The organism is Microcoleus vaginatus HSN003 (assembly GCF_022701255.1).
GTDB lineage: Bacteria > Cyanobacteriota > Cyanobacteriia > Cyanobacteriales > Microcoleaceae > Microcoleus > Microcoleus vaginatus_B.
In genome coordinates, this window is record NZ_CP031705.1 from 6,692,994 (window position 1) to 6,750,664 (window position 57,671).

Annotated in this window: 46 protein-coding genes and 4 pseudogenes (2 of these 50 cut by a window edge); 26 read left to right on the top strand and 24 right to left on the bottom strand. The window is 46.7% G+C overall.

Features of this window, described 5'->3' with window-relative positions; all coding sequences use genetic code 11:
* The 7 genes from D0A37_RS28545 to prfA all read left to right on the top strand — a co-directional run.
* Positions 1-291 carry the 3' end of a DNA-directed RNA polymerase subunit alpha gene (locus tag D0A37_RS28545; RefSeq protein WP_242725814.1) on the top strand. Its footprint begins 654 nt before the window's first position, so the window shows 291 of its 945 coding nt (coding positions 655-945); its start codon lies off the left edge, out of view; it ends in the stop codon at positions 289-291.
* Positions 292-416: 125 nt separating this feature from the next.
* Positions 417-767, top strand: a complete 351-nt coding sequence (rplQ, locus tag D0A37_RS28550) for a 50S ribosomal protein L17 (RefSeq protein WP_242719721.1) — start codon at positions 417-419, stop codon at positions 765-767.
* A 29-nt stretch (positions 768-796) separates the two neighbouring features.
* Positions 797-1,660 carry a tRNA pseudouridine(38-40) synthase TruA gene (truA, locus tag D0A37_RS28555; RefSeq protein WP_242719723.1) on the top strand — a complete coding sequence of 288 codons (864 nt, stop codon included), beginning with the start codon at positions 797-799 and terminating at the stop codon, positions 1,658-1,660.
* Positions 1,661-1,771: 111 nt separating this feature from the next.
* The gene (gene rplM, locus D0A37_RS28560; protein ID WP_242719725.1) at positions 1,772-2,227 is read left to right on the top strand and encodes a 50S ribosomal protein L13; all 456 of its coding nucleotides are present in this window, start codon (positions 1,772-1,774) and stop codon (positions 2,225-2,227) included.
* Positions 2,227-2,640 (top strand): 30S ribosomal protein S9, encoded by a 414-nt coding sequence (gene rpsI / locus D0A37_RS28565; RefSeq protein WP_242719727.1) that lies wholly within the window; start codon positions 2,227-2,229, stop codon positions 2,638-2,640. The genes rplM and rpsI overlap by 1 nt, the downstream gene beginning before the upstream one ends.
* Positions 2,641-2,851: 211 nt before the next feature.
* Positions 2,852-3,160, top strand: coding sequence for a 50S ribosomal protein L31 (rpmE, locus tag D0A37_RS28570; protein ID WP_242719730.1), 309 nt, complete (start codon positions 2,852-2,854; stop codon positions 3,158-3,160).
* Positions 3,161-3,490: 330 nt separating this feature from the next.
* Positions 3,491-4,585, top strand: a complete 1,095-nt coding sequence (prfA, locus tag D0A37_RS28575) for a peptide chain release factor 1 (RefSeq protein WP_242719731.1) — start codon at positions 3,491-3,493, stop codon at positions 4,583-4,585.
* 41 nt (positions 4,586-4,626) lie between these two features.
* Here the strand turns inward: prfA and D0A37_RS28580 are convergent.
* The 6 genes and pseudogenes from D0A37_RS28580 to rnhA form a co-directional block, all read right to left on the bottom strand.
* A pseudogene (locus D0A37_RS28580) lies at positions 4,627-4,896 on the bottom strand (DUF4277 domain-containing protein); the annotation flags it as partial.
* Between the two features lie 510 nt (positions 4,897-5,406).
* Positions 5,407-6,279, bottom strand: a complete 873-nt coding sequence (blaOXA, locus tag D0A37_RS28585) for a class D beta-lactamase (RefSeq protein ID WP_242719733.1) — start codon at positions 6,277-6,279, stop codon at positions 5,407-5,409.
* Positions 6,280-6,430: 151 nt separating this feature from the next.
* The gene (locus D0A37_RS28590) at positions 6,431-6,844 is read right to left on the bottom strand and encodes an MAPEG family protein (protein WP_242719735.1); all 414 of its coding nucleotides are present in this window, start codon (positions 6,842-6,844) and stop codon (positions 6,431-6,433) included.
* Positions 6,845-7,198: 354 nt separating this feature from the next.
* Complete coding sequence (locus tag D0A37_RS28595; protein ID WP_242719737.1) at positions 7,199-7,663, bottom strand: DUF3037 domain-containing protein; 465 nt, start codon at positions 7,661-7,663, stop codon at positions 7,199-7,201.
* Entirely contained in the window at positions 7,641-8,429 is a 789-nt protein-coding gene (locus tag D0A37_RS28600) for a HipA family kinase (protein WP_242719739.1), read from the bottom strand. The genes D0A37_RS28595 and D0A37_RS28600 overlap by 23 nt, the downstream gene beginning before the upstream one ends.
* Positions 8,430-8,813: 384 nt before the next feature.
* Positions 8,814-9,719 (bottom strand): ribonuclease HI, encoded by a 906-nt coding sequence (rnhA, locus tag D0A37_RS28605; RefSeq protein ID WP_242719741.1) that lies wholly within the window; start codon positions 9,717-9,719, stop codon positions 8,814-8,816.
* A gap of 81 nt (positions 9,720-9,800) precedes the next feature.
* Between rnhA and D0A37_RS28610 the strand changes: the two genes are divergently transcribed.
* Positions 9,801-14,696, top strand: a complete 4,896-nt coding sequence (locus D0A37_RS28610) for a CHAT domain-containing protein (RefSeq protein ID WP_242719743.1) — start codon at positions 9,801-9,803, stop codon at positions 14,694-14,696.
* 231 nt (positions 14,697-14,927) lie between these two features.
* Positions 14,928-15,294: pseudogene (locus tag D0A37_RS28615) on the top strand (penicillin-binding transpeptidase domain-containing protein); the annotation flags it as partial.
* A gap of 164 nt (positions 15,295-15,458) precedes the next feature.
* Here the strand turns inward: D0A37_RS28615 and D0A37_RS28620 are convergent.
* Positions 15,459-16,004 (bottom strand): protein-tyrosine phosphatase family protein, encoded by a 546-nt coding sequence (locus D0A37_RS28620; RefSeq protein WP_242719745.1) that lies wholly within the window; start codon positions 16,002-16,004, stop codon positions 15,459-15,461.
* Positions 16,005-16,061: 57 nt separating this feature from the next.
* On the opposite strand from D0A37_RS28620, the gene D0A37_RS28625 reads away from it, so the two are divergent.
* Complete coding sequence (locus D0A37_RS28625; RefSeq protein ID WP_242719747.1) at positions 16,062-16,700, top strand: pentapeptide repeat-containing protein; 639 nt, start codon at positions 16,062-16,064, stop codon at positions 16,698-16,700.
* A 120-nt stretch (positions 16,701-16,820) separates the two neighbouring features.
* On the opposite strand, the gene D0A37_RS28630 is transcribed toward D0A37_RS28625, so the two are convergent.
* The gene (locus D0A37_RS28630; RefSeq protein WP_445242458.1) at positions 16,821-17,189 is read right to left on the bottom strand and encodes a hypothetical protein; all 369 of its coding nucleotides are present in this window, start codon (positions 17,187-17,189) and stop codon (positions 16,821-16,823) included.
* Positions 17,179-20,754, bottom strand: a complete 3,576-nt coding sequence (locus D0A37_RS28635) for a WD40 domain-containing protein (protein ID WP_242719749.1) — start codon at positions 20,752-20,754, stop codon at positions 17,179-17,181. Before D0A37_RS28635 ends, D0A37_RS28630 begins: the two co-directional genes overlap by 11 nt.
* A 292-nt stretch (positions 20,755-21,046) precedes the next feature.
* On the opposite strand from D0A37_RS28635, the gene D0A37_RS28640 reads away from it, so the two are divergent.
* The 4 genes from D0A37_RS28640 (at position 21,047) to D0A37_RS28655 (ending at position 25,822) form a co-directional block, all read left to right on the top strand.
* Positions 21,047-23,092 (top strand): hypothetical protein, encoded by a 2,046-nt coding sequence (locus D0A37_RS28640; RefSeq protein ID WP_242719752.1) that lies wholly within the window; start codon positions 21,047-21,049, stop codon positions 23,090-23,092.
* A 139-nt stretch (positions 23,093-23,231) separates the two neighbouring features.
* A complete protein-coding gene (locus D0A37_RS28645) occupies positions 23,232-23,774 on the top strand; it encodes a DUF4915 domain-containing protein (RefSeq protein ID WP_242719754.1) in 543 nt (180 codons plus the stop codon).
* An 83-nt stretch (positions 23,775-23,857) separates the two neighbouring features.
* Entirely contained in the window at positions 23,858-25,036 is a 1,179-nt protein-coding gene (locus tag D0A37_RS28650; RefSeq protein WP_242718983.1) for an ISAs1 family transposase, read from the top strand.
* 108 nt (positions 25,037-25,144) lie between these two features.
* Positions 25,145-25,822, top strand: coding sequence for a TIGR03032 family protein (locus D0A37_RS28655; protein ID WP_445242568.1), 678 nt, complete (start codon positions 25,145-25,147; stop codon positions 25,820-25,822).
* A gap of 200 nt (positions 25,823-26,022) precedes the next feature.
* Here D0A37_RS28655 and D0A37_RS28660 read toward each other — a convergent pair whose 3' ends face one another.
* Entirely contained in the window at positions 26,023-26,340 is a 318-nt protein-coding gene (locus D0A37_RS28660) for a helix-turn-helix domain-containing protein (protein ID WP_242719756.1), read from the bottom strand.
* Positions 26,341-26,650: 310 nt separating this feature from the next.
* Between D0A37_RS28660 and D0A37_RS28665 the strand changes: the two genes are divergently transcribed.
* Together D0A37_RS28665 and D0A37_RS28670 are read left to right on the top strand one after the other, a co-directional pair.
* Positions 26,651-27,220, top strand: a complete 570-nt coding sequence (locus D0A37_RS28665; protein ID WP_242719758.1) for a hypothetical protein — start codon at positions 26,651-26,653, stop codon at positions 27,218-27,220.
* A 235-nt stretch (positions 27,221-27,455) separates the two neighbouring features.
* Positions 27,456-27,641 carry a hypothetical protein gene (locus tag D0A37_RS28670; protein WP_242719760.1) on the top strand — a complete coding sequence of 62 codons (186 nt, stop codon included), beginning with the start codon at positions 27,456-27,458 and terminating at the stop codon, positions 27,639-27,641.
* A 34-nt stretch (positions 27,642-27,675) separates the two neighbouring features.
* On the opposite strand, the gene D0A37_RS28675 is transcribed toward D0A37_RS28670, so the two are convergent.
* Positions 27,676-28,746 carry an IS630 family transposase gene (locus D0A37_RS28675; RefSeq protein ID WP_242719762.1) on the bottom strand — a complete coding sequence of 357 codons (1,071 nt, stop codon included), beginning with the start codon at positions 28,744-28,746 and terminating at the stop codon, positions 27,676-27,678.
* Between the two features lie 203 nt (positions 28,747-28,949).
* On the opposite strand from D0A37_RS28675, the gene D0A37_RS28680 reads away from it, so the two are divergent.
* The 4 genes from D0A37_RS28680 to D0A37_RS28695 all read left to right on the top strand — a co-directional run bounded on the left by D0A37_RS28680 (position 28,950) and on the right by D0A37_RS28695 (position 31,475).
* Complete coding sequence (locus D0A37_RS28680) at positions 28,950-29,282, top strand: hypothetical protein (RefSeq protein WP_242719764.1); 333 nt, start codon at positions 28,950-28,952, stop codon at positions 29,280-29,282.
* 200 nt (positions 29,283-29,482) lie between these two features.
* A complete protein-coding gene (locus D0A37_RS28685) occupies positions 29,483-29,920 on the top strand; it encodes a nitrogen fixation protein (protein ID WP_242719766.1) in 438 nt (145 codons plus the stop codon).
* Between the two features lie 369 nt (positions 29,921-30,289).
* Positions 30,290-30,562, top strand: a complete 273-nt coding sequence (locus D0A37_RS28690) for a hypothetical protein (protein WP_242719768.1) — start codon at positions 30,290-30,292, stop codon at positions 30,560-30,562.
* A 79-nt stretch (positions 30,563-30,641) separates the two neighbouring features.
* The gene (locus tag D0A37_RS28695; RefSeq protein WP_242719770.1) at positions 30,642-31,475 is read left to right on the top strand and encodes an ADYC domain-containing protein; all 834 of its coding nucleotides are present in this window, start codon (positions 30,642-30,644) and stop codon (positions 31,473-31,475) included.
* A gap of 97 nt (positions 31,476-31,572) precedes the next feature.
* Here D0A37_RS28695 and cruG read toward each other — a convergent pair whose 3' ends face one another.
* The 5 genes from cruG to D0A37_RS28720 form a co-directional block, all read right to left on the bottom strand.
* A complete protein-coding gene (gene cruG / locus D0A37_RS28700) occupies positions 31,573-32,784 on the bottom strand; it encodes a 2'-O-glycosyltransferase CruG (RefSeq protein ID WP_242725817.1) in 1,212 nt (403 codons plus the stop codon).
* 251 nt (positions 32,785-33,035) lie between these two features.
* A complete protein-coding gene (gene cruF / locus D0A37_RS28705) occupies positions 33,036-33,977 on the bottom strand; it encodes a gamma-carotene 1'-hydroxylase CruF (protein ID WP_242719772.1) in 942 nt (313 codons plus the stop codon).
* 184 nt (positions 33,978-34,161) lie between these two features.
* The gene (locus D0A37_RS28710) at positions 34,162-36,777 is read right to left on the bottom strand and encodes a CHAT domain-containing protein (RefSeq protein ID WP_242719774.1); all 2,616 of its coding nucleotides are present in this window, start codon (positions 36,775-36,777) and stop codon (positions 34,162-34,164) included.
* A gap of 118 nt (positions 36,778-36,895) precedes the next feature.
* Positions 36,896-39,811, bottom strand: coding sequence for a two-partner secretion domain-containing protein (locus D0A37_RS28715; protein ID WP_242719776.1), 2,916 nt, complete (start codon positions 39,809-39,811; stop codon positions 36,896-36,898).
* Between the two features lie 65 nt (positions 39,812-39,876).
* Positions 39,877-42,780, bottom strand: coding sequence for a two-partner secretion domain-containing protein (locus D0A37_RS28720; protein ID WP_242719778.1), 2,904 nt, complete (start codon positions 42,778-42,780; stop codon positions 39,877-39,879).
* A 366-nt stretch (positions 42,781-43,146) separates the two neighbouring features.
* Here D0A37_RS28720 and D0A37_RS28725 point away from each other — a divergent pair, with 366 nt between their 5' ends.
* Positions 43,147-43,719 carry a hypothetical protein gene (locus D0A37_RS28725; protein ID WP_242719780.1) on the top strand — a complete coding sequence of 191 codons (573 nt, stop codon included), beginning with the start codon at positions 43,147-43,149 and terminating at the stop codon, positions 43,717-43,719.
* Positions 43,720-43,966: 247 nt separating this feature from the next.
* Positions 43,967-44,707, top strand: a complete 741-nt coding sequence (locus tag D0A37_RS28730; RefSeq protein ID WP_242719782.1) for an ATP-dependent Clp protease proteolytic subunit — start codon at positions 43,967-43,969, stop codon at positions 44,705-44,707.
* A gap of 6 nt (positions 44,708-44,713) precedes the next feature.
* On the opposite strand, the gene D0A37_RS28735 is transcribed toward D0A37_RS28730, so the two are convergent.
* The 6 genes and pseudogenes from D0A37_RS28735 to D0A37_RS28760 form a co-directional block, all read right to left on the bottom strand.
* Positions 44,714-44,953, bottom strand: a complete 240-nt coding sequence (locus D0A37_RS28735) for a WD40 repeat domain-containing protein (protein ID WP_242719784.1) — start codon at positions 44,951-44,953, stop codon at positions 44,714-44,716.
* 13 nt (positions 44,954-44,966) lie between these two features.
* On the bottom strand, positions 44,967-47,111 hold the full coding sequence (locus D0A37_RS28740; RefSeq protein ID WP_242719786.1) for a ShlB/FhaC/HecB family hemolysin secretion/activation protein: 2,145 nt from the start codon (positions 47,109-47,111) through the stop codon (positions 44,967-44,969).
* A gap of 919 nt (positions 47,112-48,030) precedes the next feature.
* The gene (locus tag D0A37_RS28745) at positions 48,031-49,038 is read right to left on the bottom strand and encodes a protochlorophyllide reductase (RefSeq protein ID WP_242719788.1); all 1,008 of its coding nucleotides are present in this window, start codon (positions 49,036-49,038) and stop codon (positions 48,031-48,033) included.
* Positions 49,039-49,293: 255 nt separating this feature from the next.
* Positions 49,294-50,412, bottom strand: coding sequence for an alkene reductase (locus D0A37_RS28750; protein WP_242719790.1), 1,119 nt, complete (start codon positions 50,410-50,412; stop codon positions 49,294-49,296).
* Between the two features lie 58 nt (positions 50,413-50,470).
* Positions 50,471-50,726: pseudogene (locus tag D0A37_RS28755) on the bottom strand (transposase); the annotation flags it as partial.
* A 484-nt stretch (positions 50,727-51,210) separates the two neighbouring features.
* A complete protein-coding gene (locus D0A37_RS28760; protein ID WP_006633950.1) occupies positions 51,211-51,426 on the bottom strand; it encodes a hypothetical protein in 216 nt (71 codons plus the stop codon).
* A 264-nt stretch (positions 51,427-51,690) separates the two neighbouring features.
* Here D0A37_RS28760 and grxC point away from each other — a divergent pair, with 264 nt between their 5' ends.
* Entirely contained in the window at positions 51,691-52,005 is a 315-nt protein-coding gene (gene grxC / locus D0A37_RS28765; RefSeq protein ID WP_242719792.1) for a glutaredoxin 3, read from the top strand.
* 44 nt (positions 52,006-52,049) lie between these two features.
* On the opposite strand, the pseudogene menD reads toward grxC, so the two are convergent.
* A pseudogene (menD, locus tag D0A37_RS28770) lies at positions 52,050-53,893 on the bottom strand (2-succinyl-5-enolpyruvyl-6-hydroxy-3-cyclohexene-1-carboxylic-acid synthase).
* 73 nt (positions 53,894-53,966) lie between these two features.
* Between menD and D0A37_RS28775 the strand changes: the two are divergent.
* Positions 53,967-54,266: an antibiotic biosynthesis monooxygenase family protein gene (locus D0A37_RS28775; RefSeq protein ID WP_242719794.1), complete on the top strand. Its 300-nt coding sequence runs from the start codon at positions 53,967-53,969 to the stop codon at positions 54,264-54,266.
* A 52-nt stretch (positions 54,267-54,318) separates the two neighbouring features.
* Here the strand turns inward: D0A37_RS28775 and D0A37_RS28780 are convergent, their stop codons facing one another.
* Positions 54,319-55,752, bottom strand: a complete 1,434-nt coding sequence (locus D0A37_RS28780; protein WP_242719796.1) for an isochorismate synthase — start codon at positions 55,750-55,752, stop codon at positions 54,319-54,321.
* 405 nt (positions 55,753-56,157) lie between these two features.
* Between D0A37_RS28780 and menA the strand changes: the two genes are divergently transcribed.
* The gene (gene menA, locus D0A37_RS28785; protein ID WP_242719799.1) at positions 56,158-57,054 is read left to right on the top strand and encodes a 2-carboxy-1,4-naphthoquinone phytyltransferase; all 897 of its coding nucleotides are present in this window, start codon (positions 56,158-56,160) and stop codon (positions 57,052-57,054) included.
* A gap of 133 nt (positions 57,055-57,187) precedes the next feature.
* Positions 57,188-57,671 carry the 5' portion of a 2-succinyl-6-hydroxy-2,4-cyclohexadiene-1-carboxylate synthase gene (gene menH, locus D0A37_RS28790; RefSeq protein WP_242719801.1) on the top strand. 317 nt of this gene lie beyond the right edge of the window, so only the first 484 of its 801 coding nucleotides appear in the window; the start codon lies at positions 57,188-57,190; its stop codon lies beyond the right edge, outside the window.

The window sequence follows — 57,671 nt, forward strand, 5'->3', positions numbered from 1 at the left end:
GATTTATTTGCACCTCTCAAAGACATCACCCAAGATTCTCTCAAACCAGAGTATCCAGGTGAGGCCGATCCTACTAGCCAAATTCCGATCGAAGAATTGCAGTTGTCCGTCCGGGCTTACAACTGTCTCAAGCGGGCTCAGATCAACTCAGTCGCAGACTTATTGGATTATACCCAAGAAGACTTGCTCGAGATCAAAAATTTCGGTCAGAAGTCCGCAGAAGAAGTGATTGAAGCTTTACAAAAACGCTTGGGCATTACCTTGCCCCAGGAAAAATCAGCTAAAACTTAATCAACGGGTAACGGGTAAAAAAGTTCTGAATTTTAAGTAGGTGAGTTTTTAAGTTAAAGAAATCACCGCTCAAAACTCACGCACTATCCCCACGCCCACTTACCAATTACCAATTACCAACTGCTATGCGTCACCGCTGTCGCGTTCCCCAACTCAGCAAACCGGCTGACCAGCGTCGCGCCCTACTGCGCTCGCTGACCACCGAATTAATCCGTCACGGTAAAATCACTACCACTCTCGCCCGCGCCAAAGCGCTGCGCTCAGAGGCGGACAGGATGATTACCCTGGCCAAAGATGGCTCCTTGGCCGCTCGCCGCCAAGCTATGGGCTATATCTACGATAAACAGTTAGTACACGCCTTGTTTGAGGCGGCACAAGAACGGTACGGCTCGCGCAACGGCGGCTACACCCGCGTCGTGCGAACAGTCCCCCGTCAAGGAGACAATTCCGAAATGGCGATCGTTGAACTGGTTTAATTCCATTTTGGGTTGGAGATTTGTGATTTATGACTGACAATCCACAATCCCCAATCGAAAATCCCCAATCGATACAGCGCGTTGCTCTGGTGATCCAATACCTCGGCACTAACTTTCACGGTTGGCAGCGACAGCCGAACCAGCGTACAGTACAAGAAGAAATTGAAACAGCAATATCGACTGTTCTGGAACGCCCGGTAACGCTGCACGCTGCCGGGAGAACCGATGCGGGAGTTCATGCCGCTGCTCAAGTAGCCCATTTTGATGCCTGCGGCCCAATTCCGGCTCACCGCTGGGCAAGCGTTCTCAACTCTCGACTGGCAAAAGATATTTTAATTCGAGCTTCGGCAAAGGTGGAACCTACCTGGCACGCTCGGTTCTCAGCCAGTTGGCGGCGCTATCGCTACACCCTTTATACAGATCCGACCCCTAATTTGTTTGTGCGTCCTTTTGCTTGGCACTGCTATCACGCGCCTGTGGATGAATCTTTGATTCAGACAGCTTTGACACCCCTAATCGGGCGGCATCACCTGGCTGCTTTCCACCGCGCGGGGTCAGCCCGCCCCCATTCCTGGGTGGACGTACAAGCTGCAGAGTGTCACCGTTCTGGGCCTCTTGTCTATATTGAGGTTCAGGCCAGCGGGTTTCTGTACGGGATGATGCGGCTGCTGGTGGGGTTGCTGGTACAGGTGGGTCGCGGGGAAAGACCGATCGACAATTTCACAGATATCTGGGTCAACGAACGCCGAGAAATGGTAAAATACGCCGCTCCCGCTCAAGGTTTGTGCCTGCTGCGGGTTGGCTATTCAGAATTTCCCTTTCCCCCAGAGGTCTGGTACGACACTCAGCCAAAATTAGTCATGAGTCATGAGTCATTAGTCATTAGTCATTAGGTAACTACTAATAAAAAACTAAGGACAACTAACAATTAAAAACTGACAACTGACAACTGACAACTGACACCTAACAACAGTTAACAGTTAACAGACAACTAACAACAAACAATGAACAAAACTTACGTTCCTACTCAAGACTCCCTAGAGCACAAGTGGTACGTGGTCGATGCCGCTGACCAGCGGCTGGGCCGTCTGGCAACTGAAGTTGCCATGTACCTCCGGGGGAAACACAAACCGACTTACACTCCTTCTATGGACACCGGTGACTTCGTAATTGTCATCAATGCCGACAAAATCGCTGTTACTGGCAAAAAACGTACCCAGAAAATCTACCGCCGCCATTCTGGAAGACCGGGCGGGATGAAAACAGAAACTTTTGCCAAATTGCAAGTACGTTTGCCCGAAAGAATCGTCGAAGAAGCTATACGGGGAATGCTGCCTCACACTTCTCTCGGCAGACAACTGTTTACTAAACTGAAGGTGTACGCCGGCCCCAACCACCCGCACCAAGCTCAAAAACCAGAAGAATTAATTGTTCACACGATTCCGGGAGGAAATGAGTAATGCAAGCAACAGATACATCCGGTCGCGCTGTGTACTGGGGTACCGGACGCCGCAAGCGTTCCGTAGCGCGGGTGCGCTTGGTTCCCGGCACTGGCATATTGACTGTCAATGGTAAAGAGGGGGATTTGTACCTGCAGTTCAACCCTACTTATTTGGCTCTAGCTAAGGCCCCTCTGGAAACTTTGGGTCTGGAAAATGAGTACGACATTTTGGTAAAAGTCGAAGGCGGTGGCTTGACAGGTCAGGCTGACTCGATTCGCTTGGGTGTCGCTAGAGCACTGTGCCAATTAGACCCGGAAAACCGCAAACCCCTCAAAATTGAAGGCTATTTGACTCGCGACCCGCGGGCAAAAGAACGGAAAAAGTACGGTTTGCGGAAAGCTCGCAAAGCTCCTCAATACTCGAAGCGGTAATCAAGGGAAGAAGGAAGAAGGAAGAAGGAAGAAGGAAGAAAGAAAAGGCAAAATTATCTATCCAGATTTTATCTGCCTTTTTTTGAAGTTTATTTCCGATTCCTGATTCCTGGTTCCAACAGATATAAGGCAAAATTGCTGCTGTTGTTGGTGTACAAGTCCTGCGGCAGCTAAAATGGTTGTAAAGTCAAAAATTAGAGAGTAAAAAACAATGGCAAAAGATGGCATTCACCCTGAGTGGTATCCAGAATCTCAGGTTTATTGCAACGGAGAACTGGTAATGACTGTTGGTTCCACTAGACCCAAGCTTCAAGTTGATGTCTGGTCGGGAAATCATCCTTTTTATACTGGCACTCAGAAGATTATTGATACAGAAGGTCGTGTGGAACGCTTTATGCGGAAATACGGCATGACCGAGGTAGAAATGCCGAAGGCAGATGCTTCATCGGGACCGCTGAAAATGGAAGATCCCAAAGCAGATGCTTCTAAGGCTGCTGGTAAAGGCAAAAAGAAGAAGTAGCCGGATTGTCATTTGTCCGCAGTTTGTTGAGAGTAGTTCTTTCTACTGACAACTTACCGCCCTCGGATTTTAGATTTTAGATTGAAGACTTGCTATGCAGGTAGTTTAGTTCGATCGACATTCTATCCTAACTGCTCTTGAGTTCTAAAATCTAAAATCTAAAATCGATCCGCCCTCGGATTGGAGAGTTTAGATTGAAGACTTGCTATGCAGGCATTTGAGTGCGATAGAGTTAAGTTCGATCGAGATTCTACCCCAACTGTTCTTCAAATCTAAAATCTAAAATCTAAAATCTAAAATCTAAAATCGATAGACGGAGGACAACTGACAATGGCTGAATCTTATTTGCTGGATAAATTGAAGTCGGTAGAGCAAACTTTTAATGAGTTGACTCGCCGCATGGCTGACCCGGATGTGGCTAGGGACAATCAAGAGTTTCAACGGGTAGCAAAAGCTCGATCGTCCCTGGAGGAAGTGGTCGATACTTTTGCTCTGTGGAAAACCACTCAGGACGATTTAGTAGGTGTGCGACAGGTTCTCAAGGAAGCAGCGGGCGATCGAGATATGCAAGAAATGGCCGCGCTGGAAGTTCAGGAACTTGAGGCGAAGCTGCAGAGTTTGGAAAGTCGTTTGAAGGTTTTGCTGCTCCCCCGCGACCCGAACGATGACAAGAATATTATGCTGGAAATTCGGGCCGGTACTGGCGGAGATGAGGCTAGTATTTGGGCGGGAGATTTGCTGCGGCTCTATTCGCGCTACGCTCAAACTCAAGGCTGGCAGGTGAAGTTGGTGAGCGAGTCGCTGGCGGAAATGGGTGGCTTTAAAGAGGTAATTCTGGAAATTACAGGCGACAGCGTTTACAGCAAGCTGAAGTTTGAGGCTGGAGTACACCGGGTGCAGCGAGTGCCTGTGACTGAAGCTGGCGGCCGGGTGCATACTTCGACGGCGACAGTAGCTGTGATGCCGGAGGTTGATGATGTGGAGATTCACATCGATCCAAAGGATATTGAGATGAGCACGGCTCGATCGGGCGGCGCTGGCGGTCAAAACGTGAACAAGGTGGAAACCGCTGCGGATTTGTTTCACAAGCCGACGGGAATTCGGATTTTCTGTACTGAGGAGCGCAGTCAGTTGCAGAATAAGGAGCGGGCGATGCAGATTTTGCGGGCTAAGCTCTATGAGATGAAGTTGCGGGAGCAGCAGGATGAGGTGAAGTCGCGGCGTTTGGCTCAGGTTGGTACTGGTTCGCGATCGGAGAAGATTCGCACTTACAACTATAAGGACAATCGGGCTACCGACCACCGTTTGGGGGAAAATTTCTCGCTCAATAGTGTTTTGGAAGGGGATATTGAGGGGATTATTCAAACTTGCATTTCTCAGGATCAGCAGGAACGTTTGGCTGAGTTGGCTGCTTCTACTAATTGATCGAGTGATGGGGGGCTAGGCGCATTGTTTGCTCAGCCTCAGTTCCCTTGTGATGCTTGAATCCCCTCTCCAATTAAAGGTTCTATTGCTTTCCCTTCAAAAAATTGAGAAAATAAGTATAGTGGGGCACATACTAGCCCCAATCCATTGATAATCATGGCTTAAACTACCCGACCGGGACTGACTATCTCGCCCGGTTGTTCGCCTACTAAGTGATTGATTTTTTGGACGGTTCCTAGGGAATCAACTAGACCTGCTACTAAACCTAGGTGCTCTAAGTTTTCTACTGTTATCTCAGTTTTTTTTAGCACGGGCTGCTAAATCGTAATTTTATCGGGACTCTGGCTCGCAAGTTTACACTATTTTTTGGTGATGGTTGGCTACCGCTCGTGATTGCAATTAACGTATTTTCCTCATCAATCCTGTTACGGAGCGGTAATAAACTTGGTTTGTGACGATCGCAATTTTAACCAGATCAGATTTAACTCACGCCCTCACGTCAATTTTCAGGCATTCTCAACAGAGTGATGCTGAGCGACAGAGATTATTGACTATTTCTACTCACTATTTTCTCGGATGATTCACTCTCTCGCCACTCAATCCGTGTATGTGCCACTTCGGGGGTGCGGAATGTGGGATGTAAGGTGCGTCTGACTTACGCTGTGTAAGAAACAATTAGGGTTTGCCCCTGACGCACCCTACTATAGCTGTGGGTAATATTAATTCCGAGGCTACCGGAGTTGATATAAATGGCTGTTTTGGCTGTCACTGTTAGCCGATATGCTGGCATTTTTGCGAATATTAGAAAACAAATAACGTACTTACAGCAGCGCCATATCCTTGAAGCAACGGCGCGTTAACTCGATTCTTGCAGATGCGTCATCTTGGTTGCGGATGTCAATGTTGGTAGCAAAAAAGTAAACATTTTTATTATTTTCTAAATAACCTACATACCAGCCAATTTGAGGCTTTGTTTGTTCTCCAAAATTTGCCCAGCCTGTTTTGGCTCTAATTGTGTAATCGGGAGTTTGTTCAACAATTATGATGTCTTTCACCCGAGACATCGCTCGCTCAGAAAAGGGTAAGTCATTTTTGTATAGACGGCGGAGAAATTGAATTTGCTCGTTAGGTGTGATTCGCAGTTCTCCCTCTAACCAGAATTTGTCAATATCCTCTTTGTTACCGATTTTTTGGTTGCCATAACCGACTTGAGCTACCCATTTTTGCATTTGCTCGTGTCCGACTCGGCGGGCGAGAACTTGGTAAAACCAAACGGCGGAAAGTTTCATGGCTTCTCTCATATTCAAGTCTCGATTCCATGCGGGAATTTGCCTTTGAGTTCCATCCCAAGTTAGAACGGCAAGCTCATCTGAAATTACCCCTGTTTCTAAGGAAATCAGAGAGTTGAGAATCTTAAATGTAGATGCGGGTAAAAAAGCTGTCTCGTTACGCTGCGGGTTGTGTTGATAAAGCCGATCGCTATTCAAATCGTAAATCGCGATCGAGCCTTCCACTCCTAGTTCTTGAAAGTGCCGTCCAAAATTCATTGTCTGAGCCAAATCTCCTCTGCGAGGTGAAGATTTTGGCACGGGAGGTGGTACGGTTAAGGCTGACTGCGGTGGTTGAAGTAAAACAAAACTAATGCAGCCTACTACACTTAAAATAACAGCTATCGCACGAGATATTCGGTTCATAAACTTCAATAAGTTAGCCAAATCATCGGCAGTAATGTTCCAGGCGCGATCGACTGGTAAGGTGCGTCTGACTTACGCTGCGTAAGAAACAATTAAGGTTTGCCCTTGACACACCCTACTATATATAGCTGTCAATTGCGTAATTCCTCAACTAGAAAACTGCCATAATAGTTAAGGCGACCAAGCAGCTTAACTGAATTACTAAGCTGAAAAACCGAAACTTCGGATCGAGACCAGCAATGTGAATCGCTGAATGTACAAGCCGAAATAGAATGTACACAACAATCAGCAAATCTACTGCTGTTCCTGACACACCCCTAACGGTTAGAAGGAAAACCACTCCCAAATACAAAGGCAGGTTTTCTATCAAGTTTGATTGTACTCGAAATAGTCGCCAAAGCAAGCTGTCGTCGTTTTGTGTACTGAAATCTTTTACTGATCCGCCTGCAGATAGATGCCGAATCCTGACTACTAGGAGCATGGTAACAACCGCGATCGTCCATAAAATGAAAAGTGCTAAACCCCAGAGAGGGAAAGTCATATTTATCGGTTCAATTTGCATCATCTTTCTAGCTTGCGAAAGTGTGGTTAAGACTTTAGAAAAGTTAGATCAAATCCTGTAGCATCGTCGGGCGTCAAATCCAGCCAACAGCGATGGCAGGAACCGGGAATCGGAAGGGTCAACAATCACCGACGATGCAATCGGAATTGCTCTAATTCATCTGCGTTAATCTGTGTTTATCTGCCTGTATCTGCGGTTAAAAAACGAGAATGTATTAACCGCAGATGACAATGGATTGACGCTGATTCACGCAGAGGTCGAGAAGAGAGATATGAATAATTCGGATATTCTGAGTGTTTTCCGAAATGGATCGATCGCCCACCAAGCTCAAAGCAGCATCTAACCGACAAGCTGACGCTAACTAGAGTGCGATCGCATCTCCTGAGTGTCAATTCCAGCCGCTAGCAACCGAGCCTTTACAGATGGTTGGCGGCAAGACGATCGCACCATTGTATCGAGCAAGTGTTCGATCGCACCCGGTAGACTCTGGCAAAAACCAGTGTGTACTCGCGATGTCTGAACGATCGTGCTGCGGGGTGCTACGAGCCAGTGAAAGCGCTCTCTGTGGGGAAGTTGACCGATCGCGCCAGATTCCTTGCCGCCTGCACAAATGATGGGAATGACTGCTAGGTGATTGCGAATCATTTCCAGATCCAACGTTGAGTCGATCGCCATCAAGCGCTGTTCATCTATTTCGATACGGGCTTCGAGGAATTTTTTCGTACCGCAGGAAACGATCGCCCCCACGTTGATAAACTCCTCGCGCTCAACTTTGGGAACAACGCGAATGATCGCATAATCATACAGAAATCGATCGGGCACTAATCGCTTCCTCCAAAAAAATATGTGGTGATTCTAGCCGATTTAGCAGGTACTCGATATAAGCATTGCGATGTTGGTTGCTATCGCTGAAAGGAGAATCTCCCACCAGCCAAGTATCAGGAATTAGTTTAACAATGTTGCGAATGATGTCCGGCGTTAGCCTTTGAGTCATCTTGGAATTTGCCGCTTCCAGCGTACTAGCAAAACGCAGCAGAACGTGGTCTTTGATTGGCGGAAAACGATCGCGGCTGCGCGAGAGATAATCTTTCCAGGTGTGGTGAAAGTAGAGGGCTGCACCGTGATCGATCAGCCAAAGCCGGCGGTGCCATACCAGCATATTTGCATTGCGCGACGTGCGATCGATGTTAGTCACAAAAGCATCGAACCAGACGATTTCTGAGGCCAGATCCGCATCGGACTTCCCCGCTATCGGGTCAAAAGTGATCGAGCCCGGGAGATAGTCGAGGGCGAGGTTGAGGCCAGCACTTGCTCGGATCAAATCTTGAATTTCCGGGTCAGGCTCAGTGCGAGCCAGTTCGGGATCTAGTTCAACAAAGACGAGTTCGGGGATTGGGAGCCCGGAGGCGCGAGCAATCTCTCCCGCCACTAACTCGGCGATCAGAGATTTGGCTCCCTGGCCCGCACCGCGAAATTTGAGCACGTACATACCATCATCATCTGCTTCGACGATGGCCGGTAGCGACCCGCCCTCGCGCAAAGGAGTGACATACCTGGTAGCAGTGACTGTTCGCAAGCTGATACTCATGCTATTTTAGATTTTCGATTTGAGATTTTAGATGCAAAATCACTGATTTTATGGGCGTTCCATAATTGCGGGATGATTTTGATTGTTTTGTGGGATGGGCGTCCCGCCCGTCCGCTTTATTTTCAAAGCAGGCGGGAGGCGTAACCCCTACTCCCCACAATAATCCTCCTCAAATTGTGCAATGCCATTTTATGAGGGTTTTGAGCACGAGTTTACAGTTGGATTCTTTCTTTTAACTGAGACTGATGTTAAGTAGTCTGTTTACTCAACTGATGACTAAAAGGACACAACTAATGTTGTGTCCCTACGGAATTTTGCCAAATCTTGCTTTGAGACAGTCATTAGTCATCAGTTATTAATCAACTAATAACTCATGACTAACCACTAATCAGTTGTACTAACGTGGTCGATTCTCTCTAATTGCCAGAGAATTTGGTTGCCTTCGCGCCGCACCCGCGAAACTACCCAATTCCGCCAAACCCAGTTGTCTCCACGACTGGTGACAGCGCTGGCATTTACATCCATCAAATCAGCCAGTTCAGAACTGGTAATCAAGTAGCCTTTCGTCGCAACCTCGTCGGCGATGTGCAACGTTTCGATCAGATTGCGGAGGTCTTGAACCCTCACCTCGCGGGGCAAGTTCTCCAGGGTATCGGCAGTTGAATCCATCATGGTAGAGTTGGAGATCGGAAGGTCAGAAGTTATGACATAGGATTCTATCGTTTTGTTACCAGTTGTGTCCGTTCCTTCCGAAACAATTGTGTTGTCAAAGTGTAGGGACGGTGCCCCCGTGCCCGCCCCGGCCTCGTCTCCCGTTGGTTTGCGCTGTTGCAGTTCGGGAGTGAGATTGTGGGAGAAACTGCGGGCGATTTCATCGCATCTGTCGTTGTAGAAGTCGCCGGAGTGGCCTCGGACGTGTTCCCACTTGACTTGTCGGGAATTCAGCTTGTCTAGCAGATGCCAGAGGTCTTGGTTGACAACATCTTTGCCCGTTGAGGTTTTCCAGCCTTTATTTTTCCAGCCTTGAATCCATTTAGTGATGCCGTTTTTAACGTATTCGCTGTCGGTGTAAACGGTGACTGGTTCGGTTTGACCGGAATTGGCAAAAAATTCCAGCGCAGCGACGGCGGCCTGCATTTCCATGCGGTTGTTAGTAGTTTGGGGGTCTCCACCCCCAAGTTCGTGACAGTTGCCGTCGGCGAAACAAACTACTGCACCCCAGCCACCTGGGCCTGGGTTGCCGGAACAAGCGCCGTCTGTGTAGAGGCTTTTGATTTTGGGAGTTGTCATGAGCGAATTAATTTGTTATTTAGAGGTAAGTTGTTTGCAAGTGCGATAATTAAGGCAATTGAGATAGTTTTACTTGCTGCTATGAAAAATGCCAACTTAAAGATTAAAAAGGTTGCGCTATTTATTTGGCCGTTTTCTTTGTTAATTTTTAATACTTTCGCGCAAGCACAGCCCATAGTCCCTGCTACTGACGGTACGGGTACTGTTGTCACCCCCAGTGGCAACCGCTATGATATCAAGGGTGGCAGTTTGTCGGGAGACGGCGCGAATCTTTTTCACAGTTTTGGGCAGTTCGGCTTGAATGAAGGTCAAATTGCTAATTTTCTGACAAATTCGGCTATTCAGAATATATTAGCTCGAATTGCTGGCGGGGACGCTTCGCTAATTAACGGTTTAATTACTGTCACGGGCGGCAATTCTAATCTGTTTCTAATTAATCCTGCGGGGATTGTGTTTGGCCCCAACGCGAGTTTGAATGTGCCGGCGGCTTTTACTGCAACTACTGCTACTGGTGTTGGTTTTGGTAATAATTGGTTTAATGCTGCGGGTACAAATAATTTTAGCGCCTTGGTGGGTACGCCAAATGCTTTTTATTTTGGTGCGGGTGTACCGGGAAGTATTGTTAATGCTGGCAATTTAGCGGTGACTCCGGGGCAAAATTTGGCTTTGCTTGGCGGTACGGTTGTTAGTACCGGGCAGTTGTCGGCTGCGGGTGGACAAATTACTGTTGCTGCTGTTGCGGGAGATCAGGTTCTCCGCATTAGTCAACCGGGGCATTTGTTGAGTTTGGAAATAGCAACGGGCGGAAATTTTGGTAATTCTCAACAGACTTTGAATCCTATTTCTTTGCCGCAGTTGCTGACAGGTACTGGGCAAAATCAGGCGGCGGGTGTTGCGGTTGCGGATGACGGTTCTGTGCGGCTTGTGGGTTCTGGTTTGCAGGTGAATTCTGGGGATGTGGCGATTGCGGCTAATGTGTCTGGGCTGCCGCAGTTGAATGCGGGAAGTGCGAATTTATGGGCTGCGGAAAATCTCACGTTAGCAGGCGCTAGGCTGCAAACTACGGGGGATTTGAGTTTGCTGGGTGGGGATGCGGTGCGGGTCAGGGACAGCGCCCAGAATCCTTTTTTGGCGCAGGCTGGGGGGGATTTATACATTCAGGGCGATCGCACTATTGATATTCTCACTCAAAATGCGATCGGCGGTTTGTCTCTTCCCCCGCAATTCCAAAGCGGCGGCAATTTGAGTTTGGTTAGCAACGGAGTTATTTCAGGGGATTCTCACTTTGTTTCGGGTGGCAATTTTTCGATTCGCAATTTGTCGGGAATGCCGGGAAACTTTGTCAGTTTATTTGACCCGATTATCAGTTCGGAAGGAGATGTTTTCTTTGGAGATTATACTGGTGTTTCGCTGAAAGTCGAGGCGAAGGGGAGCATTGTTGCCGAGGATATTACAATTACCGGCCCCGATATTGCCTTGGGTAGGGAAAATGTGAGTGGTGATCCCGATATTGCTACTTTAAGCAGCAGTCCGGCCTTAATTCTGCGGGCGGGAGTGGCAAATCTGCTAAATCCTCCTACTAACAGTTTAGATGAAGATTCGATATTTACAAGCCCACTTTTATCGAGCAGTTTGATTTCAGTTGAAAATATTTCAGCCGGTGGGCCTGTAATTTTGTCAGCGCCGGGAAGTATCGCCACTAGAGATATTAATGGCGGTCAAATTAGTATCGAAAGCAGGGAAGCCGGAGTGCTAGCTGGGGGCAGATTAACGTCTAGTTCTACAATTAATATTCAAGCTAATGACAATATTATCTTGACAAGTGACATTTCTCGTGCTGATATCAACGGCAGTATTAGTCTGAATACTGTTCGGGGTAATATCATCACAGGATCGATCGATACTGGGACTTCCGGGGCGATCGAACTCAGAGCTTTTGGCAATGTGAATTTTGGGACTTTGCAGGGATCTAATGTTGATATTACCAGTAACTCCGGAGCATTGGGGGTTGTGACTGATGCCAATACCCTTGTGCCTAATACTACACCTGTCAATATTACAGCAACTGAGAATATCAATTTGACAGCTTTTAGGGACTTAACAGTAGGTAATCTCACCGCTGCGACTGTCAATGCTAGCAGCAGTACGGGAAGTGTTAATATGGGGGCGATCGCTACTTCTGGAGATGTCAGAATTCTAGCGACACAGGAAATCAACACAGGGGCAATAACTGTTAATCCTGTGACCACAAATCCAGTTAATCCCCTCATTCCTACAGTAAATTTGGATGCACAAACTAATATGAATGTGGCCTCGATTAACGCTGGCACTGCCACTATTAATTTGAGAGCATCCAGCGATTTAAATGCAGGGAGTTTGCAAGGTGGAGCCGTTGAAATCAATAGCGCTCAGGGAAATATTGCGATCGGTAATACTACATCTATTGGGAATATTAATATAATAGGTTCGGGAAATGTAAATTCGGGGGATTTGCTGGGAGAAAGAGTTAATATAAATAGCAGTTCGGGAAGTATTAATATTGAAAACGCTACAGCAACAGAAAATACTGTCAATTTAACAGCGCTGCTAAATGTAAATTCCGGGGATTTGCGGGGAGTGGGAGTTAATGTAAACAGTAATGCAGGAAGTATTAATATTGGCAATATCGACGCCACCAGAGAAAATGTCAATTTGACAAGTTCTGGTAATGTAAATTCCGGGGATTTGCGGGGAGTTGGAGTTAATGTAAATAGCAATACGGGAAGTATTAATATTGGCAATACCGACGCTACAACAGGAAATGTCAATTTAACCGCGCCGCTCGATGTAAATTCACGAGACTTGCAGGGAGTTGCAGTTGATGTCACTAGCAGCAGGGGAACAGTCAGCACGGGTAATATAAGTGCTGCCGAAAGTGTCGGAATTTTAGTTGGAAACGAAATCAGAATTGGGCGAATAAATGTTAATCCTGTTGTTAGGGCCGATCGCACTTCAACAGTAAATCTTAACGCTCAAAATGATATCAGTGTGGTATCGATCAATGCTCCGGGCGGTAATGTTGAACTCGCAACTCCGGGTTTAGTTCGAGTGACGGGTACTTTTGACCAAAACGGCACTCCTCTTAGCGTTTCGACTCTTGGTGGCATTCAACCGGGTACAGTGACGATCCGCCACGGCGGCGGCGATGTCAATCCGCCGATACCTTTTGCGGTGGGAGATGCGACGACTAACGGTACTGCTGGGGCGATCGCCAGCAATGCTTTGGGTACGATTACTCACGGGCAATCTTTCATAAATTCTTACACTCAAGGCAATAGTGCGATCGTCACTACCAACCAACCTACTCCTCCTACTCCTACTCCTCCTACTCCTACTCCTCCTACTCCTACTCCTCCTACTCCTACTCCTCCTACTCCTACTCCTCCTACTCCTACTCCTCCTACTCCTACTCCTCCTACTCCTCCTACTCCTCCTACTCCCTCTGATTTCAATAATCCAAAATCGTCGCCAACATTACCAAGGGATAGACCGGCATTCGATAGAACACGATCGCTTTTCCCCGAACCCAACCAACCCTTTAGTCGCCAACAGCGGGAGAACCAAAACAGAATATCGCGAGATATAGGAAAACCCGGAGAAAGGATGCTGCCCGAAAGAATGCAATCTCCCAGAGAACTGAGAAATTTCATCAATTCAAATATCAGAGATTCAGTTATTCAGTCAGCATTTCGCGGCGACATCGGCAGGACTTTGGAGGCAGGGAAAATATCGGAAGCTTTGTCTCTGCTGGACAAATCTTTCAGCCAAGAATTCGGGGAATATTTCGGCATCAACATCAGCGACGAGTTGGTATCCCCAGAGGAAATTCAAAAAAAGTTAGCATCCGTGGGCGCAGAAACGGGCACGAAACCCAGCTTAATTTATCTGTTCTCGCAGCCCGAAGAATTAAATTTAATGCTAATAAATTCTTGCGGTGAAGTGGTTCACAAAAGTGTGCCGTCAGCGAACCGACAAGAACTTCTGAAAGTTGTAACTCAGTTCAGGGATGAGATTACCAAACCGGGAGTGCGGGCTACTACGAGTTATCTACCATCTTCCCAACAGCTTTATAAGTGGATGATTGCGCCTTTAGAGGACAGTTTGAAAAACTGCGAAACGGATACTATTTCCTTTGTGGTCGATCGAGGTTTGAGAGGTATGCCCTTTGCTGCTTTGCACGACGGACAGCAATTTTTGGTGGAAAAGTACAATCTTAGCCTGATGCCCAGCATTAATTTAACAGATACTCGCTACGTAGATATCAGAAATTCTCAAGTTTTAGCAATGGGTGCCTCGGAATTTTCCGATTTGAATCCTTTGCCTGCAGTTCCTACTGAAATAGCCGCTATTTCCCGAGAGTGGTCAGGAGTTAGTTTTCTGAATGAGGATTTCACTTTGGATAATTTGAAGCGACAGCATCAAAGCCGGCCTTTTGGCATTATTCACTTAGCTACTCACGGCGAATTTCGACCTGGAGCACCGAATAATTCTTTTATTCAGTTATGGAATAGTCGGCTACGAATGGATCAATTGCGGGATTTGAGATTGAATGATCCGCAGGTGAATATGTTAGTTTTAAGTGCTTGTCGGACTGCGGTGGGAGATGCACAGGCGGAGTTGGGTTTCGGGGGTTTGGCGCTGCAAGCGGGGGTGCAAACGGCTTTGGGGAGTTTGTGGTACGTGAGTGATGAAGGTACTTTGGGATTGATGAGTGAGTTTTACCAGCAGTTGAAGACGGCGCGAATTAAGGGGGCGGCGCTGCGACAAGCGCAAATTGCGATGTTGCGGGGAGATGTGCGTTTGGAGGGTGGCCGATTGCGGGGTTTGAGTCGGGGTGAGGGGGTGGAGTTGCCGGCTTCGCTGCAAGGGTTTGCGGATTTAAAGTTGTCGCATCCTTATTATTGGTCGGCTTTTGTGATGATTGGGAGTCCTTGGTAATTGGTGATTAGTGATTAGTGATTTGTTATTGCTTGAATATCAATGATTTTTCGGCAAAAGTCGATCGCCCGCAAGCAAGCAAGTTCCGAGTGCGATCGGCCTTTTCACTATTTTTTATGCTGAGTCTACCACCACGCGATCGCTTGACGGGGCGACAATGCCTTCAGGCGACGACAACAACGCTAAAACGGTTGACCTATCAGCTTTATAGCTCTGTGTCCCCTCTGATAAAATGACTTACCCTTTTCTGAGCGATCGCTGTCTCTGGTGAAAGACATCATAATTGTTGAACAAACTCCCGATTACACAATTAGAGCCAAAACAGGCTGGGCAAATTTTGGAGAACAAACAAAGCCTCAAATTGGCTGGTAAGCTGTCGCGCATTTAAATTGAATATTCGAGGCGGGCGGGACACCCCACAAGAGTTTTATTGTTTTTTGACATACAATTTAAATCCAGAACAGCTTATGTAGGTTATTTAGAAAATAATAAAAATGTTTACTTTTTTGCGACAAACATTGACATCCGCAACAAAGATGACGCCTCTGCAAGAATCGAGTTAACGCGCCGTTGCTTCAAGGATCTGGCGCTGCTGTAAGTGCGTTATTTGTTTTCTAATATTCGCAAAAATGCCAGCGGATCGGCTAACGGTGATAGCCAAAACAGCCATTTATTGGAGGCCTGATTTCGATCGTAGGAAGCCGAGTCTTTTAAATCTTTTAAAACTTACGCAATTGGCACATATATATAGTTGGTATAGTGCTATATATCATTTCTCGCAGCAAGGCGACAATCATCTAAGATAGCATTAAGTTCTTCAACGACTAGCCAGGGGTTTCGACCTTTCAAACAAGCTACGATTGCTGCTTCATAGGGATTTCTGCCAGTTTTTTTTACTGCTGCGATCGCCTGTTTGTTAGACAATCCCCGCCCGCTGACCAACCAAGCAGCCAAAACCTGTCCTGTACGTCCGATCCCCCCAGAACAGTGAACTACCACCCGTTCGCCTTTGCTATCTGCAGATTCCAAGAAGGGCAATATTCGATCGATTAAAATATCGCGATCGACCAATTCAAAGTCTGCAATCGGTGCCCAGCAAACACGATCGCATCCAAATATTTTCCGATATGTTCCCAGTAAATCACTGTAGCGGATGAGTTGCCTCTGAGCAAGCAAGCAGCACACTTGCTTGATATTATGCCCCTGCATAAATTCAATCCACCGAGCAATTTCTGCATCGCGGTATCCTGGTCTAGCTGCACCAAACACAACTAATTCACTCTCTGAAGCCGCAGCGAATTTGTGCATAATGTTTTCAATATTTTTACCTATAATTAAGAAAGACGCACACATCCTGAATCTACAGTGAAAAACAACAGCTCGATCGGTTTAATGAACTGGCTGCAACCCAAACCAGAAACCGTTTTGCTATGCGACTCAAGTGCAGCAGCTTCTGAGATGGCATTCATGCTCAACGGTGAGTGGGATGGATGCAATAGTTTGGTTCTCCCTAAATGCGACAAGGTAGCAATTCAAGCAGCCGCCGGTTTGCTGGAGACATCGTGGTGCTACCAAAATACTTGCGAACCGGTTTTAATTCGGCTGGAAGTTGACGAATTTCTGCGCCGTTATGCGATTGGAGACAGATTTTTTATTAATGCTAACTTGCGATGCGCGCAATTGAGCGACCTTTGCTTGGAAAACATTGATTTGAGTTATGCTAAATTGAATTTGGCTAACCTGAGCAGCACTAATTTAAGCAAAGCAAACTTAATGGCAGCACAGATGCAATCGGCTAATTTGAGTGGCAGCAATTTGAGTGGCTCGCAGCTTGTGAGGGCGAATTTATCAGGAGCAAATTTATGTGATGCTAATCTGAAAGGTGCCGATCTGAGTTATGCAGATTTAAGCAATGTTTGTTTAACAGGTGCCGATTTAAGAGGTGTAAATTTAGCTAGAGTAGACTTAAGAAAAACAAGCTTAGATGGGGCGATTGTTGACTAAAATTCATGGTGTATCGGGGGTGGGCTTCCTGCCCATCCCACGAAAGAAACATCAAAGGCTCTTGCTGGCGCTCTCTGATACGCGACTTATTAAAAAAGTCGGGGAACAGAGTATTAAGGATTATTCATACTTCCTGCCGCGCCACTGAGTAGGTTGATTTAAAGCAGAAATGAGAATTCGCAAAAACGCCAGCGGATCGGCTAAAGGTGACAGCCAAAACAGCCATTTACCGGATGCCCCAGTTGTATCGTAAGAAGGAGCGATCGCCAAACACAAAGCCTCACGCACTGCAACCAAAAATACATTCAATCCCAACAGCCAAAAGTGCGGAAATAGACCAACCGGCGGCAGCGAACCAAACAGCAAATAGCACAACACAATCGGCACCGGCAAACCTTGAACCGCCAGCAACAGCCACAAATCGCCCCAAATTTGACCGCCAGAAGCAGCATCTTTCAAATCTAGCGATCGACCCCACTCATTCCCCATGAGCGATCGCGCCGAGAGCTATCAGCGTCGCTTTCTGTGCTTCAGTTAAACCTGTAACCCCAGTGATGTTCATGCCTTCGTAGAGTTTGGCAGGTTTCAGCGTTTTTAGGCACTTACCTGTGCTGACATCCCACAGCCTCACAGTTTCATCCGCACAGCCACTTGCCAGAATTTGATTATCTGGACTGAAAGCAACCGACCATATCTCATCAGTATGTCCGGTCAAAGTTCTTAAGCAACTACCAGTGCTGACATCCCATAGTTTCACCGTTTGGTCATAACCGCCACTCGCCAAGAGTCCTTGGTAAGGAGAGTTGCCAGATAGCAGGCTAAAAGCGATCGCACAGACTTGATTAGTATGTCCGGTAAAAGTTTTCAGGCATTCGCCCCTGCTGACATCCCACAGCCTTACTGTATTGTCGGCACTGGCACTGGCTAGAGTCTTCCCATCAGGGCTGAAAGCAACAGCATAGACCGTGTTACTATGTCCGCGGCAAATTTTCAGACATTGCCCAGTACAAAAATCCCACAGCCCTACCGTTCCATCTAAACTACCACTAGCTAAGGTCTGACCATCGCAGCTAAAATCGACAGAAAATACCCCATCACTATGTCCCGTCAAAATTTTCAGGCATTCACCCGTACTAACATCCCAGCAGCGTAACGTTTGGTCTATACTGCCGCTGACCAAAGTTTTATCATCCCGACTCAAAGCAACTGAAAATACCCAATTAGTATGGCCGTGCCAAGTATTTAAACATTCACCCGTACTCACATTCCAAAGCTTGACCGAAGAGTCAAAACTACCACTGGCTAAGGTATTACCATCACGGCTAAAAGCGATTGAAAATACTTGAGCAGTATGTCCGCACCAACTATTCAAGCATTCACCAGTGCTAACATCCCAAAGCCTCACTCTATGGTCGCCACTAGCACTCGCTACGGTCTTACCTTGAGGACTAAAGGCAACTGAGTAAACCACATTACTGTAACCAGTAAAAGTTTTTAAGCACCTACCTGTTTTCACATCCCATAACTTCACCATTTGGTCTATACTGCCGCTGGCAAGGATTTGACCATCCGAACTCAAAGCAACTGAAAGTACCCAATTAATATGTCCGGTGCAAGTTCGCAGGCAGATGCCTGTTTCTACATCCCAAAGCCGGATCGAGAAGTCAAAACTGCTACTAGCTAAAGTTTTACCATCTGGACTAAAGGCAAGTGAAAATACTCCATTACTATGTCCGGTGAAAGTTTTCAGGCAGCGTCCAGTGTTGACATCCCACAGCCTCACCGTGCAGTCATTGCTGCTACTGGCTAACGTCCTACCGTCACAACTGAAAGCGACTGAAAATACTTCTTTAGTATGTTCAGTAAAAGTTCTTAGTTCTCTACTGGTGCTGATATCCCAAACCTTCACTGTTTGGTCGTGACTGCTACTGGCTAAAGTCTTACCATCACAGCTAAAAGCAACTGAATAAACCCGATCGTTATGTCCGGTGTAAGTGTTTAGGCAGTTACCTGTTGCGACATCCCAAAGTTTTACCGTGTGGTCTAGACTCCCACTGGCTAAAGTTTTACCATCTGGACTAAAGGCGACTGAATATACTCCACTACTATGTCCGGTATAAGTTCTTAAGCAGCGACCCGTACTGATCTCCCATAGTTTCATTGAGAGATCGAAACTGCCACTGGCTAAAGTTTGACCGTCGGGACTGAAGGCGACTGAAAATACCTGATTGGTATGTTCTATCAAGGTATGAAGCCGTTGACTCGTTCGCACTCGCCATAGGTGAATTTTACAATCAGAACTACTCGTCGCCAAAAGTTGGCTATCCGGACTCAATGCTACAGACATAACGCTCACTAAGAGTTCAGAAAAAACAGATTTAGCCAAATCTGAGTGAGCAAAATTGACATTATGCAAGTTCACTCTCTGTAGGTTGGCTTGCCAAACTGTTAGATAGGAAAAGTCATAGTCGCTTAAGTCTACCTGCAATTGGCGCAGCACATTGATAATATTTCCGCTGACATAACCTGTCTGTTGCGGCGATTTGCCGCGCAGCAACGATAGAATTTGAACTAAGCACTTTTCCAGATTTTCTGGGCAGCCAAGAAGCGCGATCGCTCTTTCAATCGCTGGTTTAAGAATGAGGCGGATTTGAGTCTCCCTCACATAATCTTTGGCTTGAGCCTTGACTAAAGCGTGACGACTGAACAGGAATTTTTTTTGACTGGCAATCTCTTCACAAATTCGCTCAATTAATACACTAATTATGTACTCCATGACTACAGGTTGTTGTGTAAAAGCCTCGGCGATTTTTTCAATCAATGAGCGGCGTTGCAAAGAAATGATCGCCTGTAGAAGTTCGCTAGTTGATATCGGGGAGACAAAATCCTCTTGCAATTCCTCTAACAACACTGGTTCGCGATTGATGGCTAACCAGTACATAATCTCTTGTTCTATATCGCTCAGTCGCTGAAACTGCCGCTCTAACAAATCGCGGATATCATCAAAAATAAACGAACCTTGCTTTAAAAATTCTAAAAAGCGAGAAATACTGCTATCAAAAAAATCTGTTACCCCTGAAGCTACTATCTTTAAAGCTAATGGATTCCCGCCATAGCGTGAAATCACGCTTGTCCATTCATCTTCTGACCCAGTAAAAAGCCCCTTCCCAGAGAAAATTTTTCGTCCTTGAACGGAGGGTAAACCTGTCACTTGTAAGCAGCGAACCGGTAGTGTTTCGCCCTCTAAGGCGGCTAATCCTTGTGGTTTCTCGCGACTGGTTAATATCAAGCTGCTGTGGTGATTTGTTTCCCCAACACATTTGAATAACTCACCGTAACCTTCATATCCTTCTCGATAGCGTCCCGTCCGTGAAGCAAAGCTATGTGGTAGGGAATCGCCTGCTTGCAAAACTGATTCAGCATTATCCAAAACTAGCAGACAGCGCGATGAGCGTAAATAATTGATCAACCGCAAAATTCTGCCGTCCAGGTTGGTTGGCAAGTTTATTTCTTGTTGGTTGGAGAGAAATTGAATCAGTTCTGCCACTATCTCTTCTACGGCAGGGGCATTGCGGAGACTTCGCCAAATGACAAATTCAAATCCTGATTGTAGTTGTTGGGCAAGCTTGGCAGCCAAAGCTGTTTTACCAATCCCTCCCATCCCCAGCAACACTACTAAACGGCAATTATCCTGCACAATCCATTGTTCTAGAGTTGTCAATTCGTCACTACGATCGTAGAAAACCGAGACATCGGGTGCTTCGCCCCAATCTAGGTGTCTGTTGGCAATGAAGAGGGAGGATTTCACCTCTACAGACTGGGATAGAACCCGATCGCCCAAGTCAGAGATATCTCGCCAATCGATCGCCAATTTTCCACAAATTTCTACAAAAGTTGCATAATCAACGGTTTTTCCGGTGAGGAACCTGCTGAGAGTGGATAAAGCGAGTCCTAATTCTTCAGCAAACGCTCTTTGGCTGGGAAAGCCATTGCGCTTGAGGGCTAATTTGGCAATCTGAATGCAGTCACTGCGAACTTTGAGCGATCGTGACATACCCTATTCCCCCGAAAGTTATGCAGATTTTAGCAAGTTACTCGGAAGTCGGTCATAAATCAGTACGTTCTCAGTCTCGATCTCGGTCAAGTGGATGTTTGGATGGATTTAGTAGAGATGAGAAGTCCGATGCGGGTTGTCGATCGGAGTAAGACAGCGATCGTCCAACCCTCTATCTTGACGCATAGGAAATTTAATTTACTCGATCGACCAGTGATACATGGGGAAGCTTTTTTCCGGCTTTCCCTTGATTAGGGGTGCCCGTTAGTAGTTCAACGCAATAATTTTTACAATGGCAAATTCATCTTTCAATCTTTCAGACCTCACCGGATCTAACGGCTTTACCATCAACGGCGTTGCCCCTTTTGACACATCAGGTTATAGCGTCAGCGATGCCGGAGACATCAACGACGATGGCATTGATGACCTAATTATCGGCGCACCTGGATTTACTGCTAGTAATCCTAACGCCACCACCACTCCTGGTACTAGCTATGTAGTGTTCGGATCGCAAGCAGGATTCCCTGCTAACTTAGAACTCAGTACCCTTAACGGCACTAACGGCTTCGCCCTCAACGGCGTTGCGGCAGATGACTTGACTGGCTTGAGTGTAAGCGGTGCTGGGGACGTTAACGGCGATGGCAAAGATGACCTGATTATCGGGGCAAATGGGGCTGACCCCAACGGACTAGAGAATGCAGGCTCCAGTTATGTATTGTTCGGCTCCACATCAGGATTCGCTCCCAGCATTGACCTCGCTAGCCTCACGGGATCTAACGGCTTCACCATCAACGGCATTGGGGCGGGAGACGAATTGGGCTCCTCAGTTAGCGGTGCTGGAGATGTCAACGGTGATGGCTTCGCTGACTTGAGTATCGGCGCACCTTATGCTGACCCCAACGGACTAGAGAAGGCGGGTCAAAGCTATGTGGTGTACGGCTCCAACAAGGGATTCCCTACCAGCCTCAACGTCAGTGACCTCGACGGCAATAACGGCTTCACCATCAACGGCATTGCGGCGGGAGACGAATTGGGCGTCTCAGTCAGCACCGCCGGAGACGTTAACGGTGACGGCAAAGATGACCTGATTATCGGGGCATTTGGGGCTGACCCCAACGGAGTAGAGAATGCGGGTCAGGGCTATGTAGTGTTCGGCTCAACTGGAGGATTAGCTCCCAGCCTCAACGTCAGTGCCCTCGACGGCACTAACGGCTTTGCCATCGACGGCATTGCCGAGGGTGACTACTCAAGCAGAGTCAGCGCCGCCGGAGACGTTAACGGTGACGGCATTGATGACCTGATTATCGGGGCATTTGGGGCTGACCCCAATGGCAACTTGGCAGGCACCAGCTATGTGGTGTTCGGTTCACCTGAAGCGTTCCCCGCCAGCTTTAAGCCCTCTGGACTCAATGGCACTAATGGCTTTGCCATCAACGGTATTGCCGAGTATGACCTCTCAGGCTTTAGGGTCAGCAGTGCCGGGGACTTCAACGGCGATGGTATTGATGACCTGATTATCAGCGCACCTAATGCTGAAACCGTTGCGGGTCAAAGCTATCTAGTGTTCGGCTCAAAAGAAGGATTCTCCGCCAGCATTAACCTCTCTTCCCTCGACGGCATCAACGGCTCTGTTCTCAACGGCGTTAATCCAAATGACTTCTCGGGCATCTCAGTTAGCGGTGCTGGAGACATCAACGGCGATGGCGTCGATGACCTGATTATCGGTGCCTCTTATGCTGACCCCAACGGCAACACCGACTCTGGCTCTAGCTATGTCGTCTTCGGTACAGTCCCCACCTTGGGCACGGAAGGCAAGGATATGCTTAACGGTACATCTGGTGACGATGCACTCTACGGTCGTGGCGGCAACGATACGATCACTGGCGGTGAGGGCGTCAACACTCTCTTGGGTGAGGATGGCAACGACCTGATTTACGGGGGTTCCCAAACTGATTACATCAATGGTGGCAACGGGAACGATCAGATTTACGCTGCTGGGGGCAACAATACGAGTTATGGCGGTGGTGGTAACGACTTGATCTACTCCGGTTCTGGCGATGACCTGATTGTGGGGGGCCCTGGCAACGATCGGATTTTCTTGCGCGGCGGAAAGGACATAGTTGTTCTGCAAATCAACAATGGCGTCGATAGAATCGACAATTTCCAGGTGGGTCAGACGACACTGGGTCTCTCCGGTGGCTTGACGTTTGAGAACTTGGCGATCGCTCAAACGGGGAATGATACTCTAATCAAATTTGCCAACACTGGCGAAAACTTGGCGCGTTTGAATGGGGTACAAGCTAGCAGTATCGGCTCTAGTAGCTTCGTCAATGTTTAGTGCGATCCAACTGCTTTGAGAGTGTTTCACTCTTCAACAACGCACTCAGTTAGGGGAATCCCGCTCGGTTTCCCTAACTTTTCTTTCTTGTACTTCTGTGCACTTTTTAGCACATTTTCTTACGAACAAAAGACTAATCATGACAGATGCAATGCAATCAAACCGTAATGGCTTTGCGGCTAAGGAACTTCCCCTAACAATCAAAGATGCACCAGACATAGGGGCGCACAGTGGAAATTTCCTCAATTCTGCTACCCCCTCAACTAGCGCCCCCTCCCTGGAAATCACTGCCTCCCGCCAGTTCACCTCCTGGTTAGCCGAGCAAAACCTGAGTCTTGCTTTCACCACCTATCAGGCGGGGAAAGTTTTTTTTATTGGGTTGCAACCGAATGGACAGTTGTCGGTATTCGAGCGATCCTTTGAGCGCTGCATGGGGTTGTATGCAGAGGGTTCAACTCTCTACATGAGTTCTCTGTATCAACTGTGGCGGTTTGAAAATGCTCTGCCTCAGGGAGAAGTTCACAATGGCTATGACGCCGTATACGTGCCTCAGGTAGGTTACATCACGGGGGATTTGGACGTGCATGACGTGGTGGTAGAAGTACCCCCCAGCCCCTCTTATCAAGGGGGGAGCAAGAAAAACTACCCCCCCAGCCCCCCTTATCAAGGCAGGGTGGATTAATTGTGACCGGATGATTATATAATAGAACGGGCGATCGGAAGCGACCCGCGAACTCAGACTATCCTTACTCTGTGCATAGCATAATGAATTTAATTGAAGCTATTATTGCAGTACCAGACCACCGAAAGCCACGAGGAATCAGACATCCTTTATGGCTGATACTGACGATAATTTTATTGGGCAGTTGTACGGGATATTGGGGGTATAAACCCTTGGTGGATTTTACCAAAAATCATCGCGCAACTCTCATAAAACTGTTCGACCTTCCATCAGATATTCGCTTCCCATCCCACTCGACTTTTAGAAACATAATTCACTCATTAGATTTTGAGATAATTGCCGTCCTTTTTAATAGATGGGCGCAACAGAACTTACCGATCGCCCCAGGAGAATTGATGGCAATTGATGGTAAAAGCATTAAAAGCACCTCGGTAGGTGGAAATAGCTCTTACCAAAACTTTGTGAGCATGGTTTCTGTCTACAGTCACGATCGCGGCTGGGTTGTCCGACATAAAGTCATGGAAAATCAACACAGGAGTGAAATTGAAATTGTGGAAGAACTCATTAGAGAACTCTCTGGTTGTCAGATAGTAATTACAGCGGATGCGCTGCATTGTCAAAAAAAAACGCTGGCCTTAATTATTGATGGTGGTAATGACTACATAGTTACCATCAAAAAAAATCAATCAAGTTTGTTTAAGGCCGCCCAAGAATTAGTCAAATCGACAAATGCGAGCGACTCCCTTCAAGCCTCAGAACAGTTACATGGACGTACCACAACTCGCAGTACCACAATTTACCCCATACCGGCTCAATTATTACCTCTGTGGGCGGGTGCCAAATACATAATTGCGATCGTCAGAACAGGCCTGCGATGGCAAGGCAAAAAAAGTCGTCGCCGATTGGTAGATTTTAACGAATCACACTATTATTTAAGTAGTTTGGATTGGTCAGCCCGTCAATTTTCCGACGCAATTCGAGGACACTGGTTAATTGAGAATCAACTGCATTGGGTTAAAGATGTGACGTTAAATGAGGATAACTGTATTCATCGCGGCGGCAATGCACCCGCTAATTGGGCAATGGTCAGGCAATTTTTAGTGTCTCTAGCGAGGATGAGTGGTACGAATACTCTCCCCCAAGCTTTAAGATTAATGGCTAACCAAATTGAAAATATTAGCGAGTTGCTTTTCGGTTTTTTGACCCGTGACAAACCAGTTAAATACTTCGCGCTCGCGCCAGTAAATAGTCCACTTCCTTGATTTAATTTTTCGACAATAAATCCACCCTGCCAGCCCCCCTTATCAAGGGGGGAGCAAGAAAAGCAGAATTTTGTTCCCCCCCTTACTAAGGGGGGGTTAGGGGGGGTCATCTTCGTCAATACCCTATTTAGCTGTCTCGCCACAGTCAGTGAAAAGTACAGCTTCATCCCTCTGTGGCAACCCCCCTTCATCTCCAAGCTAGCGGCAGAAGACCGCTGTCACCTGAACGGCTTGGCACTGCGAGACGGGCTACCCCGTTACGTGACAGCAGTCAGCCAGAGTGATGTGGCGGACGGTTGGCGGGATAGAAGGCCCGATGGTGGCTGCGTTATTGATATCAGCAGCAATGAGATAATTCTAACCGGACTTTCCATGCCCCACTCCCCCCGCTGGTACAGGGATAAGCTGTGGCTGCTCAACTCCGGCACTGGGGAATTTGGCTGTGCAGACATCGAACGGGGTGTCTTTGAGCCAGTAGCTTTCTGCCCTGGCTATATGCGCGGCTGTGCCTTCAGCGGTGACTTCGCGCTCGTCGGGCTATCCAAACCCCGGCATAACAAGACGTTTTCCGGCTTGTCCTTAGATGAAAACTTGCGTGCCAAAGATGCCGAACCCCGCTGCGGATTAGTGGTGATTGACCTGAGAAATGGGGATATCGTCCACTCGTTGCGGATTGAAGGAGTGGTAGAGGAATTGTACGACGTGCAGGTGCTACCTGGAGTGCGTCGCCCGATGGCAATTGGCTTTAAAACCGACGAAATTCGCCGCGTTGTAACGATGGGCTAAGCGGGGAAGTACCCAGCGTGCTGTAAGTTGTGGCTTGGGTTTGAAAAATTAATACTTTGTTGCCCACATTCGGCTCATTCGCCATTTTCTATCGCGCCAAGAGCTTTGAGGGTGGCTTTTTGTGCTTCGGTTAAAACGGATCTGCCAAAACTTTACTTTGCGATCGCCACTACCGCTCACTATTGTTTGACCATGAAAGGTCAAAAGTTGCTTACCCTTTCCCACTTGTCACAGGTGAGTGTCAACATCCATAACACATTTGAGAATTTCACCTCTACAGACTCGGATGGAACCCGATCGCCCAAGTCAGAAATCTCTCGCCAATCGATCGCCAATTTTCCACAAATTTCCACAAAAGTCCCATAATCAACGGTTTTTCCTGTGAGGAACCTGCTGAGAGTGGATAAAGCAAGTCCTAATTCTTCAGCAAACGCTCTTTGGCTGGGAAAGCCATTGCGCTTGAGCGCTAATTTGGCGATCTGAATGCAGTCACTGCGAACTTTGAGCGATCGTGACATACCCTATTTCCTCGAAAATTATGCAGATTTTAGCAAGTTACTCGAAAGTCGGTCACAAGTCAGTACATTCTCAGTCTCGATCTCGGTCATCTGCGTGTTTTGATGCTTTTAGTAGACATGAGAAGTCCGATGCGGGTTCTCGATCGCGGAGTAAGAAGTCAAGTTGGTCAACGACGCCTAGCCGAGCAAGTAGGAACCTCCGAGCAAGTGCGAAAGTTAAGTGTCAATTGGTCAAACGAGAATTTTTGCTTAGGTATCAGGGGCTTTTCATACCAACTTGCCGATTGTAATTAATTGAAAGGAGAAAAACATGAGCCGAGATATGCAGTCCAGAACTCAAACCTTGCCCTGCGAGATAGCAACTTTAAGCGTGGATACCAAAGTTCGTGAACGAACTCTAAATGTGTCGATCCAGTTTAAAACTGCTGATGGTGACATCGGTAAGATTCTCTGGTTTGTATCGAGGGAGAGAACAAGCGTCGATTTCACTATTAACGATGCCTCCCTGATGTTAATGAGCGTTACAGACGATTACCGAAATCCGGACGTTTCTGTCACCAGTGACCTTGAGATGTCACGTAATATTCCTAAATTGAGCCTTGTCTTCACATCTGCACTAACAGCAGCCTTGCAAGATCCAGAGTTAATTAAAACTCTCAGCCTTGGGGTTAATGGTAACGGAACAACCCAGAGTTCCTGCGACACTGCGTGCGGTGCTGCCGGAGGTGCTGCCGGAGCTGTTGCTGGGGTTGCGGTGGCTGGAGCTTGCACCGGAGGTAGCGCCGGTTTCGCTACGCCAGGATGTACTTATGGTGGTGCAGCCATTGCCGGCGCTGCCGGCTCCCTTTTTAGTGCCGGTTGTAGTTGGCTATTTTGCTAGGGTCTGTCTGCAAACCCCTAGAAGGGCGAAGCATTCGGAAAGAAAACCTTGGGGTTCACCGATAAATTGTGGCTCGAATGCTTCGCCCCTAGACCAAATTTTGACTGTCGAATTCAGTTTAGCAAGCAACGATTGCTCTTGAGAGTTATTTAGATCGACGAAGCAGATCCATAGCAAGCAGCGATCGCGAGGGTTAGTAGATTTCAACGTTTGAAGCAAAAAGGATTACAACACTATGTCAGAATCAACATCCAGTTCATCTCGTGCTGCCAGCATTAAGCCGGAAGAACTTTCTGAAGCCGCCGTAAGGGCAGTTCTAAGAGCGATCGAAGTCCGACCTGTGGACAAGAAAGACATCCTGGGAAATCTCACTTTGGGAATCATTTATAACCCAGATGAGAAACGAACAGGGGAGATATAGCAATCCTAAATGATTTTCTATATCTAGAGCAATCCTAAATGATTTTCTGTGTGTAAGTATATTGACGTATTTTGGGGAAATCAAATTTATGTTCGTTAGTAAAAAACTCAAACAGAAACTTGACAATCTTAAAAGACCTACATAAATACCAATACTTTCTTAAAAAGTTTTTAGCTTGTAACCAAATATCTTCAACGGGGTTCTGTTGGGGAGCATTGGGAGCAAATAAAATACAAGTAATTGACCAATTAGCAGGTTCTTTGGCAGCATTGAGTTCTAATAAAAAGTCTCTAAATTCTCCATATTTATGATAACTAGCTCCATCCCAAATCAAGATAATCTTGCGATTTTTATATTTATCTTGTAAGTATTTTATGAATTTAACTGTTGATTTTCCATCACCAGATGGATGGCTCTGAACATGGAATTCTTTGCTTTGATAATTGAGTGCGCCAAAATAAGTTTGTCTATCTTTTTCATTGGTAATTGGGACTTCAATTCGGATTTGGGATTGACCCCAAACATAACCAGTCAGATCACCATGAAGTAGATGACATTCATCTAAAAACAATACTATTATTTCCCCAGACTCTATACCAGCCTTGTTTTTAAATAAAATATCGTTAATTTCTTCCGTCTTTTTTTTTACCAGTTCTTTATCAAATTTAGGATTAATTTTTTGAGTTTTTTTCCAACTAATTTTCGCCCGGTCAAAAAGTTCATAGTAACTCTGTTTTGATTTATATATCACACCAAATTCTTCTTCTAAATAAGTAACTAGCTCATCTAAATTCCAATATTCTTTATTTCTTAACCACTCGATTACTTCAGTATTTTGTAGAGCTGTTAAATACCCTTTTGACCCTTTATGTCCTAGTTTGATTCCGGCGATGCCTTTGGTTTTAAATTGTTTTTTCCAATAACCAATAAAAAAATTACTTACACCTAAAATTTTGCTGATCTCATGGTAGATATTACCTGAGAGCGCCATCCTTACAGCTATTGCTCGTTTTAGTTCTCTGGCATCTATATCGCTTTTAATGAAAGATTCTAAACAATCTATTTCTTTTTGCCTATCTTTTTGTTGCAGTTGTAAGTTATTCATTTTTTTATGGTCACGATCGAGTATTGCATATAATTGTATCACAATCATGATAATGATTTAGGATTGCTATAGTACCCATAGGAGTGCCACGGGGATTGAGGGAAGGTCTGACAACGGAGGAACTAAGGTCTTTAAAGTCCGGCGATCCCCTCAATAACGAATCACTTCGTAAAGTAACAGGTAAGCTAACGGGTAATCCTCGGATGGGAATCAAGTTGGCTAATTCCCTGAGACAAGACTTTTCTGGAACGATGGAGCAACTGTTTGAACTGACTCCCGACGAAAAAGAAAGTGTCTATATGATTTCTCAAGAACGTCCAGACAGTATAGACTTAATTGCCCAGTTTCTAACTGAAGTATTCAAGCAAGGTAGTGAACCACAGATCGAGATTTCAAAAGAGTTAACTCCTGGGTCTGGAGTTGGGGAAACTGCTAGGAAGAGGAAGGTTAAGTGCAAGGTGTTTCTGAAGGCATCATGTCCGCCATCCGATCCCGAAGATTGCAAGATTGAAGGGGGAGTTGAAATTAATTTCTGATAGGCTCGACGTACCGTGAGGTTGACTGTCAGGACTTATGCAGCTCAATTACTGGAATACCACATTTGAGATTTTACGCTGGTGAGAAGTCTATATATGGTATTCACATTTTTCCAGTGTGTAAGTCCTGACTGTTAAGGGTAACAACTGAGTCTATAGGCTAACTACGGAAGCAGCACGTATTTTAGTAGGAGTTGTTAATGAAAAAAGCTAATACTACTAACGCCCAACCACTGTGTCCGAGTGCCCAACCAGAAATGGCACAAAGCCTCGTGTTCGGCGTTGTAAATGGGACAGTTGAAGAACCACGGGTGGGCTATCTCGCTGAACCTCAGCTTGTCACCGATGAGATATTGGCGCTCTGTGACCCAGTAAAACCTACCGAGGTGTTTAGGTTTGCCGCGCCGTGTGCAGGCAGTGGCTGCAAGCACTTCGATGGCTCTAATTGTCGTTTGGTAGAGCGAACCGTGCAACTATTGCCTGAAGTAGTCGATGTCCTGTCACCTTGTAGTATACGCCCAAGCTGTCGTTGGTGGCAGCAAGAAGGCAAGGCAGCGTGTATGCGATGTCCCCAGATCGTAACGGAGATATATCAGCCAACTGAGCAGCAACGTCAAGTGGCGGCTCCTGCGGATTAGCAATGAGACAAATTCTGACTAGACGATTGTCAAGAGCAATTTTTACCATGCCTTTTTGCTCCAAAACTGCTCTTACGTAATTCATGCAAAATACTCCTGCCAGTATTTTATTTTGATGGAATTTCGAGAGCTTGACCCCTCTCACACAAGCCAAGCAGACTGCCTCAAAATAAGTCACTCGAAAGTCGGTCACAAGTCAGTACATTCTCAGTCTCGATCTCGGTCATCTGCGTGTTTTGATGAATTTGTAGATGGGATTAGAGGGAAAACAACCTCTAGTAAGCTGCAAGCCATCGGTTGCGAAAATTAGTAGCTCAAACATTGCAGCAAATAGGCAACGTCTTGAAAACACAGTTGAGGATTTTCACCATGAAGAAAAGTGTATTAACGATCGCCCTCGCTACAGCAGCACTCTCTTTAGCTTTCTCTGGGTCGGCTAACGCAGGGCCAGGAATCGTGCTCCAGGGCATCCAGTGGAACGGCTGGAGTTTGAACGGCTACCAGTGGAACGGCGTGAGATTGAAGGCTGACGTGCTCCCGCGCACGAGTATGCAAGCCACAAAACTGCAAGGCATGGAATTGCAAAGCCTTAAAGTCGAAGGTGGACAGCTTGTAGGCGTAACGCGAGTTGCTGCTCAATAGTGGCTAAAGATAACTGAAAGCCAGATACCCGACTTCTCAAAGAAGCCGGGTATCTGAACCCCTGGCATAAATTGAAACTATGAAAAAGACATTTATATACAGTTTTGTGGTTGTTTTTCCGGTGTTGGTTGTTAGCTGTGGAGTGTTTGCAAAGAATCAAAAAAGCAGTTATAAAACCGAACCTGACACCAGCGCGACTGCCCAGAAGACAGAAATTATTAAAGGCAAAGACTTAAAAGGCGCACAGTTTAACGCAGTTGACGAGCAGGGGAGAAAGCTGAACTTTCAAATCAAAGATGTTGAACTAGACCCAAAAGACCGCGAAAAAGAAACCTATCTTTACACAGTCTTTTATCTAGATTCTGCTGATTCTCAATGGAAGAATTTGTGTACTCCTGATGCCGAGAATGTCGCCAAGGCAATTCCGCTGACGGGTTCGTGGGATGAGACAGGAAAGCACACAGAATCGAGCGATCTCATGACATTTGGCTGTACAAGTGGAGTTCTAGCTAAGTGCGTTCGCTTTGGCTACAAACCTTGGAAGAATGTCAAAGGAAAGTCACTCCGAGACTATCACCAAGCTTGCACGCGAATGACACGGGCCGATTACTGCGGCAACGGCAAAGGCCACACGCGAGAGGGAACTCCCATTGACATCTATGACAAGCTTGGTATTCAAGAGAAAACCCCCAACAGCGGAATGGTGTTTGAAGCAGCTTGGAGTCCAGAGGGTGCGACTTTTATCAATCGACCGAGATGGTATGATACATTATCTGAAATTCGCCAAGAATGTCCTAACAAACTTAAGGAGCGCATTAATGAGAGCGGTGGTTGGACAACTGCTGAAAAAGTGAAGCAGAATCAATCAGATTCGTTACTGTTCAATGATTCGCTGGTAAGAAAACGCCCTTAGCGTATCGAAGGATAAAAACTGAGAACCGCGATATTTGTCAAGATTTTGTTGGGACACAACATTGTTGTCTCCTTATATTATGTCCGGTTGCTCCAGCCTAATTGTACTTACGGCCGCGCCACTGAGTAGGCTGATTCAACGCAGAAATTAGAATTCGCAAAAACGCCAACGGATCGGCCAAAGGTGACAGCCAAAACAGCCATTTACCCGATGCCCCAGTTGTATCGTAAGAAGGGGCGATCGCCAAACACAAAGCCGATCGCACTGCAACCAAAAATACATTCAATCCCAACAGCCAAAAGTGCGGAAATACACCAACCGGCGGCAGCGAACCAAACAGCAAATAGCACAACACAATGGGCACCGGCAAACCTTGAACCGCCAGCAACAGCCACAAATCCCCCCAGATTTGACCGCCAGAAGCAGCATCTTTCAAATCGAGCGATCGACCCCATTCATTCCAAGTCTCGATCGCCCCCTCATACATCCGCACCTTCAACACCTTAGCCCCATCCAAAAAGCCCACCTTAAAGCCCTTAGCAGCCGCATAGCGAGCCAAAGTCACATCATCGCAAAACGAACCCCTCGCGACCTCATAGCCCCCTAATGCCACCAAAACCTCGCGCTTACAGAGAAAACACTGACCGTTCGCCATCACCCGTTCCGGCACATCCCCGCCAGTCCCCGTCGGCCCGAACCGATAAACCAAAGTCATTAACAAAGCAGGTTGCAGCCACAACTCCCCCGGATACTTGAGGATAAACTGCGGCGACAGCGAAATCAAATCGTAATTTCCAGCTTTCGCCGTTTTGAGTAAACTCGCAATCAAACCCGGATGCGGCACAGTATCCGCATCGATGCCCAAAATCCACTCGCACTTCTCGGAACTTGCCAAAAAACCTGCATTCAGCGCCCAGGGACGCCCTACCCAGCCCGCCGGCAGCGGATCGTCGTTAATCAAGCGAAACCGGGGGTCTTTTTGTGCTGCTGCTTTCACTAAATCTCCGGTTCCGTCTACCGAATAGCTGTCAACCACGATCGCTTCTCGGAGTTCGTAACTTTGGCGACTCAATCCTTCCAAACAAGGCGAAATGCGATCGGCTTCGTTCAAAGTCGGTACTACCGCAGTACAAACACCCAACAAATCCAGCGTCGGCGAATCCGGTTCCAGGGGTGGGATGCGCGATGGGCCTTTAATCAGACGCGACATAAGAAGGGCTGCGGCGGGCAATTGCAGCAGCAGGAGTGCGACAGGGATGATACTTGTCAGCGGTTGGGAGAACAGGTTCGGGGCGATCGGGAAAACCATACTATTAAACAATTGAAGAATTGGGAATGACTGACTGGATATGGATTGGGAGCTTATTTACAGTTAATTTTTTTTGTAAGTGGTATCAATTTAAAAATTTAATCAAATTTTGACCTCAAACATATTACAGGAATTGGGAATGAAAAAATCGCCACTGAAAAACCCGGTTTTTTGTAGAAACCGGGTTTTTAAACTAGCTCAAAATTTAGTGTAAGTTTTTGCTAAATCAGCCGCAGTTGCTTGCTAGCAACTTACTTACGCAAAACGCCCACGGGCTGAGGTGGAATTTCAGCCGTGATCACAGATTTATCCAAAGACGGCATTGTTTCGGTTACGTCACCTGCTGCAGGTTGAGCGATCCAGCTTAACGCGATCGCCGGAACTACACCCAGAAGCACCGCTAGCGATGTCGGGAACCAGAACCGAGAATCCAACGAAGTTACAGTGATAATTGCTCCGAAAGCAAAGTTTACCAAATAAACAATTAAGGGCAAACCCAATTCCGATCGCTCTAATTTAATCGGTGTTTTTCTCCAGAAGAAAGCTGCTACAGACATAAATAGCGCTCCCGTACCCATCCAGCCAGCCAAATTGCGGTAAGGCATCCCAAAGAAAGCCCCAAGTTCCTCAAACTCCCAAAAAGGCACAGAAGTTTGACTCATCGCCGGATCTAGTACAAAATCCCAAGCTGTTAGCAGCAAAGCACCCAGGGCGATCGCCCCTATTTGGCGCACCCAGTTGAGTTCACCTTTACCGCCAGCTACTCCAGCGCGAGCAATTACATAGGAAACCAGTCCCAGATAAAACCACGAGAGGGGAATTGTAAACGGAACCAGCCCTGCAATTTTGTAACCCAAACCGCTCAAATAATGGTAGTTGCCAAAGGGAAAACCCGTACTCGTTCCCAACAACTCGCTACTCAAGGACAAAAACACAGAAGGCAGTAAAAAAGCCAGAGTTGCACCCCAACCCAACGTCCGAAAGGCATACAGAGCAACTGCTGCTGCACCAAAGATGATATAAACTACTCCACCCCCAGCCATCCCCCACTGGAATAGCGTTTGCCCTGCTGGTGGCAAACTCATCACCAATTCGGGACGGGGTAAAATCAGCAGCAACCCTGCCAATCCAAAAGCCATTGACAAGACGTGGGCAATTAGGCAAAAGCGCTCAGCAATCAAAAGTTGCTTCATGGGACTCCTCGAAAAAATATTAGATGCAGAAAGCACTTCCTAACAGTTTACAATTTTTAACAAAAAATCAAGCATTTAAGTCAGTTGTCAGTTGTCTGTTGTCTGTTGACTGTTGACTGTTGACTGTTGTCTGTTGACTGCAAGCCCGATGCCCAATTCCCAATTCCCTATTTCATATCTTAAATTACTGCCAATTGCCCACTAGCACGAAAGGTGCCCAGAAATATGGATTCTGATACTGTGGGTTTTTCAGCAGGGTTAATTGAGCGTTGCGGAGGGCTTCAGCTTTGCTGGTTTGAGAAGAAGCCAGTTGCTTGTAAAACTCAGTCATAAAGATAGCTGTAGATTCGTCGTTGACTTGCCAAAGGGTGGCGGCGGTACTGCGGGCACCCGATCGAATTGCGGCGCCCGCCAAACCCAAAGCCGCGCGGTTATCGCCCGAAGCAGTTTCGCAAGCGCTCAAAACCAAAAGTTCGATCGGCTGTTGTTTTCCCCCAGTGCGGGCTCGCAGCAGTCGATCGAACTCCCTAACATTCACTTTCTGATCCCAAGTCACAATAAAAGTATCCGCTGCATTCGAGCTAAACTGACCGTGAGTTGCCAAATGGACGATCGGGTAAGACAAAGCTTTAATTCGATCGTGCAACCGCCCGCTGACAAAATTTTCATTCAGCAGGGAACTCGCCGGCATCTCGGCTGCAATTTGTTGAACTTCCTCCTTCACCCCCGGCAAAGCCGAGAAGCCTTGACGCGCTTCCGAGAGGGCAGCCGTGAGCACTCTTAGCTTGACTTCCCTCAGGGGTTTCGGTGCCAGCAGTTGCAATCCCGGCGCTAAAGCAATACTGTATTTTTCTACCAAAAACTTTTCACCGTCGTGCAGCACCGCCATCGGCAGATTCCGCAAATAACCGTCGAGCACAAATACCAGGGTTTTAATCCCGCTGGCGGTCAAATCCGCCTCTGCAGGGCGGATTAACCAGTCATAAACCTGTTCAACGGGTTGCCTCCTGTTGCGGGGGAAAGCAGCAGGTCTGATGGCATTTTTGGCTTGTCTGAAGGCAGTTTCCAACTCGGCTTGAGACTTCTGAGTAGTGTAGCGGCGCAGAGGTTTGCCAGGAATTGACAAAATTACCTCCAAACGATCGCTCAAAATAATCGGATAAATCACCGCCGCCGTAGGATCAATTTCCTCGATCGACGTTGGTTTAGCATCAGCGCAAGCATCCCGAAAAAAGTTGTCTAATTCCGCCAACTGCAAAGATTCCACCGTTTGGCGCGCCATTTTCAATTTAGCTTGACTGGGAGATTCCTCTTCCAAAAGCAGCCCCACTAATTCCCGATAAACCGGTTCGGCACTTTCCCGAAACGAAAATTGCACTTCGGGATTGACTGTCACCAAATCGCCCCGCAGAGAAGACAGTACATTCACAGCTTGAGTATATTGAGCGATCGCCCCTTCTGTATTTCCCTGAGCTTTCTTAATCCGTCCCAGTTGCCAAAACAATTGGTAAGCAATATCGGGAGATTGAAACGTCGGTGCTAAACTCAAAGCCTCAGTTGTGAGATTTTCCGCTTTCTGATACTGCTGTTGGATTTCCGATACTTTGCCTTTCGCTGCCAGAATATAAGCTTGTATTCGTTTGTCGCCCAAACTGTTTGCTTTTTCGACAGAGCGATCGAGCATTGTGTCAATCTCGCTTAAACTCAAAGTTTTCGCAGGCGACCGAGCTAATTCCATCAAGCTTTGAGCTAGATTAATTTGAGCGTAAAGTCCGGCGCGGTTCGACCCAAATTGAGCGACTTGAGGTTCGATGGAACGCCACAAAACCTCCGCTTCAGACCAATTTGTGCGATCGATCAACAAACTCAATTGGTTTAACTTTGCTTGAATTTGTAGGAGCGATCGCTCCGGCATCGCCTGGGCCGATCGAGCATAATACTCTAGGGCAAAGCGTTCCCAATCACCCCGCTGTTCTGGTGTCAAACCCGGTTTATTGCTTTTAGCCCGTACCGTATTTCCCAGATTGAGATAAATTGCAGCCTCCTCTGGGCGGGCACCTAATTTTTGGGCTGCTTCCAGTCCCGCCGACAGCAAATCCTGCGATCGTTCGAGTTGTCCCAAAACCCGCAGTACCCGCCCTAAAGCATGAATTGCCCGGACTTGTTCGAGGGAAACCGACCCATTTTTCAAAGTTTCCAAACCCGCTGTCGAAACTTCGCAAGTTTGGTTTTCCAGCTTGAAAGAAGCTAACAGCAATTTGCAAGCTCTGGGGTAAAGTCCGAGAATTTCCCAAGCCCGACTTTGATTAATTTGAACTTGAAAAAGTTGGGGTTTTCTATCAATTTGCTCGAAAATTTTAGCAGCTTGTGTCCAAATCTCGATCGCATCTTGAGGCTGCCCCCGTTCAAGTTGCAACTGTCCTTGAATATTGAGAGTTTCAGCCAAAATCCGCTGCTGTTCGGGAGTTTTTGCCTGTGTTCGCACAACCGACAAACTCGAATTCACAGCTTGTTCTGCTTGTTCCCAAAGCGCCAACTGCCCGTAGGTTGCAGCTAAATTGCTCAAAGCTGTGGCGCGATCGAGATTTTCCCCTTTTGCCTCAAACTGGGTCGCCGCTTGCTGCAACAAGGGTACAGCTTCCGAAAAACGTTCCTCTTGGTACAGAGTTCGAGCTTGTCGGACAAGCTGCACCGCTGGTGGTGGATTAACCTGAGCAACTCCGGGAGGAATCGCAACGGATAGCAGACAGGAAATCACAAATAACAGAATTACCTGTCGGAGCGATCGGGTAAACTTCATATTTTAAAAATAAAATTACAGCCGCAGACACACACTAACTAACCCAAATCAATCTTATTCTTTATCTGCGTTAATCCGCGTTAATCCGCCTACATCTGCGGTTAAAAAAAAACCAATTTCAACGCGGCACACAACCAGAATTCTGCCGAGGATTGCGAGAGTCAGCAGCATTACCCGGATTATATCCAACAAGAGTTACGTCCCCTTTCGCATTCACCACCCAACCTTGCGCCGGAACAATTTCCCGATCGAGGATTTCCCCCTCTTCCTTCTTCCCTCGATCGGTTACATCGGTTAAATTCTCTACATTACTTGTTGCCGAACTTCCTGCATCTTCTACCCAAGGCAACGGCGATACAGGGCTGCTGAGGGCATCATTAGGACTTGGAGGCACTCCTCCTTTCCCAGTAGCAGTAAACTCGCTCTCTGCCCCTCTGATGCAGGGATTTGCAGCAATTAACGCAGCCGGATTCACCACATTTTGCGGCAGTTCCACTAAACCTTGAGCCGGATTCACCCCAGAAGCACTAAATGTTACACTACCTTGCAAAGCCGGGCCGCTACTTTGGGAAATAGCCGCAATATCGCTGGTAGGAATTAGAGAAGTAGGACTTACTTGCAACGCACCAAATTGAGCATCTGTTAATTCCAAAGTCGCTCGAACCTGTTCACGAGTGACTGATGTAAACCCGAAAACATTAGGGACATTAATATTAACCCGACCACCTTGGGCCGATCGCGCATTACCAGTAATATCGCTATTTTCATTGGGGAGAGTAACCAGAATATCGCTTTTAATATTGATATTGCCACCCTCAGAAATACTGGCATCAGTTGTAATTCTGCTCCCTCGGCGCAACTGGACATCCCGTGCTTCGAGGTTAATATTTGCTCCGGGACCGGATGTCGTTCTACCGTCAATGCTGCTTTGGTTGTCAAGAAAAATTGAGTCTGCTTTGACGTTAATGTTACCAGCCCGTCCCGATCCTAAAGCTTGCAGATTGAGTGTTCCTCCATTGCGAAGAATCAATTCCCCGACATTTAGATTCAACGAACCTCCGTTAGCCGTAGCATTAGGATCTATAAGCTCAGAGGCAATCCCAACGGAAGTCTGAATTTGACTGTTAAATTCACCTTGACCCCCATTCCCAATAACTTCTACACGACCCGCATCGATTGTGATGCTTCCGGCTTCTCCTCTGCCTAAAGATGCAGTGCTAATAACTCCTCCATCCCGGAGAGTCAGTACAGGTGTAGAAATGTTGATACTCCCTCCCCGATTAGCAGTATTGGCATCAGCGCAGATGAAACTGGGATTCCGACTCCCGTTCGCCAAAACTCCAGAAACACCCTCGACTGTTACTGACTCAGTGGCCCTAACTGTCAAATTACCTCCGGGCCCCCCAGTTGTATTCAACGGTTGGTTGCCCACAACTGCTCCGCTAGATAAACTAATTCCGCCTCCTTGGGAGATAATCAACCGCTTCGTGTCGATATTAATGTCCCCAGCTTCCCCATTCACACCGCTGGCAGTTGAGCCAATTAAACTTGCTACGGGACTTCCAGTGGGAGTCCGCAGCACTTCTACTGATTCATTCGCTTTAATGTTGATATTCCCCGCTCCTCCTTCACCGCGGGTGAGGCTGATCACACTAGCACCATCGCTTACGGTTAAACGTTTTCCCTCAAAGGTGATATTTCCTCCCCTACCCGTACTCCCCAAAAGTGGGCCACTGTGGATTGCAGAAGCGACCATATCTAAAACCCCGGCACGGATGGTAATATTTCCGGCGTTGCCAGCACCTAACGTGGTGGTAGTCAATGCGCTTCCATTGTCCATCAGCAATCGTCCCGTGTCGATCGTGATGTTTCCGGCGGCTCCCATGCTATTAGTGCCAGTTATCAGCAGAAGTTGTGGGTCAAAAGGGTCGAAAGAGCCAGATACCACATAATTACCACCAAAGACTCTATAGTTATCTAATCCAATCCCGTTCATTTCTACTGAGTCGGTAGCGCGGATGTTGACAGCGCCCGCTGCACCACTTCCTGCTGTCAGAGTGGATATTTGCGTTCTACCTTGGGCGCGAAAATTTTGAGCGTTAATGTCGATGCCCCTGCCATCAATATTTCCCAAAGTCAGTGCATAAATTCGCCCATTGTTGAGGTTGACATTTCCACCTCGAATATCGACTTTGCCGCCACCGATTCCACTGGTGTTGATCAGTGAGCCGTTGGTTATTTCAATATTACCAAAGTTGGAAATATTGTCATAGTTTAAACTTAGTCCAAATGGCGTTGCCCCCAATCCAACCATCCCCGGACTAGCGACGCTACCAAGCAAAATTTGTCCGGTAGATGCAGTGAGTGTTCCCTGATTTAATTCAATATCTCCGCCCACTAGAGCGAGAGTTTGTCCGGGCCCAACTGCTAAGCCCATGTTATTGAAAATCGGCGGGATTCCCGGGGGTAATTGTGGCAAATTCAAAGCTGGTGCTGCTGAATTATTAATGATTTTTCCGGGATTTTCGCGAAAGTTTAAACCGATAGGTATATTGACATTTAACAGCGGTAGTGAGTGAGGATTGCTGCTGAATTGATAGCCATTATCGAAAACTACGCTATCAGCAGAACTTGCTAAAAATGAACCACGCAAATCTAGCCTCGCATTGGGGCCGAAGACAATTCCTTTGGGATTGATTAAGAATAAGTTGGCATTCCCTTGCACTCCCAACACACCTAAAATATTAGAAGGATTGCCACCCGTAACGCGGGTAAAAATATTCGCAATCCCGTTAGGATTGGCAAAATATGCTCCTCTGCCTTCACCCACGTTAAATTGTCGTAAGCTGTGAAATAAATTTACTCCGCGAGTTGCACCGCCAGTGATTCTATCTGAGGGTAAGTTGTTGATAGTATCGGGAACAGTGCGCGAACTTTCTGCACCCAAGCTATTATCGGGGATGATTTGAGCGATCGCAGGGAAAGGACACAGCAGTAAAAATGCAAAAAATAGGGCGGAAGATTGGCAGCGCATCTTTGAAGTCTGGTTAATTTGGTATTAGGAAAATAGCGAGGGATTAGCTAAAACCTGAAGAGTACCTATCGAGGTACGCAAACACCCGTCGATTTCGGACTGCGAATAGATGCACCACCACCTGAATTATAGGCTACCAGCCTTACTTGTCCTTGATCGTCCATTACCCAACCTTGAGCAGGAATAATTTCTGTTGGCCGAACTTCTATGGATGCTCTTTCGCCTTCTACTTGCTGACTTCCACCTACCGCTGGTTCCACCCAATTAAACTGGCTAGAATTGCTGCTGAGAACCTCGTGAGGACTCGGTGGCAATCCCCCCCGCCCCGTCACAGTAAACTCGTTCTCGGCCCCTTGGATGCAGGGATTTGCAGCAATTAACGCAGCCGGGTTCACCACATTTTGCGGCAGTTCCACTAAACCTTGAACGGGATTCACTCCAACAGAACTAAATGTTACCGCCCCTTGCAAAGCCGGGCCACCACTTTGGGAAATAGCCGCGATGTCGCTGCTTGGAAGCAGAGAAGTAGGGCTTACTTGCAACACTGCAAATTCGGCGTCACTGATCCCCAACCTGTTTCTGACTTGTTCGCGACTCGCTGCTGTAAAGCCGAAGACATTGGGGACATTGATATTTACGCGGCCGCCGCCTGCTGTGCGGGCGTTGGCTGTGATGTCGCTGTTTTCTTGCGGGAGGGCGACAAGAATGTTGCTGTTGATGTTGATATTGCCGCCGTCTGAACTGCCTGCATCCGTGGTAATTTGGCTGTTGTGGCGCAATTGGATGTCTCGCGCTTGCAGGTTAATATTTGCTCCTGTACCGGATACAGTCGTACCGTCAATTCTGGCTTTGTTGTCAAGGGCGATCGAATTTGCGACAACATTAATATTACCAGCACGTCCGGTTCCCGTAGCCTGCACTGTCACTGTAGCTCCATCTCTGACAATTAGTCGATCGGCATTTAGATTCAACGAACCCGCATTTGCCGTAGCATTGGGATTAGTACCAAATATCTTGCCTACCGAAGCATCAATTGTACTGACAAACAGACCATTATTTCCGCTGCCGCTGACCTCAATGCGATCGGCATTAACAGTAATATTCCCCACATCTCCCACCCCCAAAGAACTCGTAGAAATTACCGCGCCATCCCGCACGGTTAGGCTTGGCGTATCAATGCGAATATCCCCGCCCGGACTAGAGCTCAAAGTTCCAGAACTCAGCGCACTAGCACTCTGAATTCCGCTGGTCAAAAGTTGAGAAATACCTGAAATTTCTACTGATTCACTAGCCGTAACTGTTAAATTTCCAGCAGGCCCCCCATCCCTAGAAAACAAAAACCTGCCAATTAACACACCCGTTCCTACTGTAAACGCAGAACCCCCAGAGAGAGTCAACCGCTTGGTATCGACGTTAATATTCCCCGCCCTTCCGTTAGAGCCGATACTCAGGGTGCTAATTCCGGTTGACACAACTGTTGTCGGGCCGCTGTTAGACAATTCTACTGATTCCGCAGCTTTAATGTTGATATTCCCCGACGGGCCGCTGCTGTAACTCGTCGTAGTCAGAAGAGAACCGTCGCGCATAATTAATCTCGCGACATCAACACTAATGCTTCCTCCCGCGCCGGTACTTTCTTTAGCTGTCCCGTTGTTAATTCCAGAACCCACCATCTCAAAAGTATTGGCGCGAATGATTAAATTTCCGCCCCTTCCACCACCAAAAGTGATGCCGCTACCTACTACCCCATTGTTGAAGAGCAGGCGCCCGGTGTCGATCGTAATATTCCCCCCCGAACCAGCACCAGCACTAGCATTAAACAGCATCATTAGCGGGTCAAAGGGGTCTGTAGTTCCCGATACCAAATATTTAATTGCAAGCTGTTGATAGCCTTCAACTCCCAGCCCGATCATTTCTACTGAATCAGCAGCGCGGAGGTTGATATTTCCTCCTGCACCATCTCCTAGAGTCAGGGTAGAAAATTGCGTGCCGTTTTCCACTCGCAACTTTTGAGCGCTGATATCGATACCTCGACCATCAATATTTCCCAGTGTCATCGCATAAATTCGCGCATTGCTGAGGGCGACATTTCCACCTTTTAACTCTATTCGACCGCCACCGATTCCGCTGGTGTTGATAAGCGTTCCATCGGATATTTGAATATTGCCGAAGTTATGAATATTATCATAATTTAAAGTTAAATTCTCCTGCTCAGCAACAGGAAGAGTTAGTGCAAAATTAACTAAACCAGGACTGGCGACGCTACCGAGTAAAATTTGTCCGCCGCTGGCGGTTAAATTGCCGCCTTGCAATTGGATGTCGCCGCCAATCAGTCCTAAAGTTTGACCTGGTTCTACTGCTAAACCAACTCGATCGCTAATCGGAATTGGCACAGCAGAGGCTGGCAGGTTTACCTTTCCTATCGCCGTCGATTGATTGACAATTGCACCGGGATTGTCTCTAAATCTTAAACCAACGGGAATATTAACGGTTAACAGCGGGGATGTTTGCGGGTTGGTGCTGCTGAATTCAAAGCCGTTATTAAACACAATACTGTCAGCCGTTGAACCGATAAAGGAACCGCGCAAATCTAACCGCGCATTCGGGCCGAATATAATTCCTTTCGGATTAATTAAAAATAAATTGCCGTTGCCTAAAACTCCCAGAGTTCCTAAAATATTTGAAGAGTTTTGACCCGTAATGCGGGTAAAAATATTAGAAATTCCGCTGGGATTTTCAAAATAAGCTCCCCGCCCTTCACGTATGTTAAATTCGCGCAAGCTGTGAAAGAGGTTAACGCCGCGAGTTGCCCCGCCAGTGATTCTATCTGAGGGTAAATTGTTGATAGTATCGGGAACTGTCTGTGAACTTTCCGCGCCAAGGGAATTATCGGGGATGATTTGGGCGAAGGTTTTCGAGGGAAATAGCAATAAGAAAACAAAAAGTAGACCGGAAGAGAGGCGAGACATAGCTTAAATCCAGTTATATAAACAATATCGTTTCCGGTTACATCAGAATTATATATTTGGATTATATCAGTCCGATCGCCCCAGTGTTCGATCGACTCTCTTTCACCCATCAAGTTGACTTTTCACTACTATAATAAAGATAGCTTTTTTCAGTGCGACGGCTTAAGTAATTGAGTCGAATCGTGTGGCGAACTAAATCGAGGAAAGGAGATTCTGATGGGGAGCAAGAAGGGGTTGAGATACATCATCGATATGCGGTACTTTTAGACTATATACAGTATTGTACCGCAACCGCGATACAATTATAAGTTGTGCCGTCGCGCCTGCAACAGAACGCGCTGAGCATTTTGAAGGTACAATTACTTTATGAGCGAAGAAGATATTTTTACTGAAGCATTAGTAGATCGTTTATCCCTCAATCTCACGTCTGCTCACGTAGCAAGGAAAATGAGCTTGCTCTACGACTTGTCGGTAGATGAGCGTGGAGCCGTTCAGATGGGCGTTGATATAGATACAGGGGAGCCGATTCGAGGCAAAGGAAAAGGTTTCGAGCAAGACATCTTAATTTATGAAAAAGTGAATGAGGCACATACCTCTATTGTGCCCCGAATAGTCGTAGAGGTGAAGTACAATCATGTCACAACGCACGATGTCATCGTTTATTCAGAGAAGGCCAATCGTATTCGCAGAATTTATCCGTATGTGCGCTACGGCCTGTTGTTAGGTAAATTCAAAACTGTTCCGGGGCGAGTGCTGAGACTTGGGCAAGAGTTCGATTTTATCTGCACATTACAGCATCCGTTCGTTGATGCACAAATTCAGGATTTGCGGCAACTCTTGATGGATGAGGTTCAAGTGTCCATCTCACTGGGTAAGTTGTTGACCGGCAACATTAAGACCTCAATGGTTCATAGAAAGCTGTTGCTCAAGGGCAGCTAAGCGCATCTTATCAAAAGACAACGGCACAACAAGGCGCTGCACACCGACACCCGGAAGCGCCGCCGTTCGTGCCTCACTCTGGCGCTTCCGGGTGCGGGTGAGCTTGGGCGTTAGGCTGCATTATTCCAATGAATTAGCAGGCACAAGAGATTCCAAAAACTGCAAGAATACACAAAATAGTCAACTGTTATGGCTAAAAAATGACTGGGATGGACTCAACGTTGATAATTTCAAAAGGTTTTGCACTATGAGCAGCTTAATTAAGAAGAAGCATTTTAGATACTTTTTGTTATTTTCCTCTCCCATTTTTACAGGTATTGTTATTGTTTTCAATCCTGATAGAGCTATGGGTGATATTTTAAAGCGGGGTGAAATAAGTTTAGAACTAGCTCAGGCTCCAAATACCTCTACTACAAACAGAGCTATCTGTAATTCGGATAAGAAAACTATTGAGGGACTACTTAAGAAAAGGGTTGTAATCATTAGTCAACCTATAAATGATGATTTGGCAAGGACGGTTGTAGCTCAATTGCTTTACCTAGATTCTCAAGCACCAGGAAAAGATATTTATCTATACATAAATTCCCCTGGGGGTTCAGTAGCATCGGGTATGGCTATATATGATACTATGCAATCCCTTCGCTCCGATGTTGTAACAGTCGGTATGGGTCTGTCGGCTTCTATGGGAAGTCTACTGTTGGCTGGAGGTACAAAGGGAAAACGTTTTGCCTTACGTCACTCGCGAATTATGATTCATCAACCTTTTGCAGGTGTTCAGGGGCAGGCCAGAGATATTAAAAATCAGGAAAAAGAAATTCTCCATTTGAAAAGACAACTCACTCAGCTATTAGCAAATCTTACTGGTCAACCCTTGCAGCGAATCCTAGTCGATACCGCTCAAGATTTTTTCATGTCTGCCCAGGAAGCTAAGGCGTATGGGATTATTGATAAAGTAGTGGATAAACTACCTTTAAGCTGTCAAACATAGTCTCACTCAGATCAAAGCCCCTAACACTTTCAATGTAGCTTTTTGAGCGTTCGTCAATCCCGTTGCCCCTCGAATATTCATACCTTCATACAGCCGATCGCCCATCAACGTCCTCATACAACGTCCTGTGGCGATATCCCACAGCTTAATCGTGCGATCGAGGCCGCCACTTAATAAAATTTGACCGTCAGCGCTAAAGATGAAAGTGTTGGGCTCTAGCGTTGCGTAGGGTTCGATCGCACTCAACCCAACCTACAATTTAAAACGGAAAATAATTGATTCTAAAGTAGATACCTTTTTCCTGCAAAGTTCGATCGCCCGATCGAGCATTAATCAAAGGAATACCGTAGTCTAAACGCACATTCAACCGATCGCCCATCTGCCAAACCAGCCCCAAACCCGCACCCAGCAGTTTATCCGAGTCAGGATTCGGCTTTTCCTGCGAATGGTTCCACCCTACCCCAAAATCGATAAACGGAGCGATTTGTAACAATCCTTCGACTTCCGGGACACGCCAAACCGGGATTCGCACTTCTGCAGATGCGGTCGCACCGCTATCAGTTAACAGCAAATCTTGGCGGTATCCGCGCACGCTTTGAACGCCGCCGATCCCAATTTGTTCTAGGGAAAGCAGGGGGCGATCGGCTAATTGAATATCGGAACGCACTATCAGCAAGGTTTCTGGCGCTAGCAGCCGCACGTATTGCGCTTGTCCGCGCCACGCCAGAAAGCGGCTGTCAGGGCCGCTATCGTTCGCAGTAGCGCCGAACAGATTAGTACCGAGGGAAAACTGCGATCGCGCCGCGAACACTTGGCTGGAACTCCGCTGCACGTATTCTTGAAAAAACCGCACAGCCGAAACCCGGGTTTCGCCGCGATCATTTGCTCCCGCCGAAAGCGCAAACCGTTCCCCCAAAAGGAATGTATCGCTTTCTTGCCGCGAAAAACTCAGTCCCAAAGCCAAAGTGCGATCGGGCTTTTCAAAAATCGGCTGGCGGTAAGTTAACTCGTAAGTCCGCGATTTCCCCTCGATTTGTGCAGCATCAAACGGTTCCTCGATAATGTTGGTGCTAGCAGCACTCGCAGCTAACCCAATCGTGCCGTTGCGCGCGTTGACGGGCACTGTGTAGCTGCCGTTGAGTTCATTGCTGCCGTCGGTGTTAGCATAAGATACCTCTAATCCATCGCCCAAACCGAGCAAATTTGCTTGATTGATGCGAACACCGCGCCGAAAACTGCCGACGCTGGGCGATCGATTGTTGTCTGCGAACACTTCAGCGCTAAAGCTGTCTGCTTCTTTTACCCGCACTTCTAAGCGGCTGTTTTCCGGGCGGCTTCCGGCTTGGAGTTCGGCGGAAATATTGGCAATTAAGGGGTCGAGTTGCAGCAATTGCAAGGCTTCCAGCAACCGATATCGGTTGAGGGGGCGTCTGGTAGCGCGCTCAAGGCGCGATCGCACGTAATTTGAATTTAAGCGCCTGTTTCCAGTAATCACAATTTCATCTAATCCGCCTTCTACAATCCGAATTTTCACCACACCTCCCGATCTCGGAAAGGTTTGGTTGGCGAGAATTACAGCGCCGGAATTGATGTATCCTGCCGCTACATATTTTTGAGTGACGGCTGCTTCGGCTGCGATCAGTTCGGCAAAGGTGATTTCGCGGCCCGCAAACTGTTGCGTAACTTCTGCGAGTTCGCGATCGCTAAACGCCGTGTTGCCCTCAAATTCAAAGCCAGCGATTTTAATTGTACCCGGAATCCCCGGTCTAATTTCGCTTTCAACTGGTGTTGGCTGGGTGGGTGGGAAGGGAGACGGCGCAGGGGGTTGCGGCGGCTCAGGAGCTGGTAATTCGGGTTCTGGCGGCAGAATTGGGTTGGGCAGTTGGGCCAGATGCGAGGCTCGATCGATACCCAAATCAATTTTTTGCCGGTCAATATTTTCTTCTAGCTTTTGACCTAGGTTAAAAAGCTCGGTTTCTTGAGTTTTTGTGCTGAAGGTGCGATCGGTCTGAGATGTTGCACCATTGTCAATAAGCCTTGTACGGGCGGGCAGGATGCCCACCCCACAAGAAAACTCACTCCTTGTGGAACAGGCATCTTGCCTGTTCTTGAGAATGCTGTAAAATGTCACATCGACTGAATTTGCCGCCGACGGCGGTAAATCCGGAGTTTCCGCCGCCACCGAGTGTTCTGACTCAGCGGGTAACTGCGTCTTCTCGTCAGCGGTGGCTAAATCTTCGCGACTGTCAAGATTAGTGTCGCCTCCGCTGCTGACTGCTATCAAATCCTCAACATTTGAGGTCAAAATTTCAACTGTGCTAGCGGATGTTTTCGCTGTTTTTCCCAACAAAACTAACCCAAAAATTCCCGCGAGTAAAAATAGTTTTTGTGATCGACAAGCCATAGGATAAAGTTATTATCTCACTTAAGCGGGGGAAAATATTTTCAGGCAGTGAGCACCTTCAAGTAAAAATCAATCTTAACAGCTAAAAAGGAGACAGCCGTCGCAGCCAAGAGTTTCGGCGACGCTACAAACCAAAAGGTCGATCGACCCTTGTTCATTCCCCAAGACTTACGCAGCAACCGGGTTCTTATCGGAAAAAATATCCTGTAAGTCGATCGTAAACAGTAAAAAAAACCAATTTTTTTTTGTTGCAAAACCTACGCTTTCATGCTAAGATCGCAACCAAAACAGTCCTGCACGCCAGGGTAAACCAGAAACCGGGTTGTGTCCGAAAAGACCCGCTACAACTGAGATTTTGCACCATTATCAATAATCTTTTTAGGAACAGGCAAGATGCCTGTTCTTAAGAATAGTGCAAGATGTGAGTTACAACCCGCAAAGCCACTAAAAAACCCGGTTTCTTTGATTTTGGTGCATCATATGAGATCTTGCACCATTATCAATAATCTTTTTAGGAACAGGCAAGATGCCTGTTCCACAAGAGATAAATTTTCTTGTGGAACAGGCATCTTGCCTGTTCTTAAGAATAGTGCAAGATGTGAGTTACAACCCGCAAAGCCACTAAAAAACCCGGTTTGTTTGATTTTGGTGCATCATATCGTTTCCGGTTGCATCGGAATAATAAAATCGAGTCAACAGTTAACACTCAACCATTCAGTTTTTCGACCCGCCCGTCAACAGTCAACAGTCAACAGTCAACAGTCAACAGTCAACAATCATGAGGAGTGCAACCGGAATTGATATCATACCAAATCCGACTTTAATACCCCCTTTATTATTGAGTCCGCGTCTACCCACCTCCTGTGCGTAGACGCCTTTTCAACCGCCAAGCCTGATAAAGGGGGTTTGTAACTTTGAATTATGCAGAGCGGCCCGCACCAGCCGCAGCACCCATTTGAGCACCGTCAGTCAATCCCACCAACTTAGCGCTCAACTCCCACATCCGCTCGCCTTTTTCATCATCGCGGGCCTGGGGAGAAACCTTTTGCACAAAAGACTTACCATCTTTTTTCTGGCGGTTCCCCCAACTCCAATAAGCCCCAGATTGCTTGTATTCGGGATCAGCAACCACCATCGCCAGCCTTTCGCCCGCCAACTCCTGCGACACATAACCCCCGGTGATATTCTTCTGAAACAGCGGGAACAGCTTCTGAAACAAAGGATAGTGGTTGCGGAACAGCGGCGTATCCGCGACGCATCCCGGATAAAGCGAAGTGAAAGTAATCCCCGTGGATTCATGAAAGCGGCGATGCAATTCCCGCATCGTCAGCACGTTGCAAACTTTGCTATCTTTGTAAGCCTTGACCGGTTCAAACTTCTTGCCGTCAGCCATCGAAATCGGGTCTTTGAAACCCGCTTCAAAACCCTCAAACTTGCCTAAATCCGGGCGCGGCGGAATCTTCCCACCCAACTCGTCTGGGTTGTGAGTCACAGTTCCCAAAATCACGATTCTCGCATCGGAATAATAGGAAGGCTTCATATTTTCCATCATCAGGTTGCACAGCAGGAAATGACCCAGGTGATTGGTAGTCATTGTCAACTCGTAACCCTCCGGGCTCCGCAGCGGTTCCTTAATCAAAGGCATATAAATGGCCGCGTTGCACACCAAAGCGTCCAGAGGCCTGCCGCTGGCCTTAAATGCCCGAGCAAATCGGCGCACGCTCTCCAAATCGCCCAAGTCAATCTCCATGATGGAGAAACTGCCTTGAGGTATGCCCAACTCTTGGGCGGCATCTCCGGCTTTCCGCACGTCCCGACAGGCCATGACTACGTGCCATCCCTTGTCTGCGAGAGCTTTCGCGCCGTACAAACCGACGCCGGAGGAAGCGCCGGTGATGATAACCGTTGATTTGTGATTTTGTGCCATCTTGTTAAAAGCGCTTCCGCTATTGATTATTTTCAGGCACTCAAAAGCTGAGCTAGCAGCTCTAATTTTTTGAAGTACCCTATGGTTATTAGGATATGGGGAAACGTTCTCGATCTCAACCGGCGATGACAATTAAATATCGCTTCAACTCCCACTCCTACTTTTGTGAATTAACCATAAATCCCGTTGGGGCGAGTTCACCATTATCTATGATTCACATACTCGGTATTGATAAACCCGCCCCAGCCAACTCAACTAAGAAATAGCGGCCGATTCCTGATATCTAGGGAAATCGATATAACCTTCAGGCCCAAAAGAATACCAGACGCCGACTTCAGCAGGCGGATTGAGCGGCCAACCATTAGTAAAACGCTCTACCAAATCGGGATTGCTGATAAAATCTCGACCAAAAGCAATTAAATCCGCAACTTTGCTGCTCAGGGCCGTTTCAGCCTGTTCTTGAGTATATCCGCAGTTGCCGACGAGCGGCCCTGCAAACACATCGCGAAACTCGGCTATCATCATCGGCGCTCCCAATTCATGAAAGCCAAATGCTAGACCGTCCACCAAGTGAAGGTAAGCTAAATCATAGGCATTTAACTGCCCTGCGAAATACAGAAAATCTTCGCGATATTCTGGAGAACCCATATCATTGTAAATACCGTTGGGAGAAAGCCTAACTCCCACTTTGTTTGCCGGAAATACTGTGATAATCGCCTCGACAATTTCCTTAAGAAAACGGTAACGGTTTTCAACTGTGCCACCATAGGAATCAGTGCGGTGATTGGTTTTGGTTTGCAGGAATGTGTCAATGAGATAGCCGTTTGCCGCGTGAATTTCTACACCGTCAAAACCTGCCATTTTTGCTCGTTCGGCCGCCTTGCGATAATCTTCTACAACCAGGGAGATTTCATGGGTTTCTAGAGCACGGGGAGTTTCGTAGGGTTGTTTGCCCACAGGGGTATAAATGCCTTCTCCGTTTATTTTGATGGCAGAGGCTGCAACTGGCAATTGATTGTTTTCATGAAAACTGCTGTGGGAAGCCCGCCCGGTGTGCCAAAGCTGCATGAAAATCGGCGTTTGGTGGGCATGAACCGCAGTCACAATTTGTTTCCAAGCTTCGGCTTGCTCGTCTGAATAAATACCGGGCGTATTGAGCCAACCATTAGCTTGAGTAGAAACGACTGTGGCTTCTGTAATGATTAAACCAGCGGAGGCTCGCTGAGTGTAATACTCTGTCATCAAGGCGTTGGGCATCCGCGCTTCACCGGCTCTGGCTCTCGTTAGGGGTGCCATGACTACCCGATTTTTTAAGGATAAATCTCCGATTTTGAAGGGGCTGAGTAGGACTGGAGAAGTTGTTTGAGTGGTCATAATTTTGAGGTTTTATCAACTGAATAATCCGGGAAATCACATATAGCAACTGCCCGTGTTAGGACGCAAGGCAAGACATCCAAGGGTCGCCAAAATGTAAGCAATCAAACTCATCAAGCTGTTTACGAATTTGACTTTTTAGCCAAGACTCTTCTTTGTTCAATTTTGTTAAACTCTGGAGAGTATGGCGCTAAATATAATAGTCTACACCCTGCTGTTTGAATCAATTCCTGAATCCGACCACTTTTATCAAATGTGAGATTATCCATCACCACTACCTGTGCTGGGACAAGTGTTGGAAGTAAACTTGTTTCCGGCGAGCGAAGGAGTCAGGAGTCAGGAGTCAGGAGAAGAATACCCTCTTTCCTCCTGTCTCCTCCTCTGGTGAATACTTCCGAAAGTTTCAATCCCTGATAGGGGTTTAGGTTGATTGCGGCATCCCATGCCAAACGGATTTAAGCGCCCTAGCGTAGCGTTTCAATCCCTGATAGGGTTTTAGGTTGTTTCCCGCCCAAAATTGAAGCTTTAGACGTGGTTAAAACACAAGTTTCAATGTGCGCGATCGCTTCCAACAAAAACTGATCGCCCTCTGCCGCCAGTACAACCTGGAAATCCGCGATTAAATCAAAAAAAAAGCAGCCGGTAAAGGCTGCTTTGACAAATAAACCGTTGTTGAGTTAGAGGAGAAAACTTTTAAATCGAATTCAAATTACTGCTGTTTCCACTCCTGCCTGAGTTTCCACTATTTTCATCTACCGCTGACTCACCTTGCCTTCAGAACAAAACTTCCAATCCCGATTAGAATGCTGCTGAAAGTTCGTTGACTACTTTCACTCGACCTCTGAGCACTGCCCGCAGCAAGCGGTTGATACAGCCTCTGTCTTCGTCATTCAGAGAGTCGTCGAAGGTGGCGGCCATCAAACCGTAGCGATCCGCCAGAGTCAAAACGCCTGTATCGGTTACAGAAGCGAGGATTTCAGAGATAGCGCCGGGGAGGAGTTGTACGGGGTGCATGGCAGTGCGGTTGAATTCGATATATCTATCATCTTCTGGTTTCCTTAAAATATCGGTGATATTAATAAGGCCGCGAAGGTGATTCTCTAGGGTGAAAGCCAGTGATCCGAGTAGAGTAAAGTTGTGACTTGGGTCACAGGGCCACAGGTTGCCACGGGCAATTCCATCCCGCGCCGATTTTTGGGTAGGACGTGGGGCTGACGGCATTTCGCTAAAATGATCGTTAATCCCCCAACCAGTTTAATTTTTACCCCAGTACCGAAAATGCTTAATTTTCTCAATCCCATCTTGGGCCGCAAGCCCGATCGCATCAAAGCCAATGTGGAAATCTATACTTGGCAAACCTGTCCCTACTGCATCCGCGCCAAAACTTTGCTGTGGTGGAAAGGCGTAAATTTCACGGAATACAAAATTGATGGCGACGAAGCCGCTAGAAAAGCAATGGCCGAGCGCGCTAACGGACGCCGCAGCGTGCCCCAAATTTTCATTAATAAGCAACACGTAGGCGGCTGCGATGACATTCACAAACTCGATTCAGATGGACAGTTAGATTCGCTGCTAGCTCAACCAGCAGTTTAAATTAGTGTAGGTTGGGTTTCGTTCCACCTGCTCAACCTACAAATTTACAAATCTTTGGCAAATTTACTTAGATTATCTTGCCGCCATTTAGCATCGGCGCGCCTGTCTGTTCGCAATTCTAAGACGCGAATCCCGCTATTTGGCAAAAAACTTAATTTTTGTTTGAACTGTTCCCAATCGTCTATTATCTCGTGTTCCGCCCCGTAAGTTGCACACAACTGAGCAAAATTGATATGCTGCGGCGTGGCAAAAAACTCTTCAAAGGGCGGGTCAAATTTGGCAACCGGCAACATTTCAAAAATTCCGCCGCCGTTGTTATTAATTAATATGATTGTCAGATGACCAACAAATTTATTTTTAATTAAAAAACCGTTTGTATCGTGCAAAAGTGTTAAATCGCCTGTTAGCATGATGCTGCTTTGATTGCGGTGAGCAACTCCCAAAGCTGTTGATAATGTGCCGTCTATGCCGTTAGCGCCGCGATTGACAAAAGCTTTTATTTCTAAGTGGTTTGGCTTCCAGAAAAACTCTACATCTCTGACGGGCATACTGTTGGCAATAAATATCGGTGTTGCTGGCGGCAAAATTTGGGAAAGCAGCCAGGAAACTTTGGGCTCGATTATGTTGTTAATTGTTGATATTTTTTGGTCTATTGTTTGTCGGACTTGGGTTTCGGTGTTGCGCCAAAGTTGAAGGTATTCGTTTGAGGGAGAGGTGAGAACCCCCCTAACCCCCCTTATTAAGGGGGGGACAAGAGTTGACTCGCCCTTGTTTAGGGGGGGACAAGAGTTAATATAGTTGCGAGATTAGTTGCGAGATTTTCTGGGGAGGTTCGCAGGTGAATTGTTTTGCCGTGTAGGGGATCGAAATTGTGGTGGCTGGGGTCGATTATGTAGCGTTTTGCTTGGGTTTTGTCTAGCCAGTTTCGCAGTTCTTTGCTTGTGGGTAAGTCTCCGATTTGAATGGCGATTTCTGGGGTTAATTTATCTGCTAGTTCGCGGTTTCGCAGGATTAAATCGTAGGTGGAAATTAGATGGGGGTTTAGTTGGGCGTAGTTTCTGACTGGGGATAGTCCTTCTGCTAAAACTGGCCAGTTTAATAATTGGGAAATTTGGCCGATCGCACTACAGTATTTTTCGGCAAATTGAGGCTGTGCAACGCCTGCAATAATTATCCCTTTATTGCACTTTTGCCACTGTTGCAGTGTACTTTCTTCTCCCCCCCTTAACAAGGGGGGGCTGGGGGCGGTAGAGCTTTCTCCTGCGAAAATGGGTTCTAATCCTGCAAAGAAATCTTCGGGATTAAATTCTGTTTCTAAAGCTTCTACCGCAGGATATGGAACGGGTACAAGTGGGTCGCGAAAGGGGATGTTGAGGTGGATGGGGCCTGGTGTTGGAAATTGCGATCGCTCCCAAGCATACACGATCGTCTGCCGCAGATAGTCTAGCATTCCTCTGGACGCAGAAGGGATCGCTAATTCGGCTTGCCAGTTCGGATAATTGCCGTAGATTTTCACTTGGTCGATCGCTTGTCCGGCGTGACAGTCCCGCAATTCTGGAGGTCGATCGGCGGTGAATATTAGCAGCGGAATTCGACTTTCTCTGGCTTCTATGATAGCAGGATAAAAGTTGGCTGCGGCGGTTCCCGATGTGCAAATTAGTGCGGTTGGCAAATAGGATTTTTTGGCAATTCCTAATGCAAAAAAACTCGCTGAACGTTCGTCGAGTATGGGAATAGTTTCTATTTTTTTGTTTTGAGCAAAGGCTATTGTTAGTGGTGCCGATCGCGAACCGGGACAAATCACGGCTGTAGTTAATCCCAACCGCTGCAAAGTTTCTGCTAATACGGAAGCCCAGACGGTATTTGTGTTGCGAAAATCTATTGCCATTGCTAAACCTGAGTAGCTCAACTCTGTATTGTGCTACGATATTATACCCAAATAATTGTCAGGATACATTTTTATGATTCTTGAGGCGGTTGTGCTGAATGTCAAATCGGGATGTGAGGGTGATTTTGAGATAGCTTTTAGAGAAGCCTCCAGTCTGATAGCGTCTATAGATGGATATTTATCTCACGAACTTCATCGCTGCACAGAAGTTCAAGGAAAATATCTATTATTGGTGAGATGGGAAAATTTAGAAGCTCATACAATTAGATTTAGGAGTTCGGCTGAATATCAAGAGTGGAAAAGAATGCTGCACCATTTTTACAATCCTTTTCCCATAGTAGAACATTTTGAGGAGGTGAAGATTAAACATTAACACAGACTCAATCAATTAGCCAGACCACTCTACATTCTGCAAATTAGTTGAATTAAACTAAAGCATTTAAAAGTGCCTGCAATTTGAGCTGAATTTCTGCTAGTTCTTTTTCGGGTTCGGAACCCGCCACAATACCAGCACCAGCATAAAGTATAGCCCGATCGCCATTGATTAAAGCCGATCGAATGCCCACGGCAAATTCGCCGTTGCCGGTGCGATCGATCCAGCCGAGGGGTGCTGCATACAAAGAGCGATCGCAGCTTTCGCAGCCGCGTATTTGCTGTAGGGCAATATCTCTCGGTACGCCCGCCACCGCTGGCGTTGGATGCAGTTGAGCTAAAATCTTTAATAAATGAATATCACGGGGAATTCTAGCCCTTATGGGTGTCCACAAATGCTGAATGTTTGACAGTTGCAGCAGTCTCGGGAGTGGAGAAAAGTCGGGATTGATACCGAGACTCGACAGGCGATCGACTATAAAATCAATTACAACTCGATGTTCTCGAATATCCTTTTCGCTGTTGAGTAAACCTTTGCCTAAATTCGCATCTTCTACTTCTGTTTTTCCCCTCGGTGCGGAACCTGCTAAGGCATCTGTTACTAACTCATTTTTGTGAATGCTGATTAAGCGTTCTGGACTGGCACCGATAAAATTTTGACCTTTGCCGTTACTGGTGGAAAATACGTAGCAACCGGGATAAGTAAGGCGCAAGTTATTTAATGAATCTATTAAACTAAAAGGGGTTTTGGAAATGACATTTATTGCTTGGGATAAAACAATTTTACTGAAATATTGAGAGTGGATCAAGTCTAAAGCGGACTTGACGGATGTTTTAAATTGAGTGGCATCATTTACAGGAATTTGTTTTAAAAATATCGAGCTGTTTCTAATAGAAGTGATTTTTTTGTAAGGTGAACCGGAAATTTTATCAAAATTTTTCCCAATATTATCCGTGATAATTTTAACATTTATATCTCGGTTTATGATTGCATTGGCAACAATTGTGCAGCTATCTTTCAGGCGAGTAATCTGCCATTTTGGTAAAAATACGGTGCCAGGGGGGAAGTAAGAATTGGTGGCGACATTCTCATCAAAAAAAGCAAAGCTACAAAAAAAGTGCGGCCCGCTGAAGGGCAAGCGTTCTGTACCGATGGTAATTGTTCTGGCAAGACAAGATTGAATAAAATTTTGAGCGAGGGCAAATCGATCGCTTCCGGCTACTGTTAGATGGATTGCCGAATCTAGGGCGGCGATCGCAAAACTGTTGCCTGAAATCGGGTCTCTTTTTTCAAAGTAAAAGTGCCGCTGGCAAGGTTCGGAAATCTCTTGAAGTACAACTAGCGGATCGACGGGGACAATCTCCTGAGAAATACTAACTATCTTGGTTTGATCTTTTTCGGTTAAAGACTGCTGGCAATCTAACAGAAACTGATGCAGTTGATTGCGGTCTTGTAAAAGATTAGCGCGGTGCGGTATTACTGTCATGAAAGCGAGAATAGCAGATTTGTCAGAAAGAGTGCGGTTTTGTCCCGCTAGAACCCCTATTTCGATCTAAGCACGGGAGGGCGATCGCAAAACATGACCTTTCGAGTTTCCCGGAAAGTTTGGGCTCGCTTCGGGCAAAAAACAGACGATCCTCTTCCAGGGCTTCCCCAACGCGCGATCAATCGAAACATTTAGACATAAAACTTTAAGATTGAGCGACTAAATTTCGACTCTCATGCGATCGACCCCGCAGAGGTTTGCAGACGGGCATTACCGGGCGTGCGATCGCCCGCAAAGCCTATCAACGGATGCCCCCCGCGCACTCAACCAGATACAGAGTAGAGTTTCTTCACCAATAAAATTGTAAAATTACTAAGCTGCTATCAATTGAATCAAGTTTGTGTGATGACAACAAAGTTAATTGAACGTTCAAATAGTAAATTGTGGCTGGCGGCAATCAAGCCGCCCATGTACAGCGTTGCGGTGATTCCTATTTCAGTAGGAACTGCAATTGCTTTTGCCGAAACTCAAACGATTAATTCGTCAATTTTTTCGACATTTTTAATGTCAGCCATTTTAATTATAGCATGGCTGAATCTCAGCAATGATGTATTTGACTCAGAAACAGGAATCGATAAAAACAAGGCACATTCTCTAGTTAACTTAACCGGAAATAAAGCTTTAATTTTCGGGCTAGCCAATCTGTTTTTAGCAGTTGGAGTGTCGGGAATCTGCGCCATAAGCTGGTGGCAAAAAGACCCAACAGTAATTTTGCTGGTAGTTTTGTGCTGTGCTCTCGGCTACACTTATCAAGGCCCTCCGTTTCGTCTTGGCTATCAAGGTTTGGGAGAAATTATTTGCTTTTTCACCTTCGGGCCGCTAGCCTTGGCCGCTGCTTATTACAGTCAAACTCAAACTTGGTCTGCAACTAATTTAGCGGCTTCGGCAATCGTGGGAATTACAACGAGTATCATTTTATTTTGTTCCCATTTCCACCAAGTTGCGGATGATTTGGCGGCGGGGAAAAAATCGCCAATTGTCCGACTCGGTACAAAGAAAGGTGCTCAGTTGTTGCAGTGGTTGTGCGGCAGCATTTATGTTTTGACTGTGCTATTTGTGGCTTTGGGAATGTTCCCAATTTGGACGCTGTTGATTTTTGGGAGTTTGCCATTTGCGATCGACCTTTGCCACCATGTCACAGACTATCACGACCAACCGGCAAAGGTCAGCAACTCTAAGTTTATCGCAGTTACGCTGCATTTTTCGAGCGGATTGCTGCTGGCATTGGGGTTTGCTTTGTAGATCGGGCGATCGAGAATGCCGGTAAAATTGAGGTATGGGTTGCTAAGTTGAGGGAGTTGGTGGAGTTGGGTGACTTCTGAAAATCTTCTTTAATTCTGCAATCCGTACCTCACATTGAATCGTATAATTGTATATGGACAAATTTAATAATTATAACTTTCACTATTCCTTAACTGGCAACAAGAATCAACCGACACTTTTATTTTTGCATGGATTCACCGGCAGCAGTCAAGACTTTAGCAGCGTCATTCCCTTACTTTCTAACAGTTATTGCTGCTTAGCAGTTGACCTTCCCGGTCACGGAAAAACCCAAGTCAACGGCGACGAAAGTTGCTACAATATGTCAAATACGGCCCAAGCATTAATCGAGTTATTAGATAATTTACAAATAGGCAAATGTTTGTTGTTGGGCTATTCAATGGGCGGGCGATTGGCACTGTATATGACATTACATTTTCCAGAAAGATTCGAGAAAGTAGTGTTAGAGTCAGCTTCTCCGGGATTGAAGACAGCAAAAGAGCGATCGCACCGCCTGGAAGCCGATTTACAGCTAGCACAAAATCTGGAAAATAGCAACATTAAAGATTTTTTATTCAACTGGTACGATCGCCCTTTAT

Coding starts and splice junctions, on each gene's coding strand:
- rplM (WP_242719725.1), top strand. CDS start 1,772: ATGAACAAAACTTACGTTCCTACTCAAGACTCCCTAGAGCACAAGTGG.
- D0A37_RS28685 (WP_242719766.1), top strand. CDS start 29,483: ATGAAAAAAGCTAATACTACTAACGCCCAACCACTGTGTCCGAGTGCC.
- blaOXA (WP_242719733.1), bottom strand. CDS start 6,279: ATGAACCGAATATCTCGTGCGATAGCTGTTATTTTAAGTGTAGTAGGC.
- D0A37_RS28665 (WP_242719758.1), top strand. CDS start 26,651: ATGAGCCGAGATATGCAGTCCAGAACTCAAACCTTGCCCTGCGAGATA.
- D0A37_RS28775 (WP_242719794.1), top strand. CDS start 53,967: ATGATTCTTGAGGCGGTTGTGCTGAATGTCAAATCGGGATGTGAGGGT.
- D0A37_RS28730 (WP_242719782.1), top strand. CDS start 43,967: ATGAGCAGCTTAATTAAGAAGAAGCATTTTAGATACTTTTTGTTATTT.
- D0A37_RS28635 (WP_242719749.1), bottom strand. CDS start 20,754: ATGTCACGATCGCTCAAAGTTCGCAGTGACTGCATTCAGATTGCCAAA.
- D0A37_RS28620 (WP_242719745.1), bottom strand. CDS start 16,004: ATGCACAAATTCGCTGCGGCTTCAGAGAGTGAATTAGTTGTGTTTGGT.
- truA (WP_242719723.1), top strand. CDS start 797: ATGACTGACAATCCACAATCCCCAATCGAAAATCCCCAATCGATACAG.
- D0A37_RS28645 (WP_242719754.1), top strand. CDS start 23,232: ATGACAGATGCAATGCAATCAAACCGTAATGGCTTTGCGGCTAAGGAA.
- rpsI (WP_242719727.1), top strand. CDS start 2,227: ATGCAAGCAACAGATACATCCGGTCGCGCTGTGTACTGGGGTACCGGA.
- menA (WP_242719799.1), top strand. CDS start 56,158: ATGACAACAAAGTTAATTGAACGTTCAAATAGTAAATTGTGGCTGGCG.
- D0A37_RS28670 (WP_242719760.1), top strand. CDS start 27,456: ATGTCAGAATCAACATCCAGTTCATCTCGTGCTGCCAGCATTAAGCCG.
- rnhA (WP_242719741.1), bottom strand. CDS start 9,719: ATGACAACTCCCAAAATCAAAAGCCTCTACACAGACGGCGCTTGTTCC.
- D0A37_RS28760 (WP_006633950.1), bottom strand. CDS start 51,426: ATGCACCCCGTACAACTCCTCCCCGGCGCTATCTCTGAAATCCTCGCT.
- D0A37_RS28745 (WP_242719788.1), bottom strand. CDS start 49,038: ATGGCACAAAATCACAAATCAACGGTTATCATCACCGGCGCTTCCTCC.
- rplQ (WP_242719721.1), top strand. CDS start 417: ATGCGTCACCGCTGTCGCGTTCCCCAACTCAGCAAACCGGCTGACCAG.
- D0A37_RS28780 (WP_242719796.1), bottom strand. CDS start 55,752: ATGACAGTAATACCGCACCGCGCTAATCTTTTACAAGACCGCAATCAA.
- D0A37_RS28720 (WP_242719778.1), bottom strand. CDS start 42,780: ATGTCTCGCCTCTCTTCCGGTCTACTTTTTGTTTTCTTATTGCTATTT.
- D0A37_RS28590 (WP_242719735.1), bottom strand. CDS start 6,844: ATGATGCAAATTGAACCGATAAATATGACTTTCCCTCTCTGGGGTTTA.
- D0A37_RS28650 (WP_242718983.1), top strand. CDS start 23,858: ATGAATTTAATTGAAGCTATTATTGCAGTACCAGACCACCGAAAGCCA.
- D0A37_RS28640 (WP_242719752.1), top strand. CDS start 21,047: ATGGCAAATTCATCTTTCAATCTTTCAGACCTCACCGGATCTAACGGC.
- cruG (WP_242725817.1), bottom strand. CDS start 32,784: ATGGTTTTCCCGATCGCCCCGAACCTGTTCTCCCAACCGCTGACAAGT.
- D0A37_RS28750 (WP_242719790.1), bottom strand. CDS start 50,412: ATGACCACTCAAACAACTTCTCCAGTCCTACTCAGCCCCTTCAAAATC.
- D0A37_RS28630 (WP_445242458.1), bottom strand. CDS start 17,189: ATGGGGAATGAGTGGGGTCGATCGCTAGATTTGAAAGATGCTGCTTCT.
- D0A37_RS28610 (WP_242719743.1), top strand. CDS start 9,801: ATGAAAAATGCCAACTTAAAGATTAAAAAGGTTGCGCTATTTATTTGG.
- D0A37_RS28695 (WP_242719770.1), top strand. CDS start 30,642: ATGAAAAAGACATTTATATACAGTTTTGTGGTTGTTTTTCCGGTGTTG.
- grxC (WP_242719792.1), top strand. CDS start 51,691: ATGCTTAATTTTCTCAATCCCATCTTGGGCCGCAAGCCCGATCGCATC.
- D0A37_RS28600 (WP_242719739.1), bottom strand. CDS start 8,429: ATGAGTATCAGCTTGCGAACAGTCACTGCTACCAGGTATGTCACTCCT.
- D0A37_RS28740 (WP_242719786.1), bottom strand. CDS start 47,111: ATGGCTTGTCGATCACAAAAACTATTTTTACTCGCGGGAATTTTTGGG.
- rpmE (WP_242719730.1), top strand. CDS start 2,852: ATGGCAAAAGATGGCATTCACCCTGAGTGGTATCCAGAATCTCAGGTT.
- D0A37_RS28680 (WP_242719764.1), top strand. CDS start 28,950: ATGGGAATCAAGTTGGCTAATTCCCTGAGACAAGACTTTTCTGGAACG.
- prfA (WP_242719731.1), top strand. CDS start 3,491: ATGGCTGAATCTTATTTGCTGGATAAATTGAAGTCGGTAGAGCAAACT.
- D0A37_RS28725 (WP_242719780.1), top strand. CDS start 43,147: ATGAGCGAAGAAGATATTTTTACTGAAGCATTAGTAGATCGTTTATCC.
- D0A37_RS28710 (WP_242719774.1), bottom strand. CDS start 36,777: ATGAAGTTTACCCGATCGCTCCGACAGGTAATTCTGTTATTTGTGATT.
- D0A37_RS28660 (WP_242719756.1), bottom strand. CDS start 26,340: ATGTCACGATCGCTCAAAGTTCGCAGTGACTGCATTCAGATCGCCAAA.
- D0A37_RS28675 (WP_242719762.1), bottom strand. CDS start 28,746: ATGAATAACTTACAACTGCAACAAAAAGATAGGCAAAAAGAAATAGAT.
- cruF (WP_242719772.1), bottom strand. CDS start 33,977: ATGAAGCAACTTTTGATTGCTGAGCGCTTTTGCCTAATTGCCCACGTC.
- D0A37_RS28690 (WP_242719768.1), top strand. CDS start 30,290: ATGAAGAAAAGTGTATTAACGATCGCCCTCGCTACAGCAGCACTCTCT.
- D0A37_RS28715 (WP_242719776.1), bottom strand. CDS start 39,811: ATGCGCTGCCAATCTTCCGCCCTATTTTTTGCATTTTTACTGCTGTGT.